General features: G+C 39.0%; 53 protein-coding genes (2 of these 53 running past the window's edge). 26 read left to right on the top strand and 27 right to left on the bottom strand.

The window, feature by feature from the left end; genetic code table 11:
- From GVT53_RS05945 to GVT53_RS05895, 11 genes are all read right to left on the bottom strand, one after another.
- Positions 1-182: the 5' end (the start) of an AlbA family DNA-binding domain-containing protein gene (locus GVT53_RS05945; protein ID WP_067035972.1), read on the bottom strand. The gene continues 589 nt to the left of window position 1, outside the view; only the first 182 of its 771 coding nucleotides appear in the window; its start codon is at positions 180-182; the stop codon falls past the left edge of the window.
- A 42-nt stretch (positions 183-224) separates the two neighbouring features.
- Positions 225-443, bottom strand: coding sequence for an SHOCT domain-containing protein (locus tag GVT53_RS05940; RefSeq protein WP_067035975.1), 219 nt, complete (start codon positions 441-443; stop codon positions 225-227).
- A 27-nt stretch (positions 444-470) separates the two neighbouring features.
- Positions 471-842, bottom strand: coding sequence for a SpoIIAA family protein (locus GVT53_RS05935; RefSeq protein WP_067035978.1), 372 nt, complete (start codon positions 840-842; stop codon positions 471-473).
- A 34-nt stretch (positions 843-876) separates the two neighbouring features.
- Complete coding sequence (locus tag GVT53_RS05930) at positions 877-1,299, bottom strand: Fur family transcriptional regulator (protein WP_067035981.1); 423 nt, start codon at positions 1,297-1,299, stop codon at positions 877-879.
- 11 nt (positions 1,300-1,310) lie between these two features.
- Positions 1,311-1,649: a P-II family nitrogen regulator gene (locus GVT53_RS05925; RefSeq protein ID WP_067036000.1), complete on the bottom strand. Its 339-nt coding sequence runs from the start codon at positions 1,647-1,649 to the stop codon at positions 1,311-1,313.
- A gap of 115 nt (positions 1,650-1,764) precedes the next feature.
- Entirely contained in the window at positions 1,765-3,024 is a 1,260-nt protein-coding gene (locus GVT53_RS05920; RefSeq protein WP_067036003.1) for an efflux RND transporter periplasmic adaptor subunit, read from the bottom strand.
- 16 nt (positions 3,025-3,040) lie between these two features.
- The gene (locus tag GVT53_RS05915) at positions 3,041-7,450 is read right to left on the bottom strand and encodes a CusA/CzcA family heavy metal efflux RND transporter (protein WP_067035983.1); all 4,410 of its coding nucleotides are present in this window, start codon (positions 7,448-7,450) and stop codon (positions 3,041-3,043) included.
- A gap of 117 nt (positions 7,451-7,567) precedes the next feature.
- Positions 7,568-7,876, bottom strand: a complete 309-nt coding sequence (locus tag GVT53_RS05910) for a DUF6660 family protein (protein ID WP_067035985.1) — start codon at positions 7,874-7,876, stop codon at positions 7,568-7,570.
- Positions 7,877-8,052: 176 nt separating this feature from the next.
- Positions 8,053-8,346 carry a hypothetical protein gene (locus tag GVT53_RS05905; RefSeq protein WP_067035988.1) on the bottom strand — a complete coding sequence of 98 codons (294 nt, stop codon included), beginning with the start codon at positions 8,344-8,346 and terminating at the stop codon, positions 8,053-8,055.
- A 2-nt stretch (positions 8,347-8,348) separates the two neighbouring features.
- Positions 8,349-8,618 (bottom strand): helix-turn-helix domain-containing protein, encoded by a 270-nt coding sequence (locus GVT53_RS05900; RefSeq protein WP_067035991.1) that lies wholly within the window; start codon positions 8,616-8,618, stop codon positions 8,349-8,351.
- A gap of 88 nt (positions 8,619-8,706) precedes the next feature.
- A complete protein-coding gene (locus GVT53_RS05895) occupies positions 8,707-9,918 on the bottom strand; it encodes a site-specific integrase (protein WP_067035995.1) in 1,212 nt (403 codons plus the stop codon).
- A gap of 725 nt (positions 9,919-10,643) precedes the next feature.
- Between GVT53_RS05895 and GVT53_RS05890 the strand changes: the two genes are divergently transcribed.
- The 4 genes from GVT53_RS05890 to GVT53_RS05875 all read left to right on the top strand — a co-directional run bounded on the left by GVT53_RS05890 (position 10,644) and on the right by GVT53_RS05875 (position 14,138).
- Complete coding sequence (locus tag GVT53_RS05890; protein ID WP_166247884.1) at positions 10,644-11,876, top strand: hypothetical protein; 1,233 nt, start codon at positions 10,644-10,646, stop codon at positions 11,874-11,876.
- A gap of 6 nt (positions 11,877-11,882) precedes the next feature.
- Positions 11,883-12,659, top strand: a complete 777-nt coding sequence (locus GVT53_RS05885; protein WP_166247883.1) for a hypothetical protein — start codon at positions 11,883-11,885, stop codon at positions 12,657-12,659.
- A 134-nt stretch (positions 12,660-12,793) separates the two neighbouring features.
- Positions 12,794-13,690, top strand: a complete 897-nt coding sequence (locus tag GVT53_RS05880) for a nucleotidyltransferase domain-containing protein (RefSeq protein WP_166247882.1) — start codon at positions 12,794-12,796, stop codon at positions 13,688-13,690.
- Positions 13,691-13,781: 91 nt separating this feature from the next.
- Positions 13,782-14,138, top strand: a complete 357-nt coding sequence (locus GVT53_RS05875) for a hypothetical protein (protein WP_240905165.1) — start codon at positions 13,782-13,784, stop codon at positions 14,136-14,138.
- Positions 14,139-14,140: 2 nt separating this feature from the next.
- Here GVT53_RS05875 and istB read toward each other — a convergent pair whose 3' ends face one another.
- The 12 genes from istB to GVT53_RS05825 all read right to left on the bottom strand — a co-directional run bounded on the left by istB (position 14,141) and on the right by GVT53_RS05825 (position 25,469).
- Positions 14,141-14,878 carry an IS21-like element helper ATPase IstB gene (gene istB, locus GVT53_RS05870; RefSeq protein WP_166247880.1) on the bottom strand — a complete coding sequence of 246 codons (738 nt, stop codon included), beginning with the start codon at positions 14,876-14,878 and terminating at the stop codon, positions 14,141-14,143.
- 20 nt (positions 14,879-14,898) lie between these two features.
- The gene (locus GVT53_RS21020) at positions 14,899-15,417 is read right to left on the bottom strand and encodes a Mu transposase domain-containing protein (protein WP_417941823.1); all 519 of its coding nucleotides are present in this window, start codon (positions 15,415-15,417) and stop codon (positions 14,899-14,901) included.
- Positions 15,418-15,460: 43 nt separating this feature from the next.
- Positions 15,461-15,940, bottom strand: coding sequence for an IS21 family transposase (gene istA / locus GVT53_RS21015; RefSeq protein WP_240905161.1), 480 nt, complete (start codon positions 15,938-15,940; stop codon positions 15,461-15,463).
- 11 nt (positions 15,941-15,951) lie between these two features.
- Positions 15,952-16,440, bottom strand: a complete 489-nt coding sequence (locus tag GVT53_RS21010) for a hypothetical protein (protein WP_240905159.1) — start codon at positions 16,438-16,440, stop codon at positions 15,952-15,954.
- Positions 16,441-16,576: 136 nt separating this feature from the next.
- A complete protein-coding gene (locus GVT53_RS05860; protein ID WP_166247879.1) occupies positions 16,577-17,464 on the bottom strand; it encodes a tyrosine-type recombinase/integrase in 888 nt (295 codons plus the stop codon).
- A gap of 407 nt (positions 17,465-17,871) precedes the next feature.
- On the bottom strand, positions 17,872-18,555 hold the full coding sequence (locus tag GVT53_RS05855) for a HupE/UreJ family protein (RefSeq protein WP_166247878.1): 684 nt from the start codon (positions 18,553-18,555) through the stop codon (positions 17,872-17,874).
- Entirely contained in the window at positions 18,555-19,562 is a 1,008-nt protein-coding gene (locus GVT53_RS05850) for a DUF4198 domain-containing protein (protein ID WP_166247877.1), read from the bottom strand. Before GVT53_RS05850 ends, GVT53_RS05855 begins: the two co-directional genes overlap by 1 nt.
- Before the next feature lie 140 nt (positions 19,563-19,702).
- Entirely contained in the window at positions 19,703-22,255 is a 2,553-nt protein-coding gene (locus tag GVT53_RS05845) for a M1 family metallopeptidase (protein ID WP_166247876.1), read from the bottom strand.
- A gap of 95 nt (positions 22,256-22,350) precedes the next feature.
- Positions 22,351-23,115, bottom strand: coding sequence for a hypothetical protein (locus GVT53_RS05840; protein WP_166247875.1), 765 nt, complete (start codon positions 23,113-23,115; stop codon positions 22,351-22,353).
- A gap of 72 nt (positions 23,116-23,187) precedes the next feature.
- On the bottom strand, positions 23,188-23,439 hold the full coding sequence (locus GVT53_RS05835) for a hypothetical protein (RefSeq protein ID WP_166247874.1): 252 nt from the start codon (positions 23,437-23,439) through the stop codon (positions 23,188-23,190).
- A gap of 61 nt (positions 23,440-23,500) precedes the next feature.
- A complete protein-coding gene (locus GVT53_RS05830; RefSeq protein ID WP_166247873.1) occupies positions 23,501-24,202 on the bottom strand; it encodes a response regulator transcription factor in 702 nt (233 codons plus the stop codon).
- Positions 24,195-25,469, bottom strand: a complete 1,275-nt coding sequence (locus GVT53_RS05825; RefSeq protein ID WP_166247872.1) for a sensor histidine kinase — start codon at positions 25,467-25,469, stop codon at positions 24,195-24,197. Before GVT53_RS05825 ends, GVT53_RS05830 begins: the two co-directional genes overlap by 8 nt.
- Positions 25,470-25,742: 273 nt before the next feature.
- Here GVT53_RS05825 and GVT53_RS05820 point away from each other — a divergent pair, with 273 nt between their 5' ends.
- Positions 25,743-26,486, top strand: coding sequence for a tyrosine-protein phosphatase (locus tag GVT53_RS05820; protein WP_166247871.1), 744 nt, complete (start codon positions 25,743-25,745; stop codon positions 26,484-26,486).
- 6 nt (positions 26,487-26,492) lie between these two features.
- On the opposite strand, the gene GVT53_RS05815 is transcribed toward GVT53_RS05820, so the two are convergent.
- The 4 genes from GVT53_RS05815 to GVT53_RS05800 are packed head-to-tail and all read right to left on the bottom strand — an operon-like array spanning position 26,493 to position 32,752.
- Positions 26,493-28,856: a GumC family protein gene (locus GVT53_RS05815; RefSeq protein ID WP_166247870.1), complete on the bottom strand. Its 2,364-nt coding sequence runs from the start codon at positions 28,854-28,856 to the stop codon at positions 26,493-26,495.
- Between the two features lie 30 nt (positions 28,857-28,886).
- Complete coding sequence (locus tag GVT53_RS05810) at positions 28,887-29,660, bottom strand: polysaccharide biosynthesis/export family protein (RefSeq protein WP_240905157.1); 774 nt, start codon at positions 29,658-29,660, stop codon at positions 28,887-28,889.
- Between the two features lie 15 nt (positions 29,661-29,675).
- Entirely contained in the window at positions 29,676-31,622 is a 1,947-nt protein-coding gene (locus GVT53_RS05805; RefSeq protein ID WP_166247868.1) for a polysaccharide biosynthesis protein, read from the bottom strand.
- Positions 31,619-32,752 carry a DegT/DnrJ/EryC1/StrS family aminotransferase gene (locus tag GVT53_RS05800; RefSeq protein WP_166247867.1) on the bottom strand — a complete coding sequence of 378 codons (1,134 nt, stop codon included), beginning with the start codon at positions 32,750-32,752 and terminating at the stop codon, positions 31,619-31,621. The genes GVT53_RS05805 and GVT53_RS05800 overlap by 4 nt, the downstream gene beginning before the upstream one ends.
- A gap of 429 nt (positions 32,753-33,181) precedes the next feature.
- Between GVT53_RS05800 and GVT53_RS05795 the strand changes: the two genes are divergently transcribed.
- The 21 genes from GVT53_RS05795 to GVT53_RS05695 form a co-directional block, all read left to right on the top strand.
- On the top strand, positions 33,182-34,216 hold the full coding sequence (locus GVT53_RS05795) for an NAD-dependent epimerase (RefSeq protein WP_166247866.1): 1,035 nt from the start codon (positions 33,182-33,184) through the stop codon (positions 34,214-34,216).
- Between the two features lie 76 nt (positions 34,217-34,292).
- Positions 34,293-35,624: a UDP-glucose dehydrogenase family protein gene (locus GVT53_RS05790; protein WP_166247865.1), complete on the top strand. Its 1,332-nt coding sequence runs from the start codon at positions 34,293-34,295 to the stop codon at positions 35,622-35,624.
- Between the two features lie 120 nt (positions 35,625-35,744).
- A complete protein-coding gene (murJ, locus tag GVT53_RS05785) occupies positions 35,745-37,079 on the top strand; it encodes a murein biosynthesis integral membrane protein MurJ (protein ID WP_166247864.1) in 1,335 nt (444 codons plus the stop codon).
- A 14-nt stretch (positions 37,080-37,093) separates the two neighbouring features.
- Complete coding sequence (locus tag GVT53_RS05780) at positions 37,094-38,173, top strand: glycosyltransferase family 4 protein (protein ID WP_166247863.1); 1,080 nt, start codon at positions 37,094-37,096, stop codon at positions 38,171-38,173.
- A gap of 365 nt (positions 38,174-38,538) precedes the next feature.
- A complete protein-coding gene (locus GVT53_RS05775) occupies positions 38,539-39,390 on the top strand; it encodes an O-antigen ligase family protein (RefSeq protein WP_166247862.1) in 852 nt (283 codons plus the stop codon).
- A 327-nt stretch (positions 39,391-39,717) separates the two neighbouring features.
- Positions 39,718-41,598 carry an Ig-like domain-containing protein gene (locus tag GVT53_RS05770; RefSeq protein WP_166247861.1) on the top strand — a complete coding sequence of 627 codons (1,881 nt, stop codon included), beginning with the start codon at positions 39,718-39,720 and terminating at the stop codon, positions 41,596-41,598.
- Between the two features lie 195 nt (positions 41,599-41,793).
- Positions 41,794-42,339 carry an acyltransferase gene (locus GVT53_RS05765; protein WP_240905155.1) on the top strand — a complete coding sequence of 182 codons (546 nt, stop codon included), beginning with the start codon at positions 41,794-41,796 and terminating at the stop codon, positions 42,337-42,339.
- A 67-nt stretch (positions 42,340-42,406) separates the two neighbouring features.
- Positions 42,407-43,003, top strand: a complete 597-nt coding sequence (locus GVT53_RS05760) for a serine O-acetyltransferase (RefSeq protein ID WP_166247860.1) — start codon at positions 42,407-42,409, stop codon at positions 43,001-43,003.
- A 109-nt stretch (positions 43,004-43,112) separates the two neighbouring features.
- On the top strand, positions 43,113-44,189 hold the full coding sequence (locus GVT53_RS05755; protein ID WP_166247859.1) for a glycosyltransferase: 1,077 nt from the start codon (positions 43,113-43,115) through the stop codon (positions 44,187-44,189).
- A gap of 3 nt (positions 44,190-44,192) precedes the next feature.
- The gene (locus tag GVT53_RS05750) at positions 44,193-45,272 is read left to right on the top strand and encodes a glycosyltransferase (protein WP_166247858.1); all 1,080 of its coding nucleotides are present in this window, start codon (positions 44,193-44,195) and stop codon (positions 45,270-45,272) included.
- A gap of 71 nt (positions 45,273-45,343) precedes the next feature.
- On the top strand, positions 45,344-46,480 hold the full coding sequence (locus GVT53_RS05745) for a glycosyltransferase family 4 protein (RefSeq protein WP_166247857.1): 1,137 nt from the start codon (positions 45,344-45,346) through the stop codon (positions 46,478-46,480).
- A gap of 37 nt (positions 46,481-46,517) precedes the next feature.
- Positions 46,518-47,129 (top strand): sugar transferase, encoded by a 612-nt coding sequence (locus GVT53_RS05740; RefSeq protein ID WP_166247856.1) that lies wholly within the window; start codon positions 46,518-46,520, stop codon positions 47,127-47,129.
- Positions 47,130-47,231: 102 nt separating this feature from the next.
- Positions 47,232-47,978, top strand: coding sequence for an SDR family NAD(P)-dependent oxidoreductase (locus tag GVT53_RS05735; protein ID WP_166247855.1), 747 nt, complete (start codon positions 47,232-47,234; stop codon positions 47,976-47,978).
- A gap of 206 nt (positions 47,979-48,184) precedes the next feature.
- On the top strand, positions 48,185-49,447 hold the full coding sequence (locus GVT53_RS05730; RefSeq protein WP_166247854.1) for a glycosyltransferase family 2 protein: 1,263 nt from the start codon (positions 48,185-48,187) through the stop codon (positions 49,445-49,447).
- A gap of 14 nt (positions 49,448-49,461) precedes the next feature.
- Complete coding sequence (locus GVT53_RS05725; RefSeq protein WP_166247853.1) at positions 49,462-50,751, top strand: ATP-grasp domain-containing protein; 1,290 nt, start codon at positions 49,462-49,464, stop codon at positions 50,749-50,751.
- A gap of 21 nt (positions 50,752-50,772) precedes the next feature.
- A complete protein-coding gene (locus tag GVT53_RS05720) occupies positions 50,773-51,549 on the top strand; it encodes an SDR family oxidoreductase (RefSeq protein ID WP_166247852.1) in 777 nt (258 codons plus the stop codon).
- A 364-nt stretch (positions 51,550-51,913) separates the two neighbouring features.
- On the top strand, positions 51,914-52,948 hold the full coding sequence (locus tag GVT53_RS05715; RefSeq protein WP_166247851.1) for a glycosyltransferase: 1,035 nt from the start codon (positions 51,914-51,916) through the stop codon (positions 52,946-52,948).
- A 112-nt stretch (positions 52,949-53,060) separates the two neighbouring features.
- A complete protein-coding gene (locus GVT53_RS05710) occupies positions 53,061-54,098 on the top strand; it encodes a peptidoglycan bridge formation glycyltransferase FemA/FemB family protein (RefSeq protein ID WP_166247850.1) in 1,038 nt (345 codons plus the stop codon).
- The gene (locus GVT53_RS05705) at positions 54,095-55,333 is read left to right on the top strand and encodes a GNAT family N-acetyltransferase (protein WP_166247849.1); all 1,239 of its coding nucleotides are present in this window, start codon (positions 54,095-54,097) and stop codon (positions 55,331-55,333) included. Before GVT53_RS05710 ends, GVT53_RS05705 begins: the two co-directional genes overlap by 4 nt.
- A gap of 63 nt (positions 55,334-55,396) precedes the next feature.
- Positions 55,397-56,587, top strand: a complete 1,191-nt coding sequence (locus GVT53_RS05700; protein WP_166247848.1) for a GNAT family N-acetyltransferase — start codon at positions 55,397-55,399, stop codon at positions 56,585-56,587.
- 3 nt (positions 56,588-56,590) lie between these two features.
- Positions 56,591-57,671 carry the 5' portion of an MBOAT family O-acyltransferase gene (locus GVT53_RS05695; protein WP_166247847.1) on the top strand. Its footprint extends 374 nt past the window's final position, so 1,081 of the gene's 1,455 nt are visible here — the first part of the coding sequence; the start codon lies at positions 56,591-56,593; its stop codon lies off the right edge, out of view.

The raw sequence follows: 57,671 nt of genomic DNA, 5'->3' as shown, positions 1-57,671 counted from the left end.
AGAATTTGGTCAACATCGACAACGTTCCATACGGTTTTGAAGGCTTCAAGAAAAAAGCTTGACCAGTGACCGGAATCGCCCGACCGGTCAAAGAGAAAAAGGGATAGGCCCAAGGGTTGCAGTATAAATACCCCAAAGGCAAAGCCTGCCAAAAGCCATATCCCTATTTTTCTTCTTTGCATAGATAACGGTGTTATGGTCGTTCGGTCAAAAGCAAAACACTGTTATTTTTTGTTCTTTAACAGGAACGTCTTTCGTTTTTCAAATTCCTCTTCGTCGATTTCGCCCCGGGCGTACCGCTCTCTCAGGGCTTCCATTGCGGTGTCCCTTTTTCTTTTCTGTCCCGGTGTGGGGTAGGGAATTAAAAATATCCAGAAGATGAGGATTATCCATAACCCCCACCATATCCAGTGCATTCCCCCAAAATACCAATCGTCCATCATAATTTTCTAGATTTAAAGATTCATGTTTCAGTTACTATTGAAATTGCTTGTTTGTTCGAGCCAGTTGTTGGCCATGTTTCCATCTTCAGGTCCGAAATATTTTATGTGGGCTTCGCTAAACGGCAATAGCGATTCGGTAAACCGTTCTTGCCAAGTTTTTTCGCCCACCAAGGCTATTTTCTTAAGCCGTGTTTCTTCGGGAAAGGAAAAATCCAACCTCTCACCGCTGCTTTTCTTCACTCCTTTTTTGCGAGGCTCCATTTCCATATACCAAGCGGCTTGTTCATTGCTTTTCAAATGTTCATTCAGGGCCTTGACCAAGGTCGCCCCATCATCGGCATCCATTTCTTGATCTGCGATGGTATATATGATTTGGTCTTTTTTATAGATTGCTATCATCGTCGTATTCTTTTGATGTTATTGGCCTTTAAGGCTACTCCAAATTGCCACTGCATTTATTGCATACTCCCGTTACGACCAGATTGATATCGTCTGCCATATATCCTTGAGGCAGGTTTACCTGTGGGATTTTACGATCGGTCAAACAAACGGTCTCGTTACACTGGGTGCAGTGAAAATGTAGGTGCAGGTCGCTGCCCACCTCACATCCACAGTTTTCCTCACAGAGTGCATATTTCATAATCCCTGTACCGTCCGCTATCTGATGTACAATATTTTTTTCCTCAAATGTTTTCATCGTCCGGAAAAGGGTGCTCCTTTCCGATTTCTCGAAAAAATTCTCTAGCTCTCCCAAACTGATGGCTACCTCGCTTTGCAGTAACTTTTTATAGGTCAACAGTCGCATCGGTGTGGGCCGTATTCCCTTGCTTTCCAGTTTTTTGACAATTCTTTCCATTTTAAAAGGGGTTAAAGATCGTAGCGTTTAAGGGATTTTCCTGTTTTGATCTGAAAGGCATCCTCAATATAGGATAGATAAATGATTCCATCCCCAGGTTCGGGCGTTTTACCATTTTCTAATATGATATCTATGGCTGATTGCGCCTCCTCATTTTGACATACCAACTCCACTTTTACCACCGGGCTATCGGTTATATTAAAATCAAGGGAGGGTCTTGCTCCTTTTGCTTTGAACGCCCCGGTACCCTCCGCCTGTGAAAGCGTCATACTTTTAAAACCGTTATCGCTAAGGGCTTCGATGACCCTTTGTATCCTGTTCGGTTTAACAAATGCTTTTATTTCTTTCATTTTTAAAATGTTTAAATTTTTAATCGATTTTGAACCGGGCATGTTTTCTAATTTTTAACTAACTAATTAAGATGATAAACAAACCCGGAATCAAAATCCTTGATTTTTTAGAGAATTAATGTCCGTGCTCCAATTCGCCTTTCACCATTTCTGAAGAAAGGGTATAGGCCCCATTGATAACCACTTTTGAACCATATTGAAGGGGTTCCATGGGATTTATGGAAACAAAGCCCAAATCGATAACCCCTACCGATACCTGCACCATTTTAAATTTGAGCTTGCCTTCTTCCTGGGCATCGCCATCGTCAAGTACAAAAATGAACGACTTTTCACCCTCTTTGATGACCGCTTCCTCGGGTACTGCCAGAGTGTTTTTTTCATCCTGTACAATCCTGCCCTCTACATACATACCAGGCAATAAATCCCTTTCGGGATTTTCTATATGGGCGTGGATATGCACGGCCTTGGGATCTTCCTCGAAGGTCTTGCCTATGGAATGTACCTCAGCGGTAAGCAGCTCGTCTGGTCTCGAGGCAACACTGAAAAAAATCTTTTGCCCTTCTTTGACCCTCGGGATGTCCTTTTCATATACCTTTAGATCCACGTGTATCTTAGAATTGTCGCTTACGGCAAACATCTTGGATTGTGGTGCCACATAATCGCCAAGGCTTATCAACACCTCATCGACAAAACCGCTAATGGGACTTATAACGGGTACACCCTGATATATTTTACCATTGGCGATTTCGTCAACATTAAAGCCCAATAGCCGTAGTTTTGCCCGCATTGCATTGACCGAAGAGGTCGTGGAACGATATTTGGATTGTGCCATCTGAAATTCCTTGCCGGATGAGACCCCTTTGTCATAGAGGGTTTTTTTTCGTTCGTAGTCCTGATCCAAAAAGACCAGTTCGTCATTTTTCTCCTGAAATTCCTGTTGCATCGTTATGATATCGGGGTGTTCCAAATAGGCGAGAACCTGTCCCTTGCGCACCTTATCACCCTCTATAACAAGTACCGAGCTTATATTGCCGCCCACAAAGGGGCTTATATTGGCCCTGTCCTGTGGGAAAAGTTCGAGTCTGCCCGTTACCTTGATGTTGTTGCCCAGGCTACGTTCTTCCAAAGGTTTCATTTCGAGGCCGATGGTTTCCGCCTGCTGTTGGGTAATTTCAACGGAACCTTCTTCTTCCTCATGGCCGCCCTCTTCTGCATGGGCCTCATTACCATGCCCTTCTTCCCCTTCCTGTAACGTCTCTTTAGTGGTCGCTTTGCCCTCATCATGGCCTAATTCTCCCTTTTGCCTACCGTTGCAGGAAACAAGGAACGCTGTCAAGGCCAGGATTGATGTCAATGTAATTGCTATATTTTTCATTTCTTTTTCTTTTAAATTATAGGTTGCCCAGTTGATATTGAATTTCAATGGCCTGCTGGTTATACTGATTTATAAATTGTAAGTGGTTCTGTTTTATGCGTATGGCACTATTAAGGATAGTGATATAGTTTACATAGTCTATCTCGCCTTCCCGGGATGCCAGTTCTGCCGTGGCAATTTGTTCATCGGCCAACCGCAGTGCCCCTTTTTCGTAATACTCAAGACTTTTTTGGGTTTTTTCCAGAGCCTTAACCAATTGGGCCAACGTGCTTTCGGTCATCGCCTTCTGTTCAAGGTATTGGCTCTCGGCCAAAATCGCATCGGCCTTTGCCGCTTTCACCCTGTTCTTTTGCGGTAAGAACCACAGGGGAATACTTATTCCCACTTGATAGGTGTTAAAGCCTGAAACGTCGTCAACTGTTTGCCTTCCATAGGTTAGGTTGAACTTGGGCAGGAACTGTGATCTCTCTACCTCTACATTGGCTTCGCTTACGGCCACATTCTGTTCGGCAAACTGTAACAAAGGGTTCTTATTTATATTCTCCGAGGGTGAATCCAGAAACCTTTCCGCCCAAGCGGTAAAAGGTTCGTCAGCTATGTCGATGGGGTCATTAATGCCCAGATATTGCTTCAGCTGCCTTTTGGCAATCTCGATATCATCGTAGGCCTGTTGCCTGAGTACCTGTATCTGCTGGTATTCCGAAGAGGCCGCAATGTATTCCAATTTTCCCGTCTCACCGGTATCGTACCGCAGCTTTGCGGCCGATTCAAAGTCTGTATAGACGCTGTCAAGGCGCTCGGCAAAGCGCAGCTGGGCGGTATTGTACTGTATCTGGTTGTAGGCCAGCATCACATTGCGTACCAATTGCTGTTCGCTGAGCTCATACAGTTTTTCTCCCAAGGCTACCCTTTCCTTGAAAAACTTGGATTTGGAAAAGCCCGACAGTAGATCGATATTTCCCTGTTGAACACCAATCACGGTCTGAACGCCGGGCACACCGCTGCCCGTTTCTTCCTTACCGGTAAATACTTGGGTGTTCCCCAAATCGAAGCTTGTGCCCCTTAAGGCCTTCTCCCGTGCAATGAAGGCCTCGCCCTGTTTTAAGGTTGGGTAATACTCCCTGGCTTTGTCAACGGCCTGTTGCAGGGTAAGGGTCTGGACAGGATCAGGTTCTTGGGCAACCACCGTACCCGATGACAAAAAACCACTTACGGCAAGTAGAATCCCGAGCATAGGCAGACTGTTCTTTACATATCCGGTATCTCCGTTGTCGGATTGTTTGCGCTGCTTTCTGCTCTCGAGCCAGTTGTAGAGGACGGGCACCACCACAAGTGTCAACAAGGTGGCCGTAATCAAACCGCCAATTACCACAGTGGCCAACGGTCTTTGTACTTCAGCACCCCCCGACGTGGAGACCGCCATTGGCACAAAACCCATAATGGCTGCCGTAGCCGTAAGCAATATTGGCCTCAATCTCTCGTGGGTGGCCTCTTCGATGCGTTTTTTGATATTTGTCATTCCTTCTTCTTTTAAATCGTTGAATTTGTTGATGAGCACTAGTCCATTGAGGACGGCCACGCCAAAGAGTACGATGAATCCCACTCCGGCCGAGATACTGAAGGGCATACCACGTAACCAAAGGGCAAAGACCCCACCAATAGCTGCCAACGGTACTGCCATATATATCATCACCGATTGTGAAAATGATTTCAAGGCAAAGTACAGTAGGATAAAAATCAATACCAGGGCAATGGGTACCACCACCATAAGACGGTCTGTTGCACGCTGTAAATTCTCAAATGAACCACCATAGGTAATATAGTACCCAGGAGGCAGTTCCAGTTGTTCATCAAGTTTTGCCTGTATTTCCTCGACCATTGACTTAACGTCCCTGCCCCTAACGTTTACACCAACATAAATCCTTCTATAGGTATTATCACGCGATATCTGCATCGGCCCCGGTTTATAACTAATATCCGCAACCTCTTTTAATGGAACTTGGTTGCCATTGGGTAAATCGATGTACAGGTTTTTAAGATTGTCAATGTTCTTACGATAGGCTTCCGCCAATCGTATTACCACTTCAAACCGTTTTTCCCCTTCAAAGATGACACTGGCCGCTTCACCGGCAAAGGCCGCGCTCACGTAATCATTGAGCTTTTCAATTGTAACTCCGTACTGTGCCATTTTCGCACGATTATAGACAACGGTCATTTGAGGCAAACCGCTAGTGGCCTCTGCCCTTACATCACCGGCACCCGGCACGGTCTGAATTATGGATGCCATTTCGTTGGCTTTTTCAGCCAGAATGTCCAAATCTTCTCCATAGAGTTTTATGGCTACATCTTCCCTTACTCCGGTTAGCAACTCGTTGAACCGCAGCTCGACCGGTTGGGTGAACACGAAGTTCACCCCCGGGATGACCGATATTTTCTCCTTTATCTTTTCTATCAATTCTTCTTTACTATCGGCACTCGTCCATTTACTTTTATCCTTTTCTAGGATAACATAGCTATCGGCGATATCCATTGGCATCGGATCCGTAGGGATTTCGGCAACTCCAATCCTTGAAATCATTGTCTTGACCTCTGGAAATTCATTTACCAGGTTTTGTAGTTTTTTGGAAGCTTCAATGGATTCCGTTAGGCTGCTTCCAGGTTTTATAAGGGCCTGCATCGCTATATCGCCCTCATCGAGTTTAGGAATAAACTCACCCCCCATACCACTGAATATAAATACCGCAATGGCAAATAGGGCGACGGCGCCCAACACTACACCAGCCTTGAACCGTAGAGCAAAATTCAACAGCGGTTGATACCCCTTGTGCAAGGTTGCCATAATTTTATCGCTGAAACCTTCAATCTTATGTTCAAACTTGGCGAACCAGTGGTCTGGGTTTTTGGCGGGACGTAGGAACAGGGCGGAAATCATCGGCACGTAGGTGAGGCACAATATAATTGCCCCCAAAACGGCAAAACCGAAGGTGAAGGCCATTGGACGGAACATTTTGCCTTCTATTCCAGTAAGGAAGAGGATAGGGGTAAAAACAATCAGGATAATCAATTGACCGAAAAAGGCCGAGTTCATCATTGTACTGCCCGATTCATAGGCCAGTTCGTCCATCTCTACTTGCGTAAATACGGCCTTGGATTTTTTCAGCCGCATCTGTATATGGTGCACCATACCTTCCACAATGATGACGGCCCCGTCTACAATGATACCGAAGTCGATGGCACCAAGGCTCATCAGATTTGCCCAAACGCCGAACTGCCTCATCAATATGAATGCAAACAACAATGAAAGCGGGATGACCGATGCCGTAATAAGGCCCCCACGAAAACTACCCAATAGCAGGACAAGTACAAAAATCACGATCAACGCGCCTTCCACGAGGTTCTTCTTTACGGTACTGGTAGTTCGCGCTATAAGTTCACTTCGTGAAAGAAAAGGTTCTATAGTAACGCCTTCGGGAAGTGATTTTTGTATTTCAGCGATTCGCCCTTCCACATTTTCGATGACATTGCTCGGGCTCTCGCCCTTGAGCATCAAAATCTGCCCGCCCACGCTTTCGTGCCCGTCCTGTGTAAAGGCGCCATAGCGCACCTGGTTGCCATAGCCTACTTTTTCTGCAACATCGCTTACCAGTATGGGGGTCCCGTTTTGAGTCGTGACCACGGTATTTTTTAGGTCTTCAAGACTTCTTGCGAGTCCTTCGCCCCGAATAAAATTGGCTTGATGATTTTTTTCAATATAGGCACCTCCGGTATTTGCATTATTTTTTTGAAGTGCCTCGAATACCTGGCCCATCGTGATGCCAAAGCTCTTTAGCTTATCGGGATTTAGGGCAACTTCATACTGTTTGACATACCCACCAAACGCGTTTACTTCCACTACGCCGGGCACTAGGGCCATTTGCCTTTTTACCAGCCAGTCCTGAATGGTACGAAGCTCCATAGCATCGTATTTGTCTTCGTAGCCCTCCTCGACTTTTAAGGTATATTGAAAGATTTCTCCCAAACCTGTAGTTATGGGTGCCATAAATGGTGTACCAAAACCTTCGGGAATTTCTTCAGCAACTTCAGCTAATTTCTCCTGCACCAATTGCCGGGGCAGATAGGTACCTGCTTCATCCTTAAAGACAATGGTAACAACTGACAATCCAAAACGGGATACCGAACGCAGCTCGATAACGTCAGGAAGGTTTGCCATTGCCAATTCTACGGGATAGGTCACGAATTGCTCAATATCTTCAGTACCTAAATTTGGGGCAACGGTAATAACCTGTACTTGGTTGTTGGTAATATCAGGTACAGAACCCAGATTTATAGTGGCCATAGACCATATTCCGGTGCCTATTAGGGCAACCATAAACAAACCGATTATAAATTTGTTGTTTATGGAAAATGAAATGATTTTGTTAATCATAGAAAAAGTATTAATTCAGTTTAAACATCGCAATGCAATGAGATGCAATGCATTTAGAATGTGATGCTTACGTTGAAAGCATCACGATAGGATAGAGCTATCCTTAAAAAAACTGAATTATACTTGAGGGGGTTGGTAAAGGGAAAGGGCAAAATCTTTGCCAAGGCTATCAAAATGGGCAAAGTTTTCTTGAGAAATCACGGATTGAAGCGGTTGAAATTCGGCTATATCAAAATCAATTGTATGCACGTGGCAACAATGGCACTGGCAGAATGGTGAACACAGCTCACAATCTTGGTCGTGATTGCCATCATAGTCCATTACCGAAACGACCTGGGCGTCATCTTTAGCTTTGCCCGAATCGCCACAGGGCACTACATTGAGCGCCAAAAAGTAAAAGGACAATATGATTGTTAAAAATTTCACGGTACAAAAATATAAAAAAATCGATGCAACGCCTATGCAAAAACTGGAAAGACTGAAGAATTGGTAGTCTACGCTTTTGCGTCAAAACTTAAGAAATAACCTTTTTACCAATTCCAACTACCATACGGATTCATCATTTTTCAATTCAGGATAAAGGGTATTGAGCAATGGTCTTCTCAATTGGAAAAGTCCAATCCTTTTCCCATATCCTTATTATTCTTGTTTGATTGAACACTGGCAATATTTTGTGGTTTTACATTTGATTCCTGATGTTGGACATTTCCTTTATGTAGATTTTTATTTAGTTCGTTACTGTATTGCATCATTCCTGCTTGCACAGCATTCATGTGATCGTCGGTCGGCACGACACTTTTGAACATCGGAGTTTTTAGATTCAACTCTTTCGCCAATTCATATCCAAGATTGAATGCCTTTTTATACTCCTCATCAATTTTTATATTTTCTTCCATGGCTAAAAAGTTTCACGAACGTGTGCCTCGATATATTCATTAATAGAATCCCGATCGTACAGAATTACTTTCTTTTGAGGTTGGGAAAACCTGATTTTACCCTCGTCCCGCAGTTTTTGCAAAGTGGTGGTGGATTTTATTTTGAGATGAAACATTGCTTCCTCGCCGTCAATCCATTTTTCTGGCTTATCAGCTCTTTTTTGCTCTAAATATTCCACTACCTTGTCAAACAAGGCATAGAAAGCTTCTTCTTGTAGGCAAACTACTTGCATCGAATACAATTATAGAAAAGTACAAGGTACCCTAATAATCCAATTGTATTCAAATCTTTCGACAAAATACCCGAACTACTGGATGTTCTTAAAAGTTTACTACCTTTTCTAAGGCATCATCGGTTTCTTTGTGCATGAAATTCGATTGATAGTTAACCGTTGTTGTAATCGAAGAATGACGATACAGTTTTTGAAGCATTTGAATAGGTATTTTATCGCCAGAAATGTTTCCAAAGCTATGACGGGCTATATGCATAGATAGTTTTTTCTCAATACCCAGTTTTTCTCCAACGATTTGCAATCGCCGGTTTAAATTTCGGGTTACGGTTTTAACCCTAGTTGCTACTCTTTTGTCATCTTTCAAATTGGTGCCTTTTAAAAAAGGAAAAACCAAATCATCCTTCCCCCTCTTTTGAGCCTCAAAATACTTAAGAATTTCTTTGGTCTTATCGGGAACGACCAATGAGACAAGTTTCCTGTTCTTCCCCATACGATAATATAAGCGATTATCTTTAAAGTCGGACCATTTTAGTTTTATGACATCAGCAACCCGAACACCCGCAAAGTAAAAGCTCGTTAGCCATACGTACACCGCATGAAGCTGTGCTTTTGTCAAATTGTCTGCGGTTTCAAGTAATTGAACCTCTTCCTTGTTCAATCCGATTTTTTCGCTTTCAGGAAACTTAATCTGTATTTTACCTTTTCCAAATGGGTAGTTCCTATCATCAACATGATATTCCTTTCGGGCAAAATTATAAATGGTGCGGATAAGCATTAAATAGTTTATCGCCGTTCTTGGAGCGACTTTTCGTTCATAAAGAAGATATGCCTCGAACCTTTTCAATAAGGTGACGTCCAAATCGGTAAAGGAAAGCTCTTTTCGCCCTAAATAAGTTTTAAAAATCTCCAACCTCTTTTCTTGATTGTATTGTTGATTGAACTTTTTTCTTTTTAGGAGATTCGCCAAAAAAACCTCACTTACTTTGAAAAAATCATATTTATCCTCTCCCACAATCTTTTTAGTGATTGTAGCTACAGATTGCTTTTTTTCGCTTGATTCAATTTCCAAAGCCATGTCATGCGCTTCAGTAATCTTTTTCAAAAGCATGTTATTAAGGCGTGAAGAATTAGGATGACTTTTTTTAGCCAACCCCTTTGTTTGGTCCCAATCCTTTTCAAGAATGTACTCACCTGTAAAAAGGAACTTGGACTTTCTATCTTTTGTTATTCGTAGGGCAATTGGGAAAGTCCCGTCCTTCTTCTGATAATTCTTGCGTAATACTATCTTTACAGTCGCCATAGTGTTATTTTTTGCCTTATAAAGATACGAAATCTATGTACAACATATGTACAACAAATCATGTTTTAATATGAATTTTTATGGCTTTGAATAAAAATTGAACATCCTTAAATATCTTATAAACAATTGATTATCAAATCAAATAAGCCCAAATGGATTCAAAAGACTCAGGATTCATAACCCGGAGGCCGGGGGTTCAAGTCCCCCTCTCGCTACTAAATTAGAAGCCATTCAATTGAATATCAGTCGAATGGCTTTTTTTATGCCCGATATTTTCCCGACAAATCTAACGACCCTATAATCTTTATCATTTATAATAAGGTTTTCGTTTGCCCTATATGAGAATCAAAAGCTGTGAGAAAGACGGGGGGTACACCAAAAATCAGTCTTTTGATGGGGTTTTTTAACATGGGTACCTTTAATACTTTTGAAAGACATAAAATATCTTAAAAAAACAATAGATAATTCATACCTAAGAAAAAACGTATGAAACTTCAGTCATATCATACTTTTTCTTTAATAAGAGGTATCTCACATTTAATTTAGAAATCCTTTTCTTCTTTACAAGAATTGTTATTTTTAGGCTCCCCCCAAAAATATATCAAATCTACAACCATATAAATTAACACATCAAACTTGCGTTTAGAACGTCCAACTACGGTTAAATGCATTCAAATTTTGGGTTGAAATTAAGTTGTGAGTCAGTTTAAATAACCTGTATTAAAATGAATTATAAAATTTTTTCAGAACCATTTAGAAATTTAATTACCGCACAAGTAAGAAAAATAATTGCCGAAATTGATTCACAACCAGATGAATATTTTGACAGTGTTCCAATAGAAGAATTTTCAAAATATCTTAAATCCAAATATACCCTTGACGAATTTCCGACTTTAATATGGGAAGAGATTGAAATGAAAATTGGAGAAACAGAAATTTATGGCAGAGATTTCCCATCGACATTTGATGTATCTAATCCGAGCGAAAAATTCAAAAGAAAACTTGTTGTATATCATATTCCTATCTATGGGAATGTAGGACTTTTGAGGTTTTCTCCAACCAATGGATATTCAACCAGTGGAATTTATGGAAAACTAGCAATAAGAAATGATACGCTAGATGTTAGCTTTATTGATATCTATAACCAACCCGAAAAAGTTGATTCGGATTTTGATAGGACAAAAAATGCAATTGCAGGAAAACTAAATGTTGTCAGAGGTGAATATGAATATTACCATAAAGAATTACCCAAATTCATTGATGGTGAAATCAAGAAAAGAATTCAAAAGATTAACCACACAAATGATTATAAGTCTAAATTCAAATATCCAATAAGGAAAAAAGAAGTTCCTACCGCATTCGAATCGCCCAGAATAGTAAAAAAAAAGAAAATTTCACCAAAACCAGTTGGTGCTTCCAATACTGTAACGAACCAAAGATTTATTACAGATGAAGATTATATGCATATTCTAGGGTTATTACAGGACTGCGGGAATAACTGGGAACATCATCCCGAATTATACAAAGGGAAGGGTGAAGAAACATTAAGAGACCAACTGATTTTCGTTTTAGCACCAAATATAGAAGGTGTTGTTGCTGGTGAAGCATACAACAAAAAAGGGAAAACAGACATTTCTATAAAACACGAAAGCACTAATCTTTTTATTGGCGAATGTAAAATTTGGAAAGGGCCAAAAGGATTTCTAGAAACAATTGACCAAATATTAGGTTATCTTACTTGGAGAGACTCTAAAGCGGCGATAATGATGTTTGTTCCTAACCAGATAATTTCTGGAGTTAGAAAAGCAACGGAAGAAAGCGCCAAAGGTCATCCTAATTTTGTTAGAGTATTAGATGTGATAAATGAAGGTTGGACAAATTATAGATTTCATATAGAAAGTGACCCTAGAACATATGTAACATTAGCAGTACAATTATATCATTTACCTGAACTTTAAAACCAAATGTCCGATAAATTTTACATAAACAAATTTGGAGTTAAAATCTTAAAAGAAGGCACCAAAGCTTTCCGAATATTCTCAATTGAAACTATCAATTTAGAGTTTCTATTAATTTATATTCTATTCTCAGAATCAAGCAAAGAGGATTTAAATGACAAAAAAGGATTCTTAAAAGTTCTTTATGAGAATAACGGAGATGATACTCTTATTGAATTTCTTGAATCCGAAAAAAGTGATATGATATTTTCAGCAAAATCATATGAAAAATATTTTGGACAAATGGCCTATACCAGAATTACAGACAACGTCTTAAGCTATTTTAAAGATATTCTTGTAGAAGTAATACAAGCCAAACCTCAGATACTTAAATCAAAAGAAAAAGTAGCATTGGATTATATTTTTTCTTTTAACAATATGGAGGATTTAATTGATGATATTACAGAAAAGAATATAGAAAAACTCTTTTATGGAAGTATAAATGACATAAAAAAATTCTTTTCGGACAGACTGGGAATCCAACTGTTTGAAAATGAAATTGCGGAAAAAAATTTTGAACAGTTTATCAAACAAAGAAACCTGATTGTCCACAATCGAGGAATAATATCAAAAGAATTTGCAAAGGATTTTTCTAATGAATACGTGACTTATAACCCTGGAAATATACTTGTTTTTAGTTATGAGAATTTATCAGATATTAACGGAGCTATGACCAATCTGATTGTAGATTTAGATTTGAAAATAAGTGAAAAATTTAAATTAGAAACCATAAAACTAGATTAGGCATAACAAGTTAGCCACACGTAATTCGAGTTAAAGTGCTAATTTAAAATGCGTACACCAAAAAAATGGGCAGTTAAGCGGCTTGGAAATACACATCTCCGTGACCTTTATTTAGCATTTGAAAGAAATATTAAATGGCAAAATACAATGAACAAACTTTAACAAATTGGACTAAACCACCAAGTGATACTGAACAAAGTAAACTTGAGCGGTCTGAAAGAATGGTTAGAGAAGCAATAAGTTCGGATGAAACCCTTAAATCCAAATTTACAGAAACTTTTGGTCAAGGTTCTTATGCAAATAACACAAATGTTAGACTAAATAGCGACATTGACATAAATGTTAGATATACAGGTGGATTTTATTTCAATTTGCCAGCGGAAACTGAAGAAAAAGATGTTGGAATTGATTCTTTACCACCTACTGGGTATACTTACTCTGAGTTTAAAAATGATGTGGAAAATGCACTTGTAGCAAAATTTGGACGAAGCGATGTAATTCGAAAAGATAAGTGCATAACTATAATTGGTAATACGAGTAGAATCGAGACGGATGTTGTTCCTACTTGGAATTACCGCAGATATTCTAAAGATGGAAGTTATGTGCTTGGTGCTAAGTTTTGGTCAGACTCTTCAAAAGCCGTTATTAACTACCCAAAGCAACATATTGAAAACGGAATCGTCAAAAACAGTAACACTTATCGAAGATTCAAAAGGTTAACACGTTTGCATAGAAAACTTCGATATAATATGCTCGAAGATGGAGAAAAGGTAAGTGACAATATCACCTCATTTTTATTAGAATGTTTAGTTTGGAATGTACCAAATAGAATAATGAATAATTATGATACTTGGACTGAAAGATTAAAGCAATCAATTATCTATCTATACGAGAACACAAAAGAAGATGATAGTTGTAATGAATGGGGAGAAGTTTCGGAATTGCTTTATCTGATTCGACCAAGTAGAAAATGGTCAAGAAAGGATATTAATGAATATATGGTTCAACTTTGGAATTATTTAGAGTTTTAATATGGTAAAACACAACATAAGAATATATGCATTTGCGATAATTGGATTAGCTTTCTTCGTTTACGCCATAATTTTTCTTATCACCCAAAACTTGGATAGTATTGATTTTCAAAAAGCACTGACACATATTTCCACTACAATATCTATAAATATAATTCTTTGGATGATATTTATTTTTTGGGCTTGGAAATGGAAAGTATTTTATCCTTGGTTAGTGCAAACACCAGATTTGTCAGGAAAATGGAAAGGAAAAATTATATCAAATTTTGACAAAGATAACTCTAAACCAATCTCAACTGAAATTGATATTAAACAAGACTTTTTCAACATCATCTTGAAAATCAAAACTGATGAAAGTTTGGATAAGCCGGGTAAACTGACCCACCTTCGCCGGATGAAACTGACCAGGGTAAACGAACTGCCTAGATTTGATCTATCCTTGGGTTAAACTTAGTTTTTATTTTTCAATTTTCTTCTCATTGATTCTCCTTTTATGTCGATTCTGTGTGCCGTGTGCACCAAACGGTCGAGGATGGCATCGGCCAGTGTTTTTTCACCTATGATGTCATGCCATACTTCGACTGGTAGTTGTGATGCTATAATAGTGGACCTTTTGCCGTGACGGTCCTCGATGATCTCCATAAGCGCATGCCTGTTGATGTTGTCCAATGGTTTAAGGCCGAAGTCGTCCAAGATGAGCAAGTCCTGTTTTTCAAGTTTGTTTATCTGTTTTGGATAGGAACCGTCGGCCTTTGATGTCTTGAGCAGGGTAAAGAGCTTGGCGGTGTTGAAGTACATGACCTTTCGCCCCAAGGAGCAGGCCTGGTGGCCAATGGCCGAGGCCAGATAACTTTTTCCCACACCGGTACTACCTGTAATAAGTATGTTCTCCCTTTTTGGGATGAAGTCGCAAGAGCCTAGTCGCCGGACCAGGTTCTTGTCCAGTTGGCGTGACGGTCGGTAGTCGATAGCTTCCATGACGGCCATATACCTGAACCTTGCGGACTTGGTCAATCGCTCTATCCTACGGTTGTGGCGGTCGTCCCATTCGCTCTGGATGAGATAGGCAATGAGTTCGTCATTGGTATAGTCGGTATCGGCACCTCCGGTTTCCATTGTTGTTGCAAAGGCCCTGTGCATTCCAAAGAACCTCATTTCTTTCATCAATTGCATTGTTTTTTTGTTCATATGTCCAGTTTTAAGTGTTTTTATTCATAGTATTTTCCGCCCCTTATGTTCTTGTGTTCGGGCATTTTCGTTCCTTCATCATTATGGTCATCGATCTGGTCCCATCCCTTTTTGAGGATGCGCTCTACCATATTGTAATTGTACGCCCCATATTCCGAGGCACGCCTACAGGCACCGTCAAGACGTTCCCTTCCGTACTTTTTGGCAAGGTGGAGCACGCCGAGGCAGGATTTGTAGGATTGCTCGGGGTGCTGCTTTTTTTCCAGGATGGCAATGATGTACCCTTTACAGTATTCGCCGATATTGCCCGCCCAATCGATGAACCTTTCGCTGCTCCACTCGCTTACGAAACGATGGTGCGATGGCATATGGTCGGCCAAGGTGGTATATCCGTATTTTTTCCTGTTCCTTGTATGTACGGCGAACCTTTCGTGCTTATGGTAGATCTCGACGATACTGTCGGTATAGACCAGCTTGACCTGTTTGCCTATATGTCTGTAGGACACGCTGTAATAATGCTTGTCCTTCCCGAAATAGATATGGCTGTTCTTGTGTACGGTGGCCTGGGCATAGCGTTTTACCTCATAGCGTTTCTGGCAGGGGCATCAGTTCTCCCTTCTCGATTTCCATGAAAAGCGAACGCCTGGAATATTCCCTTCCCCTGAACGACATTGCATTGTGTTTTTCCAACAGTTCCCTTATCGCCATGTTGAGATCCGTTATGCTGTGGAATACCTGGTTGCGTAAAGGGGCGAACACCCTGGTGTAGATTATCTTCACGGCGTTCTCCACTATGGCCTTGTCCCTTGGCCTATAGGTACGTGTGGGCAGTACCGCCGTTTCGTAGTGTTCGGCAAAGTCGGCGAACACCTCGTTGACCTTGGGCTCGTAACGGCTGCTCTTGGTAACCGCCGACTTCAGGTTGTCGGGCACCAGGGCCTTTGGTACGCCGCCGTAGAACCATAGGGAGTTCTCGGTGCAGCGGATGAAGTCCTCCAGTTTTTGGCTTGCACAGGCCTCTACATAAGTGTATTGGCTGCTACCCAGTATGCAAACGAACACCTCCAGTTCCCTCAGTTCACCGGTCTCCTGTCGACGATATGGAGTTTCTTTCCCGTGAAATCGATGAACAGCTTGTCACCGGCCTTGTGCTCCATGTGCATTACCGGAGAGGTCTCCTTGCGCCATTCGGCGTACCAGTACTTGAACTGTGAGAGTTTGAAGCCATCGGGGTGCTTGGCATGATATTCCTCCCAGAGCAACTGTCGGGTAACCCCGGTCTTTCTTATTTCCTTGTCAAAATAGGGAAAGTACTGCCTTAAGGTCAGCAAACGTTGGCTCTTGCGCTTTTGCCCGTCCTTAAAAAGGCCGTGGAGTTCCTCCAGGGTCATCTTCTCCACTTCGTAGGCCGTAAAACGGTACCGCCTGAAGAATTCGATGTACTTCCTGACCGTGACACGGGATATGCCCAATTGTTGGCTTATCCCACGCTTGCTCGTACCGGAGGTGTACAGTTTGTATATCAGTTTTGTTTTTCGCATGTCTATCTGCTTGTTCGCCATGGTGCTTTTTAACAAAAAAAGCACTTAGACTTTTTACAGATAGATCTAATCTAAAGGTGGTCCACTTTGGCCCGGCGGGGGTGGGTCACTTTCGTCCGGCCAGCTATGGTCACTTTAACCCGGCGAGGGTGGTATACTATGTCCGGCGTTTCCAGCATACCTCCTTCATGTACAAGTTGAACTTGACATCGGAAATCACCCTGGGAAGCTCTCCATTATTTTCAGATAAAACAGCCTTGATTTGACTATGAATTGGAATATGGATATAACCACCCGTTTTAACCGAGTCTAATATCTCAATCTTGTCCTCTGTAAAGTTGAACTCATGTATTTTTTTCAGGTCCGAAATCCTCAATCCTGTCCAAAGACCTATGATCATCAATTGACGGACATTGTTCAATCTATCATTACCCTTGAAATCAGCATTGAAAATGGATTCTATTTCCCTTTCATTCAAATAAACATCAATTGGTTTCTCCCTACGGACAGTGAAGTCCCTGTGTTCTACTTCAGGACTAACTTTGAGGCCCATTGACTTAGCCTCTCGGCAAAAGCCCTTGACCTGGCTTATATACTTATTGCATGTAGTATTACTATAGTTACCATCAATCCGTAAGAACTTCAAAAAAGCTGTGTGAAATTCCAAATCAATATCCCATAGCTTCAATATAACACCCTCCTTGTTCTGGAACTCCTCCAGCCGTTTCAATGTGGTCTGGTACTTCTGTATGGTCTTATGATCAATCAATCTCCCTGTATTTGGATTTAGTCTGTTCTTTGACTCCTCAATGTAGTTGCTGACAAATGGCACAAAATAAATTTCCTTGTTTTCACTTTCATCGAATGGCCTATTGTTGAATTTGGCCACTATCCTATCCAACCAGTCCTTATTGAACACCCCTCCATTGGCAAAGTGTTCGTTATAGGAGACGAGTAAAAAATCCTTCAGCTCCTGAAGCTTTGGATTGATTGAGGCCACTTCTACCTGATTTGCAGCCCCTGTAGTAATTCTTTGTTGCTTCATTGACCAGTACTTTGGGTTTACCAGATAACCAGTACTGCTAGTGATATCCACTAACCTTCCATTATAGAATCTAACATAAAGTGCCGAGGGATTCTTTTTTGATTTAATCAGAAACTTGATGTTTGCCATGTCCGCTACTTTCCTTAAAGATAGTGAATTTCTTCCCGATATTTTCCCGACATCGACGAAATGAACATATATTCGATCAATTCCAAAAAAATCAAAAAACCTGAATTAGTTAATTTAACTGGGGTTCCGAGACATTGCTATTTTATGAAATTCAGTTGGGTTCGAAAAATATAGTCCCCCTCTCGCTACTAAAAAGACCACTTTAAAGTGGTCTTTTTTTGTTTTAATAGTTATTTTTTCTACTACTATTTGTGCCATTATGGCAATAAGTCCTTGACTCAATGCCCATTAAAATAGCCATATAACTGGTAGGCAAACAAACCTATTCCGGCAATCACCAAGTAAACGTTGGATGCCTTGTAAAATGCTTCATAGCTGGATTTACCCTTCCATGCGTTTATAAGAAGGACAATCGGAATCAATGCCGCTATTTGCCCCAACTCTACCCCGACATTAAAACTAATGATCTTCAATAAAAATTGATCTTGGCCCATATCAAAGGTTTGCAAACGAGTAGATAGTCCCAATCCATGGATAAGTCCGAACAAAAAGACCATCAGCAATAGATTGGGCGCTTTGGTTCCGAGTTTTTTAAAGCCGTCCAAGTTTTCAAAACCTTTATAAAGCACACTCAATGCAATAATTGCATCAATCAGGTATTCATTGACCTGAACTCCTAAATAAGTGCCACCCAAAAGCGTAATACTGTGCCCTATGGTAAAAACAGTGATAAACTTTAAAATATCCTTAAATCCTTTCAGAAAAAAAATGACCCCGACCAAAAACAGCAAATGGTCATACCCGGTAAGCATGTGCTTGGCACCTACCCAAATGTAGGACAGCAGTCCGCCGTTATCCAATATCTGTTGGTCGCCGGAACTAACATCATGGGCCAACATAACCGTTGGAAAGAATATTGTTGCAAAAAAGCATACTCTGGCCCCTATTGATCTTACAGGCATTATTTTTTCTTTTTAAAGTAAAGGAAAAGACCCGCAACGATAATCAAACTAACGATCAGAAAAATATATGAGGAAAAGCCTTTTTTCTCGTGTGCATGATGGTCGTCTTCGTGATCATTGTCGTGTGCAGCACTGTGGCCCGACCCTACTGCAAAGGTAAGTGTGGCCCAATTGGACTCGTGAGTGAGGCCTTCTTCCGTAGATTGCACCATGTAAATGGTCCTCATGTGCCATACCCCTTCATTGGTAATCTGGAACTCCAAAATACCCGCTTCGTCGGTGCGGAGCTGCAATCCTGAATTATGATCATGGTCGGCCGTTCCATCACTAGCATGGGTGTGGGGCTCACCACCATCATGGCTGTGTTCGATTGTGTTGTCTTCTCCAGATGTTTCTGAACCGATAATAACCAATTGGTTCGCCAAGGGCTCGCCTTTATAGAGCAATTGCACCTTTATCGAATGTCCAGGGTGAATATCATAGGGGTTTTCCTGTGGAATAAATTCAATGGGGTACCCAAGTGCGGTTCCCCAGTCATCGGACAGCTTCTCCCCTACTTGAAAAATAGTCTTTACGTGTTTGGAGTACTTTTCAACGGCATCTTGATCGAGGGCATTGTTCGCTTTCCTCCATTCCAGCATGTCCACAACTCCATCGTGTTCCAAATAATCGTTGAACGATTTCGCATCAAGTGCAATGTTCCTGGCCGCTGTTGATACGCCAGCAACCCAAGTGCCGGGCTCACCGGTTTTAAAGTTCAAAAAGGTAATACTGTCCTTTTCGGTCCATTGGGTCGAGTCCACTTGTATTCGCTTACCGTTGCCTACCATACTTACATCGAGCATGCGGTTTCTGTCTATCACATTTTCACTTTTCTCAAAAGTGCCGTTAAACAATTGGATTACGGCCTGTGTATTGGGCTCAAGGAAATAATTGTCCATTTTTAAGAACATATCGTGACTACATAATAGCACGATGGCCAAAAGGCCAAAAAAAACTTTCTTCATTATGATTTTGTTTATTAAAGATTAGGTAGTGAAATCAATTCTCGACCTTGTGGTACAAATATCCATAAATCAACTGTTTTGTCCATGCCCAAAATTTCAAAAAGATAAAATATGGTCGGTTTTAAGGTCTGGAGAATAGGCTACATATTTACAAATCGATAGAGATCATCGGTAGCTTGCAAGAGTTTTCCCTTTAATGAAGGTTCAAGGTCCGGATGATGTTTCAAATATTCCTCTACCATCTCCTGGGCCTCTTTGGACTGATATTGGCCAACCGTGGAGGACAACCATCTTTTGGGAAAGAAAATATCTCCTGTCCTTTGTATTTCTTCCAATAGTTCCAAAGCCAACGGTAAATGCTTGATTGCTGTTTTCTGCCTTAATGGATGGTGGATATACCCATTAGCGGTACCTACCCAAGATTCTTTCTCCCTGTTTTTGGGATTCTTGAAAGATATAAAGAAACTATCCCTCACAGCAACATCCGAAGATAGTGCCGGCAACAAAAATTCAAAGCGCTTTACCTTGTCCGGGTTGTCCAATTGCTTTTTTGCCGTTTCCAAAATTTTGGGCGACTGTTTGTGATCGTACAGGGCTAGCGACATGGCCATATCCGTATAATCGTCCTGATTAAGCTTTAAATCAGGTATTTTAACGTTCTTGCCCCAAATGGCATAAAGTCTCTCCTTTCCTTGTTCGGAATAGGCCAAACCTTTCCAAAGGTCAAAAATATTCTTCTTGATGTTTGCCCCATAATTGTCCGATAGCAGTTCTTTCCAAAGCAGACTTTCTACCGAGGGTTGCATCTCGGCTCTTTGTTGTTCGGTGAAGAAATTCCAAAACAATTGGCTCGCCTCTGCACTTACCATTCCGTGTACAAATTCGTTTTCCTCTTTTAGGATCGCATCAATATATAGATCAAAAACTTTACGTGGTGCAATCTTTCCTGTCAAAACGTTCTCGTAGGCATTCAAATAGGCATAACCACGGGCCACTTCATCCCCAAGCTTCGGTATTATCTTTAAATTATCGGTATCCAAAGGAAAAACACCGTACCCAAAAGCGTTGGAATTGTAAATAATGGTTTCCGGTTCGGGCAACCCGATCGCAAGCGCAACATCCACGGTTTTATCCGAGATGTTCACAGGAATTATTCTAATACTATCGTGATATACCAAGGCCAGTTCAAAAGATTGCGGCCATAATTTGTCGCTTCCGTCCTCGGCCCGTTGCGAAATTGTGAACTTTGTTATTTTTCCGTCTGCATAATCAATTTGTTCCGATAAAACCGGTCTACCCGACTGGTTTACCCAAACCTCGCTCCAGCTTTTTAGGTCTTTGTCGGTGGTCTTATCCAAAATGCCCACGAGATCGTTCCATGTGGCATTTTCATAGGCATAGGTTTTTATATATTGCCGTATTCCTTCTCGGAAGGCCTTTTCCCCAATTGTAGCTTCGAGCTGCCGCATCATGATCGGCGCTTTGTTGTATATGATGCTCCCGTAGAGGCTGCCTGCATTTTTTAGATTGTCCAATTTCTGTCGGATGGGATTGGTTCCCCTCGTCCTATCCTCACCGTAGGCTCCACGGTAATGGGAAATCATAAATTGCAATTTATGGTTGATTTCCGGAAAGGTCGGGTTGATGATCTTATCGGCCATAAAATTGGCAAACACCTCCTTCATCCATACATCGTTGAACCAATCCATGGTCACCATATCCCCGAACCACATATGGGAGATCTCATGGGCAATAAGTTTGGCACTGCCCATAAGGCGGCGTTCCGTGGCACTCTCATCCAAAAAAATGGATGATTGGCGGTATTGAATGGCGCCAACATGTTCCATGCCCCCATATTGAAATCCTGGAATGGCCGCATAGTCCAATTTTTTGAATGGGAATTCGTAAAGGGTGTAGTTCTTCAAAAAATCGATGGACCGTTGGTGCAATTCAAATATTTTGGGAATACTGAACCCTATTTTTGCCGAATCGGTCTCACGGTAGAGCAAGGTCATATCAAACAATCCGGGGTTTTCTGTGACCGATTCAAATTTACCGGCCACCATGGAAAACAAGTAAGTGCTCATGGGGTCGCTCTCCTCGAACAAGTGTTGCGTTTTGCCCTCTTTTTGCATCTGTTTCTTCAAGGGTGCTCCGCACACCACTTTCCAATCTTTAGGAGCGGTTACCTCCAAAGCATACCGGGCCTTGATGTTAGGTTGATCAAAACAGGGGAACATGGTGCTGGCACGATCGGGCACCAAAAGGGTGTACAGGTAGTCCTCGTTCCGGTTAAGGGACAGCTCTCCCGCATTGAAAGTTATTTCTATGGTATTGGATCCCTCCTGAAGGTTTGCGGAAACAACAATATGTTCTTTTTGATGTACAATTTCTTGCTTTTGCCCATTTACATGTATGGTTTTTAAAAGTGAGGCATCAGCATTGAAATCAAGATACAACGGTCTCGAAAGATCGTGGATATTTACATCCAATTTTAATGTGGAAGAAATTGGGCGCTCCTTTTCAGCAGGAATGTCGAAGGACAGCCCATATACTACATCGGACACTTGGCCTACTCTGTACTCCGCCATCTTAAGTGGTATCCCCGCCTCCAATACATCTGATTTCTTTGGTGGCTCACAGGCAGCTACAATCATCAATAGGCTCATGTAGGGCAGTATATTCCTTTTCATAAAAACGTGCTTGGCATTAAAAGTTCAAAAGGTACCCATTTTAACCTATCGATACAATAAAAATCGACACGAGAACACATTTAAAGCATTAACAATTAGTCCCTTACCACGTAGTTGACCATATCCACACCCGTGTTTCCCGTTTGGGCGCCGTAGGCATATACGGTAATCTGATAATATCCCGTTGTTGTTATTCCCAAAATTCCTTGAAACGTATTTTGAGCCGGATTATCCAATTGTACCTCTGCATACGGTTCCCCGTCTTTTTTTACAATCGCCCTAACTTCCATAAGACCCGAGTCCCAGACGCCTTCTTTTTCAATGGGGCAACCGCACATCATCACTATGTTGGCCTCTATGGGCAAACCTGACTTGGGTATGGACTCCAAAGCAATATATTGATGAGTGTTGGGTTTTAAAATTTCTACCACATAACCTGGTATTTCCAACACAACTCCATCGCCTAAAATATCCTTTCCGGGAATCAGCCAGAGTTGTGTACTTGCTTGTACGCGTGCATTTTTCTTGTTGATGGGCGACAGTACCTCTACGCTCACAAAGGTGGGCTCATCTATATCCACCACCGCCAAAAATCCCGCTGTGCTATTATCACTGAGCTGCGTATATCGTTCGTGGGCACTTTTCATAATAAGGTCGGTGTTCCCTGTTGAACCTGTGGTATTTCCCTCTGCCATAATCTGGCCGTTTAAAGTATTACGGACAATGACGTGTGCCCCTCCAATGGAACTGCCCACAAATTTGGCGTCCTTGGCCTTGGCACGAACCATAAGTTTGGTTTCTGTGGCAAAGACGTTCATACAGATTAGAAGCAAGCTCAAGGATAGGATGTGTTTTCTCATTTTGGATGATTTTAAATCCTAAAATTAAGGCTTTTTGAAGGGTTTCGTGAGCGGAAATTGGTTTTATCCCGATCAAGATCTTTGTGAGCTGACCTGTGAGTGCAATCGCTTGAGCTCTGTGCCTGCCGCTTTGATGAGTTGTTTTAAACGAGTGGAGTCCTTTTTCGGACAAGATTGCCCAAGGTGATATTCCGAACTCTCTATGAGCCGTTGGCAGTAGGAAATCTGCTCTTGCAAAGGACATTTGCAAATGGCCTGACCATACAAACGGTCCAATTGATGCAATGAGGGTGTCGGGGAACTGTTTTTAAAAATCTTCAGCATAAATCAAACACATAATCTAATTCACCGATAAACGCAACAACAATCGAGCCAGAAAATATTGTTACTCCCCCTCTACCCGTAACATAAATCCGCGACGGCTCACATTTACGATGCTCAGTTTGGGGTCCTGTGATAAATGTTTGCGCAAGTGGGAGATAAAAACATTGAGGCTTTTCTTATTGAAGTAATCGTTTTTGTCCCAAACCGTGGTCAAAATTTCTTTATGTGTGCACAATTGATTTTTGTTCTTTGCCAAAAGAGCCAAAAGGTCAAACTCCTTTCCTGTCAATTTGATCGGTTTTCCCTTATAGTTGAGTTCAAAATTATCCATATTGAGCAAGTAATCGCCTATTTCATACTGTGATGCTTGCTCCTCTTGCGGGTCATCGTTCACCAATCTCGCCAATAATGCATAGATACGGACTACGAGCTCTTCCTCATCAATAGGTTTTTTAAGATAGTCCACGGCTCCAAGGGAGAATCCTTTTAGCACATCTATTTTCAGCGACCGTGCGGTCAAAAATATAAATGGGAGTTCCGGGTTGATCGATTTTATTTTTTGGGACAGTTCAAATCCGTCCATGTCCGGGAGCATTACATCCAAAATGGCCAGGTCAAAAACATTGGTCTTTGTTTTTAAAATAGCTTGGGCCGCATCTTTGGCCCAAGTGACCGTAAAGCCTTTCATTCCCAAATATTCGGAGAGCAAATACCCAAGGGCATTGTCGTCCTCAACCAATATCAATTTGTGTTTTTTATCCATTTTTGGTCAATTTAAATGACAAGGTGAATGTAGTTCCCTGTCCCAGTTCGCTCTGCACCTGAATTTTGCCCCGGTGCAGCTTAATTATTTTTTGCACGTAATACAGTCCTAAGCCGTATCCCTTCACTTTATGGACATCCCCATTTTTTACCCTGTAATATTTTCTGAAGATTTTGCCGATGTCCTCTTTGGCTATTCCTTGGCCATTGTCCGATATCTCGATAAACAATCGTCCTTTTTGTTTGTATGCCTTTAATCTAACTTTGGGATTGTCCGAATATTTTTTTGCGTTTTCCAACAGATTGCCCACCACATTTTCCAAATGGAATTTTTCGGCCTTGATAAAATATGGGCCATTTTCCAGTTGTGGTTCAAAATGGATTCCTTCATGTTCGGCCAATAGTTGGAAGCTTTCGCAAATGCGCTCCAATTCCGGTTTAAAATCCATCTCTTGAAACTGCAACATGTTTTTCCCCGATTCCATACTTGCCAGTTCCAGCACTTTATCAATATGCTTTTTGAGCCTGTTCGATTCGGTACGTATCAATTCCACTACGGCCTTTTTGTTGTCGGGAACATCTTCTTCCAATATTTTGCTCGCCAATCCAATTGAAAACACAGGGGTTTTGAGCTCATGGGTCAGGTTATTGATAAAATCATTGGTGGTGGTGTTGATGCTGCGCTGTAAATAAAATGACCGGAGCACCCAGATTACAACTACGATTATCATCAACAGAAATAAAAGTCCCGGTAGGATAAGTCCGCGCAATTGTCCCAAAAAATACTTGTTCAGGTCCTCAAAACCGATTTCCAAAACAATTTCCTTTTGCAGCAATTCCGGCAGGTACCCCTTGACCTTTATGGGGTATGTAAGGTGCTCTTGGGCTTTAAGGTGCGGGCGTACAGAACTCAAATATGTAATGGAATCCCTGGAATAGAGCGTGTAGGAAAAAGGCGCGTCTATCCCCGAAACATTTAACTGGTAAGAGATATAATCGTTAAGGTAGTACTGGGATGCTTTTTGGAGACTGTCGAGTCCGATCTTGACTTCGGAGGTGTCCTTTCGGATTGCATTCCCCAAGGTATAGGTCAAAGAGTTTACCTCGGACAACTCACTGTTGATATTGTCTCGTGCCCTGTCCATCTTCTCCGAAAACTGGGCTTTTGCCAAACCCAACCCCACCCGTAGATACTGGTATTGCACCACCAACAGACCTACTACGGCGATGATAAAAACAATAACATAGAGGTTTCTCTTGGTCAGCATACCGCTAAATAAACAAAAATATATCAGCTAATTACCCAATGGTTAACCCTATTAGTCTTTCATTAGTCTTTTTGATCTTTTATTAGTCTCCGTGCATGCGGCCAAGTCTTATCTTAGCCATGAGTTTAGTTAAAACATATTAAAGTAGCGAATCTTCAAACCGACCTTTTTCAGGTCGGTTTTTTGCTTTGGGGCTACTTCCATCTTTAATTTCATTTACCAACTATTGATTAAGCTTTTATATACTTTATCTTTGGAGTCCAAATTTTATGCATGATAAGTATATTCCATAAGAAAATTTTCTTGGTCGATTATTTGAACGGCCTTGTGGACATTCATAATCATATTTTACCTGGTATCGACGATGGTGCAAAGACCGATGAGGATTCTTTAAACTTGATCAAAGGATTTTCCGAGTTTGGGGTAACCAATTTTATCTGTACTCCGCACATCATGCACAATTATTACGACAACACCCCTATTACAATTAAGAAAGCGTACGACCGGCTTTCCATGGATTTACGGAAACATGACGAAATAGCTGTAAATCTGGACTACGCGGCCGAGCATATGATCGATGATAATTTCGAAAATATCTTGGAAGATAATCAAGCAATGCCTTTGGGAAAAGATTATTTGCTAATTGAGATGTCGTACTTACAACCCTCCTTTAATTTTGATACAGCGGTTGATAAAATTGCCAAGCATGCATACTTCCCCATATTGGCCCATCCGGAGAGGTATGTGTACTTTCATAACAAGTTCGGGAAGTATGCGTCCATGAAATCAAAAGGCATACTGTTTCAGCTCAATCTTCTATCCCTCACCTCCAAATCCTATGGTGGGGAAGTTCAAAAAGTTGCCGAAAAAATGCTGCATGAGGGTCTTATTGATTTTGTTGGTTCTGATGTTCACAACATTAGACAGCTCTCATTGTTAAAAGAAATCAAGGTTACTAAGAAACTTTTGGACAGACTTTACTCTGTAATAGAACGAACCATTCAATCTTTTTACTAGATTATTCTAGGCAAACTTCCACCATTGTTTAACGGTTTTCCCGTAGCCGTAACCGTATTTGCCCCCGTAGCCAAGTTCGGATTCCTTTACCCCGTTTACAATAAACGACATATTTTTGATTTTTTCTTCTTCAACCAATTTTACAGGATACTCCAAAACTTTCCTTTCAGTAAATCCAGCTTTGGTAACGTATAGGATTTGATCAGCATAATCACTTATCAACAATGTATCCGTAACTGCAATCATTGGAGCGGAATCCACTATAATGTAGTCATAATTTTTTCTGGCATATTCAAAAAAGTCTTGAAGACGATCGCTCATTAATAGCTCAGCAGGGTTGGGTGGTATTTTACCTGAAAAAACAATATCAATCTTGTTTTCCGCTAAAATTGTTGGGGTTACAATATTTTCTACCTTTACCTCATCGTTATATAGATACTCTGTAAGCCCTGTATAGTCACGACTCTTCATTTGCTTCCCCCCTTTATCCAAATTTTTATAGAAATCATGAAGCTTAGGATTTCTTATATCTGCACCCACCAGCAATACTTTTTTCTTAGTGCTTGCCAATACAGTGGATAAATTGGAAGACACGAAGGTCTTACCTTCACCTGAAACACTTGAAGTTATCAATACTACGCTACCTGAAGAGGTAGGCTTTCGTTTTAACAAGTAATCCAAATTTGTTCTTAGAATCCGTAACGATTCCCCTAGAACAGACCTATCGTCTCCGGATATAAGTTTACTGTCTTTTTTACCAATGGCGGGTAATTCTGCTAAAACACTCGTAGAAGAGGAACTTGAAATAAGCTTTTCCAGCCCTACTTTGTTTTGGATTTTATTATTTAAAGAATCTTTGACGTAAATTATAGAAAAAGGAACCAACAAACCTATGATTATTGCCGACAAAAAGACAATTTTTCGATTAGGTGAAATTGGTAGGCCCGAACCATAGGCCGCATCGACAATTTTAGATTTAGGCGCGGCGGACGCAAATGTAATTTGGGATTCTTCCCTTTTTTGTAATAAATAGAGATATAATGATTCAGTGGTTTGCTGCTTTCTTGATATATCCCTCAGAGCTCGTTCGTTACTGGGTGCTGCATATATTCTAGAGTTGATTTGAGACAGTTGCTTGCTCAAACTATTTACCTGAAGATCAAGGTTGTTCGTAACATTATTCAAGCTTGATTGCATTCCTCTCCTTAAGGATTCCAATTGTTGATCTAGCTTAACAATCACTGGGTTCTTTTCATTTGAGCTTTCCAAAAGACGGTTTCGTTGAGCAACCAGTTCATTGTACCTTTGAGCAGCGTTGGAAATACCTGCATCATTTAATCCTACGTTGGTGGGGATTATATCGTAACCATTCTGGTCATTGATCAAATCCTGCATGGAATTTGCAATATTCAATTGTATACTAGCTTCCTGTAATTGTTGCTCGCTAGCTGCACTCTGATTAAAATTCACATTTGACTGCGAACCTAAATCTGCTATTCCCCTACTCTCTTTGAAAGATTCAGCGCTTTCGTCGACCGTGGATAAATTACTATAAATTTCGGTAATCCTATCGTTAATAAATTTGGTTGTTCTATCCGCAATTGCCTTTTTATCGGCCACTGCATTCTCATTGTTGGTTAAAATAAGTTCATTGATAACATCAATGGCCCTTTTCTGGTTAGGGTCAGTTAAAGAAAGGCTTATAATGTTTGACTTTTCTGCGGACGCCATCACTATTTTATCGCGAAAAGAACCTACGACTTCCGGAATAGGATTAATAACTACCTTTAACCTCTTCCCCTTATATTGGTTCAAAGAATTGGCATTGGGCAAAAGGATGATATTTCCAATCTTAGTTTGGATTTTGGTTCCAAAGTCATATTGTTTAAAGGGTTCATCTTCTTCTTCCCCATATTGAAACGAAGTATCCGAATCCAAATCAACATAAAAGGAATGCTTTGATTTGTTGACCACGGAATCCGGGGAAATGAAGTTAATATTAAAAGGAAACTCCTTTCCATATATTTCTGAATCCCTAATATTTCCAAGTACAAAATACTGAACATTCAATTTCAACTTTTTCACAACTTGGATAAAGTTCTGTCTAGCTTTCAGCAATTCAATTTCATCCTCCATTTTGGTATTTCCGCCCTTGGAAAAAACATCTAAATCTTGCAGCATGCTTAATTCAGACGTTGCATTTTTATCCTCTAAAATCTGAATTTTCGCAGAAGCACTATATTGGGGGATTGTATACCTTAAATAGGTATAAGCCAAAAGTCCAAAAATTATAACACTTAAAACAAACCACTTCCAATGTTTCAAATAGGAATTGATCAGTTCTTTTAAATCCAATTCAGAATTGTTCATGATATCTTGAAAAATAGTATAATGTTAAGTCTAGTTTCTAGTGAGCAATACGACTGATGAGGTAATTAGAACTGACAATATCGACACTGCTATTGATGCCCTCTGATCCAAACTTGATTGAGTTTTACCGGATTTATTGGGCTCCACGTACACTACATCATTCTGTGTTAGATAATAGACCGGTGATTTAAGAGCTTCTTTTTTATTGAGGTTGATTCGATTGTATACCTTTGTCCCATCAAAATCCCTGATTACCATCACATTATCCCTTCTACCTTTAATGTTGATATCCCCTGCATACCCCAAAGCTTCCATAATGGTGATTTGCTCACCATTTATCGGATAAGTGCCTGGTCTGTTTACAGAACCTAAAACTGTGACCGTAAAGTTCCTGATTCTAATATTTATAATGGGATCTTTTAAATAATCCTTCAAACGTTCTCTTAACAGTTCTCTAGTTTCAGCCGGTGACAAGCCCTCTATTTTTACCTTACCAATAACAGGAAAATCAATTTCTCCATCTTCATCTACCAGATAGTTGACCTGTTCGGGTCGCATGGAGCCGCCAACACCCTCTTCCGCACCTCTAAATAGATTAAAGGGAGCGCTGGCCTCGGGGTCTAAGGTAGAAACATGGATACTTACCAAATCGTCCACTTTAAATTTAGAGGTGAATGTATTTTCATCGACCAATGTTTCGAATTGGCTCGCATCTTGAAAATAAACAACGTCTTTTGAAGAAGTACAGGAGAAAACCAGGCATGCCATAACAATGTAACATACCAACTTAATTTTTTGGTGCATAAGAATGTTCATTTATTAATTGTTGAGTTGAGGATATTGAACTTTTGTAGACTCCTTGCCATTCAAGGTTGATGTATTTTCGTCCAATTTACAAAAATCCGAGTTGTTCGAAATATATTCCGGAACAATACTTTTCATTAACTGTACCACATTATCCTTAAAGAATAAATTCGATATGCACAGCTCATCTATCATTGTTCTAATTTTAGGGTAGTTGATTTCCCTTACTTTACTGATCATGATCTTATCATGGTAGGTTGGAAGGGTATTTTCCCCATTGGCCAAAAGTTCTTCATATAATTTTTCTCCAGGCCTCAGTCCGGTAATCTGTATGTCAATATCATCTGGATAATGAAGACCGGAAAGGCGTATCATATTCTTGGCAAGATCCATAATCTTTACGGATTCGCCCATATCGAATATGAAAATCTCACCTCCCTTGCCCATGGCCCCGGCTTCCAAAACCAATTGGGACGCTTCGGGTATGGTCATAAAATACCTGGTAATATCTTTGTGGGTAACCGTTAGTGGTCCCCCCTTTTCAATTTGCTTTCTGAACAATGGGATTACGGAACCGTTAGATCCAAGAACATTACCGAACCTAGTGGTTATGAACTTTGTTTTCCCCTCTTGTTGCCTACAACTTATATACATTTCGGCAATACGCTTGGTGGCGCCCATTATATTGGTCGGGTTAACCGCCTTGTCCGTGGAAACAAAGACAAATTTTTCCACTTCATATTCAAAAGCAAGATCTACAATGGTCTTGGTTCCCGCCACATTGATCTTTACTGCTTCGTAAGGGTTCTGTTCCATTAGTGGAACATGTTTATACGCAGCTGCATGGAATATTCTGTCGGGCCGGTACTGATCAAAAAGAACCCGCATCTTATTCTTGTCCCTAATATCCCCAACAATCGGAACAAAATTAAAGAATCCGGCTTGTTTCAATTCTTGCTGCAGATCGTACAGTGCAGATTCGGCTTGGTCCACCACTATCAAAGAACGATAATTGTATTTGCAAATTTGCCTTACCAGCTCACTACCAATGGAGCCCGCACCACCAGTAACCATTATGACCTTGTCATCAAAATCCTTTACAACTTTACTGTTCTTTATCTCAATTGGCGGGCGGTCCAACAAGTCCTCTATCTGTACCCTCTTTATCTGTGATACTTTCAGCTCACCGTTGATCCAATCTTCTACTGGAGGTACGATCTTTACTTTTACGGGAAGGTCAACAATCTCATTCACCAAAACCCTCAATTGTTTTGGACTAATGCTCTGTATGGAAAAAATGACCTCGGATATATTATTGAACTTTACAAAATCTTCGGTAAGAATGGACTTATCATAGACTTTTACTCCATTTATCTGCTTGCCGACCTTCTGTAGATTATTATCAACAAAACCAACGACCTTTACACCCATTTTTGAATGGTTGGTCAATGTATTATAGGTAATGATCCCTGATTCCCCCGCTCCATATATCATTAAATTTTTGGATGGGGCCTGACCTCTTTTCATCAAACTCTCGTAAGATATTTTAAATACATATCTTGAGGCTGCCAACGCTACAAAGGTCAACAAGCTATTGATAATGATAATGGACAATGGTATTGTAAATCCTTCAACAAAATCCAGATATCTGTTGAGCATAACCACGGCTATGGCACCAATACTTGCCAAGCAAACTGCATTGAAGATTGCATAAACATCCTTGATTCCCGTATGCCTTACGACCCCTTTGTAGCTCCCTACAATCAAAAAAGAGAGCAGGAACAAGACCATTATAATGGGCAGCTGTATGGATAACCTTTGTACATCAAAATTAAAGCTAAGGTTAAACCTTATGATGTATGCCAAAATAAACGAAAATGAAACAATAGATATATCTATTAAAAGTACCGTCCATTTTGAGGCATAACGCTTTCCCTTACCATTTAAGAAGTCCTTGATCATTTGAGCAATTTTTTTATGATTCCACAAATTCTTTCCAAGTCATTGTGCTCCAAACTGGAACCACTTGGCAAACAAAGTCCTCTTTCGAACAAATCTTCACTTGTTCCGTTCACATAGGATAAGCTGTCTTCGAATATGGGTTGTAGGTGCATGGGTTTCCACAAAGGCCTGGATTCGATGTTTTCGTTCTCGAGAGCAAGCCTTATACGTTCTCTAAACTCGTATGATGGTGTTAAAATACATGTAAGCCATCTATTGGAACTGCTCCATTCTGGCTCCTTTACAAACGATATCCCGGAAATATCCGATAAATGTTCCCTGTAAAACTCAAAATTTCTTCTTCTGGACTCCACCCTTTCTGGGAGCACTTCCATTTGACCGCGACCAATGCCCGCCAAAACATTGCTCATCCTATAATTGTAACCAATCTCGGAATGCTGATAATGAGGTGCATTATCCCTAGCCTGAGTGGCCAAAAATACCGCTTTCTCTTTGGTCTTCACATCCTTACAAAGCAGAGCGCCACCCCCAGAGGTGGTTATGATCTTATTGCCGTTAAAAGATAGTATTCCTATATCTCCGAAGCTTCCACAATTGAATCCCCTGTAAGTGCTTCCCAATGCCTCGGCGCTATCTTCAATAATTGGTATGTTAAATTTGTTTGCTATTGCATGAATCTCATCCACCTTATAGGGCACTCCATATAAATGCACCGCTACTATTGCCTTTGGTTTTCTTCCCTTGGCGATCCTGTCCGATATTGCTTCCCTTAAAAGATTTGGGGATATGTTCCAAGTATCGGATTCGCTATCCACAAAAACCGGGGAAGCGCCTAAATAAGTAATGGGATTTGCCGATGCGGCGAAAGTGAAGCTTTGGCAAATAACCTCATCCCCTCGTCCTACACCCAAAATTTCAAGTGCAAGATGTATAGCAGCGGTACCCGAGCTCAAACAAGCCGAGCGAACACCGTTACCAACAAACTGCTCTATTGCCAGTTCAAAATTTTGAACGTTTGGTCCTAGTGGTGCGATCCAATTAGAATCAAAGGCCTCCTGTACATAAGTTTGTTCGTTTCCTCCCATGTGGGGCGGCGACAACCAAATTTTCTTTAATACTGTGGTTTCCATATTGGTTTTGGGTTGATATAAGTAGGTGAGAAATTGTTTTCTCGATAGTAAAAGTAATGGTATTATTGAGCGTTTCTAACAATTGCACCCACTATTCGCCGAAGGAAAAAAATAATCGATTAAGTGCCTGGAATTAGACAAAAGCACCGAATTAGAACTCCGATACAACAAATTACCTCATCTCTTGATGCTTTACCCAGAGCACTATATCTTGCACGGCCCGTTTCAAACCAGCTTCATCATCTTGTAATATGAAGGTCAATAAAATCCATTTTTGAACTTAATCGAGTTTTTCGGTAGATAATCTCCTTTACCCACTACAGCAGTTTATTTTTTATTCATCTTTGCAATAAATACTTTTATAACAAACACCTAACACGCTTCCCCAAGACTGAATTACAACAAACCCTTAACACACTAAAGCTGAACATGAAAATTCTGGTCACCGGCGCCGCTGGTTTTATTGGCTTCTACGTATCCGACAGATTAACAGATTTAGGCCATGATGTGGTTGGCCTCGATAATATCAACAACTATTACGATACCAATCTTAAGTTCGCCCGATTGAAGGAACTTGGTATTGAAAAGAGTGAAGCCTCCAAAGAAGGCTTGATTACCAGAAGCCACACCAAACCTTCATTTCGCTTTGTAAAAATGGATTTGTCAGATCGTGAAAGTATTGCAAACCTATTCAAGGAGGAGAACTTTGATGTTGTATGCAATTTGGCGGCCCAGGCAGGTGTAAGATATAGTCTAGAAAATCCTGGGGCCTATGTAGAAAGTAACATTGTTGGCTTCTTGAACATTCTGGAGGGATGTCGTCACCATAAAGTAAAACACCTGGTGTATGCCAGCAGTTCCAGTGTATATGGTCTCAACAAAAAAATACCTTTTGAAACCAGCGATCCGGTGGACCAACCGGTAAGCCTGTACGCAGCTTCCAAAAAGAGCAACGAACTTATGGCGCACACGTATAGCCATCTGTACAACTTCAACACTACCGGACTTAGATTTTTTACTGTTTATGGACCATGGGGCAGACCTGACATGGCCTTGTTTTTATTTACAAAGGCAATTTTGAACGGAGAACCAATAAAAGTATTCAATCACGGTAACCTAGAAAGGGATTTTACCTATATAGATGATATTACAGAGGGTATTGTACGAATCATTGAAAAAGATACAACAGAACGCTCAAAGAAGAATGACCTGTATAGACTTTACAATATTGGGAACAACAAATCGGTCAAACTTTTAGACTTTATTGAAGCTATAGAGAACAGCCTTGATTTAAAGGCAATCCGAGAAAACTTGCCCATGCAACCTGGAGATGTAGAAAAAACTTGGGCAAATGTAGATGAATTGATCATGGACTACGGCTACAAACCCAATACCCCTATTAATCAGGGAATCCATAAGTTTGTCGATTGGTACAAAGAATTTTACAATGTAAACAGGGGATAATCATAAAAACAACTTTACAACGTTTCAATAATTGTCCTTACAAAACTTAAAAATACTTTTAAACTAAACTTTAATCATGAATTTAACAGTAATCGGAACCGGATATGTTGGCTTGGTAAGTGGAACCTGTTTTGCCGAAATGGGAAACACGGTCACCTGCATAGATGTAGATGAAAATAAGATAAAAGGGCTTAAAAAAGGAATTATTCCCATCTATGAGCCTGGTTTGGAGCCCATGGTAAAAAGAAACATTGAAAACAATACCCTTCTTTTCAGCACGAGCCTTAAAGACAATTTAAATCAATGTGATGTTGCTTTCATAGCCGTTGGTACACCAATGGGCGAAGACGGTTCGGCAGACCTTAAATATGTACTGCAGGTTGCCAAAGAAATTGGTGAACACATGTCCACTCCCCTTATCGTCGTGGATAAATCCACCGTGCCCGTGGGAACGGCGGACAAAGTTCGGGAGACCATTGCAAAAGAGCTAAAGAAAAGAAATGCCGATATTGAATTCCATGTAGTCTCCAATCCCGAATTTTTAAAGGAAGGTGATGCTATAAATGATTTTCTGAAACCGGACAGAGTTGTTGTTGGTTCGGATGATGATAGTGCCACTAAGATAATGCGCAACCTCTATTCCCCATTTTTTAGGAGCAGTATGGATCGTTTGATCACTATGGATGTAAGGTCTGCGGAGATGACCAAGTATGTGGCAAATGCCATGTTGGCCACCAAGATCTCATTCATGAACGAGGTTGCCAATATATGTGAACTGGTAGATGCGGATGTGAATAAGGTCAGAATAGGGATTGGCTCCGATAGCCGTATCGGATACAGCTTTATATACCCAGGAAGCGGATACGGAGGCTCATGCTTCCCAAAAGATGTGAAAGCACTCAAAAGAACAGCGGAAGAGCACGGTTATACCCCAGAACTCATCAAAGCTGTGGAAGATGTCAACGACCGTCAAAAATTTGTCATCGCAAAAAAGGTAACGGAAAAATATGGTGAAGACTTAAGCGGATTGACTTTTGCCGTTTGGGGGCTTTCCTTCAAACCGGGAACCGACGATATGCGTGAAGCTCCTGCAATATATATTATAAAGGAGTTGACCAAAAGAGGGGCCAAAATCAATGCATATGACCCAAAAGCAATGGACGAAGCACAACATTTTTATCTTAAGGACGTGCCGAACATCACTTATTTTACGGCAAAATATGCAGCCTTGGAAAATGCAGATGCTATGATTTTACTTACTGAATGGAAAGAGTTTAGGGCACCGGACTTTGGTGAACTAAAGAAATTGCTGAAATCAGCAGTCATTTTTGATGGTAGAAACCAGTACGATCATGACAAGTTAAAATCTATGGAGTTCGAATACTATCAAATAGGCAAGAAATCCTGATTAATACCAAACTCATTTTGTAGCTGAACACCAAAGGGTTACCTGTTTCACCTCTAGTTTAAATCAATTAATTCAAATGATCCTATTTGCTGTTGATTCTATGATTGTCATAAATAATCCATGAGGAGCATTATCCAAAAAGTAAACGGCGGATTAAAAAACAAACTGATCAAAAATATTATTTTGGTCGGAGGTATCACCTTTGGTGTAAAAGTATTATCCTTTTTTAAGGAAACAGAAGTAGCGGCTTCTTTTGGACTTTCAATTTTTCTCGACACCTTTTTGATTGCCATTTTAATCCCAAACTTTATCCAACAGGTATTTATTGGGTCATTAAATAGTCTTTTTATACCTAATTATATAATTGAGGAGAAGAGCTCAAAACAATTAGGTTCGTTTCAAAGCGTATCCCTCATTTCCATACTGGGTATAGTAACTATCCTCTGTGTAGTGACTTTGGTTTTTTCCCAGTTTTTTTTGGAGAGCGTTTTTCCGGATCATACCATGGAATACTACCAATTGGTCAGAAATCAAATATATATTGTATTGCCCTGTATTTTTTTCTGGGGCTTTGCAAGTTTTGGAAACGCACTCCTGGAGATTGAAGGACACTTTTTCTTGTCCAAAATAACATTGGCGTATCCCCCGTTGGTAACACTTTTATCCTTGTTCTACTTTAGGGATTTTTTTGGTGATTATGTTTTGGCCTATTCCATGTTGATAGGCAGTGTACTTAGCTTTTCGCATTTGATTTTTTTTGTATGGCGCAAAAAACTAATTACAATTTCAAAAATTGAAATTAATCAGAACATTCGTGAGATGATGAGGCAGTATCCCCCAAAGGTAACATCGGGACTGTTAACAGGGATAAATCCTTTTGTTGACCAATTCTTTGCCGCTCAACTTGCCATAGGTTCTATCGCAGCGATCAATTACGGTATTAAAATTCCTTCTTTTATCATAAGCATAGTAATGGTTGCATTGAGCAATGTCCTTTTGCCACATTTTTCAAGAGCCATCGCCACTAATTTGGAAAAAGCGTTTAAACAGTTAAAAAAGCTTTGGGGGGTTACATTTCTGGGGGCATTGGTAATTTGTGCACTACTAATATTTTTTAGCAGCGACATTATAGCATTGTTTTTTGAGCGCAAAGAATTTACCAGCGAAGACACCGTGATTGTTTCCAAAATTCAAATAATATTTTTGCTCCATGTACCGTTTTACCTTTGTACGTTGATCACTGTTAGATTTCTTACGGCTTTGAACAAAAACAAGTTCATGGCTTGGTTATCCTTTTTTAACCTAATATTGAATCTTGTCCTAAATTTTATCTTTATAAAGTATTTCGAAGTATATGGTTTGGTCTTGAGCACCACCATTGTTTACATTATAGCGAGCTTTTTCTATGTAGGTTATGCAATACGATTGAGCAAAAAAGAAGTTGGCAACTCTTAAAACATTAATTTATTATGCCCAGGAAATATAGGATTGATTTTGTTTGCCACGCCATTTCCGGCGGAGGTGCCGAGAGAGTTTTGGTGCTCCTAGCTGAGAAATTTGGGGAAAACCACGACGTTAGAATCATCACATTCAACGAAAGTAGCTCCTATGACCTACCTTCAAATATCGAGCACATTAAACTTTATGGTGGATGGATACCGAACCATACTGTTAGAAGGTTTTTCAATTTACTCTCTTTTTACCGAAAAAAAGCCAATCGCCCAGACATAACAATAGGATTTATTACAAGAATAAACCTGGTCTCAATACTTGTTTCTAAAGTTTACAAGATTAAAGCTATTGGTTGTGAGCACAACAATCACCTGAGCGACAAAACCAAGTTATCCCGTTTCACAAGAAACAACGTTTATAAGTTTGCCGATTTAATAACTATTTTAACAAAGTTTGATGCACCTTTTTTTAAAGATAAAGGAGCAAAGGTTGAAGTGGTATACAATCCTGCAACATTTAGTGCGATTTCGGAACCAAGAAAAGCGCGAAAAAAAAATATTCTGGTTGCTGGCAGCCTAAACAAAATTTATCAAAAAGGATGGGACAACTTAGTACCCATTGTTGGCCCCTTATTACAAAAGCACCAGGATTGGAAGTTATTGATTGCCGGTGAAGGAGAAAAAGGAGAAAGCCTACTAAAAAATCAAATGGAAGAGCTTCGGATAAACCCAGCGTCAATTGAGTTCTTGGGGTTTACAAATAAAATTGGGGAAATTATGCGGGATAGTGAGATTTTTTTAATGGTCTCTAGGTACGAAGGACTTCCTATGGTACTAATAGAGGCAATGTCGCAAGGTATGGCCTGCATCTCTTACAACTGCTTGACCGGCCCGTCTGAAATAATCACCGACAATAAGAACGGTATATTGATAGAGAATCAAAATAGCTCCATCATGAGAGAGGGTTTGGACAACTTAATGGCTGATCAGGAAAAAAGAATAATGTTAGGACAAAGTGCTCCTGTCAGTATCGAAAAGTTCAATATGTCATCTATTCATAAAAAATGGGAGGAAATTCTTGAAGAAATACTATGTTGATACTATTAAGGTCATCCACAATAAAACACCTATGCATTTTAATCCCCTTTGTTTATTATGCGCTTAACTTAGTATTTTTCTTTTCGTTCTATTTATCCGAAAATATTAGTAGAATAATTGCCTACGGAATGCTCGGCCTTGGGGTCGGGGCGTTTATTCTTATGTTGCTTACGGAAAAACGTGAAAAAAAGCCATCAATGATCAAGTTATGGCGCGTTTTTTTTGTAGCCTATTTTGCAATTGGATTTTTGGCAAATACCCTACATGATTATTATTCGCCTCCTTTTTTAAAAACCTTGATTCCCTTCTTCTTTTTCTTGGCCTTTACAGAATATCTTTATGATCAAAAGAGAACAAAATTGTTCTTGAACACAGCTCTTATTACCTTCATGCTTGCCAATATTGTGCTCATTTTCTTCCATAAGATAAACTATTCGGTAGACCAATTTGGTATATATGAATATGATCTTAGCAGAGCAGGAGGCGTTCACGGAGATGCGAACAATGCAGCTCTAATGTGCCTAATAACCTATGTTTTGATTAGAAATTATTGGAAAGCTAAGAATAGTTTTCAAAAAACAATCAGGCTTTTATCATATGGCATCACTTTTTACGCTTTCTTTTTAGCATTTTCTAAAACGGGAATGGTAATTTTAATATTGATTCTTGTAATACAACAACTAAAAGAATTCAATCTTAAAAGATTCTTTATTCTTTTTTTCATTTTGCCACTGATTCTGGTTTTGGGAATCCAATATGGATTAAATTCCAACGTTTTAAATGACTCTCAAAAGGATAGATTGGAAAATGTGATAAATATTTTAACCCTTAATGTTGACAAAGTAGATAGTTCTAGCCGAGACGAGTTGCTATTAAATATGCTCAACTATGTTTTTGAAAACCCGATTTTGGGCAATGGTATTTACTTTGCCAATGAAATAAGGGGGCACAACACATATTTTGGTGTTTGGGCAGACTCTGGAATTTTTGTTTTTTTAATTTTTCTTGCCATCCCAATCACCTATGTACGCAAAGCAATGGGGATTGATGCTGGAAAAAGGGTTTTCGCATTGAGTCTTATAGCTGTACTTTTCATTTATATGATGACTCTTCAAACCGTAATCAATCAACCATATCTTATGGGGATTTTCGTTTTCCTTTGTTATTTGGTCTCTACCAAACAAGCATCACAAATGAAAAAGCGGATTGATTTTTAAATTTCCGACAATTCAATATATAATATTTCTTTCTACTTTGAAATGGTTAAAAAAATTGCTCATAATTCAAGCCAAAATATGGACTATAAGGAAATATCTTAGTTTGGTATGAAAACTTTATATAGTAATAAAAACTAAGTTCACTTATCACATATCACCAAAATTTTAATTCAATCCGTTCAAAAAAGTGTATTTCATCGAAAAAAAGTAAGTTTTCACCGAAATATTGGATGGGGGTATTATTTTAGCGTCCCGAATCTTAATCGTTCCTATAACCCCTTGACCTCTTGTTGAATGGCACCCCAAAAATCCATTACTCAAAAGTGTATGCTTTTATTTTTCCTATTCTTATCCCTAGCTTGCAGCAAGGATAATGATTTATTTACGGAAGTTATTGAAGAGGACATCAATAATTCCGAAAAAGATAAAGATGGTGAAATTGGTGAAGGCAGTGCAATTTTCCAACTAGCCAATGATGAATATACAATCAACGCTGTCAATTCCGTACACCTTTTTAATGTACTTCATAATGATACTATTCCCGAAAACACACAAGTATCAATTATAAAGACCTCTGTTGCACAAGAGGGCGATTTAAGCATAAATGAAGAAAACCTTTTGGCATATACCCCAACTATATATAGCGATAAAGGTAGCGGAGATGTAGTTACCGACGAATTTTCATATACAGTTTCCATAACTTTTGACGGCAAAACACAAGAAAAAGAGGCTTTTGTCACCGTAAAAACCCAATACGTTAACGACCCCGGAAAGGAAATGGGGACATTGAAAGCTTTTCCATCTGCTTATGGGCCAGGTTCTATGGCAACAGGAGGTAGAGGTAAAGTTTTGGCAATTGTGAACACACTTGATCCTTACGCCCCCCTATCCTATCACTCCAATGGTTCAGGAGGAAATGACGAGTACTATACCGGAGGTTTGTTTTCTGCATTGCAAGAAGAAAAAATAGGTTATATTGTTTTTGATGTATCGGGTGACATCCGTATGGGAAAAGGCAAGGGGTGGTACGACGGCTTTAGTGGAGTAAACAATAAAACTGTTTTTGGCCAATCGGCTCCAGAAGGTGGCATCACTTTAACAGAGAGAAGCGTTAGGTTTGATGGTAGTGATGGAGATAATAAAAACCTGATTTTTAGATACCTGAGAAGCCGACCTATTTATGATAGAAATGGGGTTGCAACGACCGAAGATGATGCTTTTACGTGGGGACTATTGTTTTATGGAGGAGAGGATATTATTGTTGATCATTGCTCCCTATCCTTTGCCCAAGATAAAGCAATTGGGGCATATATAGACCAATCCCATGCTTCAAAAGGCACCGGCTTAAGAAATTTGACCTTTCAACACAACTTTATCCAAGATTCCAACACTGGTGGATATGTGGAAATCAATCCAAACAGGGATGGAGATCCAGAAGAATTGGTAGATGCCATAAGCTGGCACAACAATATATTCTCAGGTGTAAATAGGACACCTAATTTAGCCTTTAGTGGAAGAGCAGAAAAAATCAATAACGTTATTCATAATACTCCTTCGAAGAATACTTCCGTCTATCATTCCCTTAGATTAAATTCTGAAGGAAATTACTACCAAAGACAGAGCACCACGCCAGACAAGGTTAGAATAGATGTTAATGATAGAACATCCGGGAATCCTTCTATTTATGCAAGTTCCAATGTTTTTGATGGTAAGGTCGGTCAAATTTCAATAACACTTTTGGGCAATCTTATAGAAGATAATTCTAAAATGTGGTCAACTTTGGATGCTAATATATTGGCTCCATCTTCATACTTTACAAAGAATAAGCACAACCATGGTTTTCCAAATCCTGTTCCAGTAGTATCGGCCAAAGAGGCCTTTGAAATATTGGCCAAAAAAGGTGATGTCGGTGCTTATAAATATATAGACAATAACGGATACGTTAAGACGTACCGAGATTCTTTTGATTCCGACCAATTATCCATAGTAACAAACAATTTAGACTATCAACCAAAGAACATTTCTAATTGGGTCCTACCCAACATTCCACATAAAACGCGGCCAGACTTTTATGATACCGATAAAGATGGTATGGCCGACGCTTGGGAGATTAGAACATTTGGTAATCTACAACAAAGTTATAGAGGTGACTATGACGGTGATGGCTATACAAACATAGAAGAATTTATGGCCCAAGTAGATTTTTAATTAACTGGTCCAATTTCTTCTTTTTATTGCCCAGATTCTTAATCTGTTTACACAAACTTAATTTTCCATTTTAAGGTTTTTTACAACAAAATCGGACTTTTCCTCGTTGTACAATTAATTGTTGGCGAAATTTATAATTTAAGTTTCACCTTTGCACTTATTTACTGCACAGTTAAATAGAATTATATTTTTAAAATGGTCTTAAAGAAAATAACCTCAATAATTAAAAACTACTACTATCGGCTAACCATGTCCGGGGTCGATTATGCCAGATATCTTGGAGTCGAAGTTGGTGAGAATTGTCGTATTTTGACTTCCAACTTTGGTTCAGAACCATGGCTGATAAAAATTGGAAACAAAGTTACCGTAACATCCGGAGTTAGAATTATTACGCATGATGGTGCCACTTGGCTGATGGAAGATGAGAAAGGAAGAAGGGAATATTTTGCAAGGGTTGTAATCGGGAACAACGTATTTTTAGGTTTAAACTCAATTATTATGCCCGGAGTCAAAATTGAGAGCAACTCAATAATTGCAGCCGGTAGCGTTGTAACGAAATCCGTACCATCAGGTTATATAGTCGGGGGAAATCCTGCCAAAATCATTGGTAAAACGGAGGATTATAGGAACAAAGTGCTAAAAGAGTATATTTCCAAATCAGAAATGGATCATAAAAAATCGTTTAAAGATCGTATATTGGAGGTGGTATCAGAAGATTTTAAACCTTTTTTGAACGCTTAAGAAATTTCCGATATTTCCACATATTTGAATTTATTCTTTATTAACACTAACCCAACCTCCCTTCACTGTGATCGATTCAAAAATTAAATACAAGGAATACCTCAAAGCCGACAAGGCTGCACTTAGTATCCACGGATCAGGGGTATCGCTATATATAAGAGAATTAGTAGCTCCCAATTACATCTGGAAGTTTCAAAAAAGATTGCGAAAACTCGAATATTATAAAAACTGTAAAAAAGGTTTTATCAACAAGGCCTATTATTTTTGGTTAAAATCCAGACATCGAAAGCTTGCTCTTAAGCTTTCTTTTAGCATTCCTGAAAACGTTTTTGGACCAGGGCTCTCCATTGCCCATTATGGGACTATCGTTGTTAATTCCAAGGCAAGGATTGGCAAAAACTGTAGAATTCATGTTTGCGTGAACATCGGTGCATCTGGAGGGATACCGAAAGCACCAATATTGGGGGATAATGTCTATATTGGACCAGGGGCCAAAATTTTTGGAGATATTACATTGGGAAGCAATATTGCCATAGCGGCAAATTCCACTGTGAACAAATCTATTTTAGAGGACAACATTTTAATTGCAGGGTCACCAGCAAAAAAAATCAAAGAAATTGATGTCAGTAATATCATACCAAATTTAAAAAACAAGTCTTTTTAGGTTTTAAACGCTCAATTGTACCTCTTTAAACTACCATTTCTCAATACTACAACTAAAATTAAATCGCTTAACAGCCGGACTTATAGAACGGCTTGATGAATTCCAAAATATGAAAAAAAAATACAAAGTCTTTTTTGTTATTCCTTCATTGAGAGCCGGTGGTGCTGAGCGCGTAATGTCCTTTGTGGCTCAAAATTTGAACCAAACTTTGTTCGAAACCACATTGGTAGTTATCGGAAGTAAAAAAGATTACTCTTACAAAATAGAAAACACGCACGTACTATTTTTAGAAAAAAGCAGGGTATTATATTCATTCTTTCCCATATTCTCATTACTGCAGAAACAAAAACCTGACATTGTAATCAGTGCAATAGGACACGTTAACGCAATTATGGCATTTGAATCTGTTTTTTTCAGAAAAACGGTTTTCATAGGAAGAGAGGTCAATGTAATTAGTGTACTTACCCAGATACAGCCTTCAAAAAGTTGGTATTCATTGTTCGATTTTACCAAATACTCATACAAACTACTGGATATTATACTATGCCAATCCAAAGACATGGCCAGAGATATGAAGGAAAACTTTGATGTTCCCAACAAAAAAATTAGAATCATCAACAATCCTGTATCAAGCTCCTTCACCCCAAAATCACAAAATCCAAACAACATCGTTCCTAAATTTATAACTGTGGGGAGTTTGGTTGATAGGAAAGGACACAAGAGGATTCTAAGTGCACTTGCACAATACAAAGGGAAATTTGAATATACGCTTTTGGGCGACGGAGAGAAGGCTGATGAAATCTTAAATTTCGCCAAAGAAATTGGATTGGAGAAAAACCTAATCCATATTCCGTTCTCCAAAAATGTCTCCAAATATTTGAAATCATCAAACGTTTATTTGCAAGGCTCTTATGTTGAAGGTTTTCCTAATGCCTTACTCGAAAGCTGCGCAACAGGAACCCCTGCCATAGTGTACAGAGCATTGGGGGGAATTGATGAAATAATTGAAAATGGGGTCAACGGATATATTGTTGAAAATGAAACTGAATTTGTGGAAAAATTGAATTTACTGTTGGAACAAAAGCTAGCCCCGGAAACTGTAAGCAGCTCCGTTACCCATAAATTTAACGCCCCAAAAATTTTGAAAGAATACGAAAATCTTTTTTTGGAAGTTTTGCAAAGATAAATCATGAAAGTATTACAACTAATCAATTCGCTAGGAGCCGGCGGAGCTGAAAAACTACTTGTGGATGCTGCTATTACCCACTCCAATATGGGTGTGCATGTTGACATCCTTCTTTTAAGAAATGTAGACTCACCTTTTGTCTCCAAATTAAAGAACCATCCCAATATCAACGTTTTTTGGTTGAGTGATACCGGTAGTGTATACAACCCGCTACACATTTTAAAATTGAACAAATATTTCAAAAAGTATGATATTGTTCATGTTCATTTGTTTCCGTGTTTGTATTGGGCCGGTATAGCTTCCTTATTTGGCAAAAATTACAAACTGGTATACACAGAACACAATACTACTAATAGAAGAAGAGAATCAAAGGTGTTCAAAATATTGGACAAGGTAATTTACAAGAGGTTCGATGAGATAGTTACCATATCCGATTCAGTCGATAAAAACCTTAAAGAGCACTTGGGAAAGAGTTTTAAGAATCTCACCAAAATATATAACGGTATAGACCTTAAAGAGATCAATATGGCCCAACCATATCCAAAAAAAGAACTAGGACTTACGGATTCCGCTATTTCCATAATACAGGTATCCAGTTTCACTGCACAAAAAAATCAAAATTTTCTGATCAAATCATTAAAAAGGCTACCGGAAAACTATTTTTTATTGCTTGTAGGAGATGGGGTTTTACGTAAACAGTCCGAAGAGCTAGCCCAAAAAATCGGTGTGCAGGAAAGAGTTCATTTTATGGGCGTTCGAAAAGATGTTCCAAGATTGTTGAAAACAGCAGACCTTGTAATCTTGTCATCCCACTTTGAAGGACTTTCACTTTCAAGCGTAGAAGGATTGGCATCGGGCAAACCTTTTTTGGCATCCGATGTACCTGGTCTTACCGAGGTTGTAGAAGGGGCAGGACTTTTATTTGAAGATGATAACATGGATAGTCTTGTAGGACATATCCAAAAATTAATGGACGATAAAATATTTCAAGAAAATGTGGCCTTAAAATCTCAAGAGCGGGCAAAAAAATATGATATAATTACCATGTGTAGACAATATCAGACATTATATCAAAAAGAATAAAAGGTTCTGATCCAAAATACCAACCTTTACAAAATTCTAATACATACCATAATTAAAAAATATTCTGGTAAATGAAAAAAAATGTGTTGATCATTGCCTCATTGGCAAATTCACTGCCCCATTTTAGGGGCGACTTTATTTCGGAACTAGTAAGGCAAGGTTATACAGTTTATGCTGCTGCACCTGATATTTCAGAAAAAGTTTCAAAACATTTGTCGGAACTTGGGGCTACTTATATCCCTTTTGATCTGGACAGAACAGGCCTAAATCCTATGAAGGATTTCAAATCTATACTCCAGATTAAAAATCTTATTAAAGATAATAATATTGATCTGGTTTTTCCCTACACAATCAAACCTGTAGTTTATGGCTCCATTGCAGCCAGTATGACCAACACCCCAACCATATCTTTGATCACAGGATTAGGTTTCACGTTTAGCGGAGCTTCTAGAAAGGCAAAGTTCCTTCAAAAAATCAGTAAAGCTCTGTACAGATATTCTTTAAGGAAAAACAAGCTCGTTATTTTTCAGAACAAAGATGATCGACAATTGTTCTTGGATAACAAGATTATTTCTAAAAATCAAAAAACCGACATAGTAAACGGATCCGGAGTAAATCTTGAACGCTACCCCCATCGTACATTAAAGGCTAAAGACCAAAAAGTAAAATTTGTTATAGTCGCAAGATTAATCAAAGAAAAAGGCATTCAATTGTTCATGGATACAGCCAGTCAACTAAAGGCAAATTATCCTTTATCAGAATTTCACATTATAGGCGGTATGGCCGATTCGCCTTCTGGAATCAAAATGGAGTCGTTAAACCACTTGCACGATTCAGGAACCATTATTTTCCATGGCCTCAAGGATAACGTGCCCGAATTTTTAAAAGATATGCATGTGTTTGTTCTACCAACCTTTTATAGAGAAGGGGTACCAAGGTCCATATTGGAGGCATTGTCCATAGGCATGCCTGTTATTACAACAGATACACCAGGTTGTAGGGAAACAATAGCTGAAGGGAAAAATGGCTTTTTGATTCCCCCTAACAATCTTGATGCCTTAGTGGATGCGTGCCGATATTTTCTAGATAACCCGAATACCATTGAACCAATGGGAAAAGAAAGTAGAAAATTGGCCGAGAAAAAATTTGATGTGAACATCATTAATAGTTTTTTAGTTGATAATATTAATTCAGTCCTAACAAAGTAGTAGAAGCCTTCCCTCCCATTCCAAAACCTCAATCAATATGTACGAGAAAGTAATTAAAAGATTTGCAGATTTTTTTGTTTCACTGTTTGCTATCATTCTTCTGTCACCAATATTGCTGATCCTGATTGTTCTACTTGCCATAGCAAATAATGGCAAGCCATTTTTCTTTCAAAAACGACCTGGGAAAAACGAACGGATTTTTACCATAATCAAATTCAAGACAATGAATGACAAGAAGGATAAGGATGGGAACCTACTGCCAGATATGCAGCGTATTACCAAGGTAGGCAGCTTTGTACGAGGTGCATCATTGGACGAATTGCTTCAACTGATCAACGTGGTAAAAGGAGACATGTCCATAGTAGGGCCTAGGCCTCTTTTGGTAGCCTACCTTCCCTTATACAACAAGGAACAGGCAAAACGGCATGATGTAAAACCAGGAATAACCGGTTGGGCTCAAGTCAATGGTCGAAATGCCATAAGCTGGGAAGAGAAATTTGTATTGGATGTTTGGTACGTGAACCATATAAGTTTTTACACAGACCTTAAAATTCTTATAAAAACGGTTCAAAAGGTATTTAAAAGAGAGGGTGTATCTGCCAGTGAGAGCGATACAATGGAAAGATTCATGGGAACCCCAAAAGTTTAAGTTACAATTCAAAGAGTGTTTAAGTAACTTCATAGAATAAAATCATTCCAATAACAATAATTGACTAGTTTTGGATGTCAACAATTTGATGCAACCTCAACTATGAAAACAGTGATGATTTTGGGTGGAACCAAAGGAGTGGGCAAAGAAATTCTACATTCCTGCTTGGAAAAAGAATACAATGTATCTTTTTGCGGACGAAACTTGGAGATGGGGAAAAAAATAATCCAATCCACAAAATCTGAAAATAAAGCTTACTTCCATAAACTGGACTTGAACAATATTGTAGAAATAGAAAATTTTTACAAGCAAACAATTAAAAAGTTCGGCCGAATAGATGCTTTGGTCATTTATGCGGGAATAACTCCTGTATCTTCCTTATTGGACACAGATGAGAAAACATACGACGAGGTTTTTAATGTCAACCTAAAAGCTCCTTTTTTTTTGGTCAGACATGTTCTAAAGTCAATGGTTGAAAAGCTTTCTGGGTCTATAATATTTTTTGGTTCTGCACATATGGATTATGGGGAAATCGATAGGGCGCCATATGCTCTTACCAAAAGTACTTTGTACACACTTTCTACCCATATAGCCCGTCATTATGCAAAATACAGAGTCAGGTCCAATTATGTAGTGATGGGATGGACCAACACTGAAGGGGAACTTGAACTAAGGGCAAAAGAAGGAATAACCGAGGAAAGCCTAAAAGAAAAAGCTTCCGGAATTATACCCATGGGCAGAATGTTGAGCCCATTTGACCCGATACCTGCGGTAATGCATTTAATTTCCGACGAATCCTCTATGACTACCGGCTCATTGATCAGAGTAACGGGTGGAGAATATATTTAACGACTTTATGGCATCAAATTTTCTTATCATCCCAAAATCAGAACTTATAAAAGGTTTTATATCAAATAAAAAAATCCGAAAGATGTATTCAGTTATATTTTAGTTAGACAAGTTATTGATTGAGTGCTGTACCGATAAATATAATAAAAACAATGTCAAAATATGAATAGTAATGCGAACGGGACAAATCAAATAAAAGTTAACCTATGAATACTGTTAAAATCAGCGTCATTGTTCCTATCTATAAGATAGAGGCTTACTTGCCCAAATGCATTGACAGTCTTTTAAATCAGTCTTTCCCCCACTTTGAACTAATATTGGTCAATGATGGCAGTCCTGATCTTTGCCCTAAAATTTGTGATGATTATGCAAAAATTGATTCAAGGATCAAAGTGGTCCACAAAGAGAACGGTGGGTTGTTAAGCGCTAGAAAAGAAGGCCTTAAAAATTCTTCGGGAAAATATATTTCCTACGTTGATGGAGATGATTGGGTCGACAATTACTATTTGGATGTTCTTTACAAACTTGCAGAAGCCAACGATTCCGATTTGGTGGTTACTGGCCACTTTAGGGAATTTGACGGGAAAATAGAAACCATAAAACCTAAACTGACGGGCATTTTTGAACAAGGTGAGATTCGGGATTCGATACTTCCCAAAGCTATTTATAATGGCAGGTTTTGTGAGCATGAAATTTCTACATATGTATGGAACAAACTTTTTAAAAGAGAATTATTGGAGGAAATCCTATATGACGTTCCCAACGAAATTATTATGGGAGAGGATGCGGCAATTACTTATGCATATTTGTCCGTATCCAAAAAGCTAACCATTAGCGGCATCCCCCTTTACTACTATAGACAACGACACGATTCCATCGTAAAATCCATAGAGAATCCGGAAATGGAGTATTATCGGCTTGGTTTGCTTATGAGCTTTTTAAAGGAAAAGCTCAGCGGTGTTCTTAGTCCTGAAAACTTGTCTACTCAACTTAAGTTTTACCTTTATTCTCAAATCCTTGTAAGATCTGGTGGCTTAATTTATAGTCAATCCGGAAAAATTCTGTTCAACCCTTTTTTAAATGTGAACCAAAATTCCAAGGTCGTGGTATATAGCTCTGGTTCGTTTGGGCAACATATTCTTTCTACCAATACAAAAACAGGTTACTTTAAAATTATTAAATGGATAGATGTCGATTATCATCATTTAAATGTTGGTGGAAATGTCGTTAAACCTCTTAGTTCTATAAATAACGAAGAGTTTGACTTTTTAATAATTGCGACCATAGACCCATCCATACATGATTCTATTAAAATGGAGCTGGGGCTCATGGGAATTACCGAGGATAAATTTGTTGAAATCAATACAAATGAAGGACAAATTGGAAATTTACTGACGCAACTGGGGTTCAACCATGACTTTATATATACTCATTGGACCAAAACTGAATCCGATTTAAAATTTACATAAACCGAATTAAACTCATGACAAAAAAACTTATCATATTGGGAGGAAATCCTGAAACAGGGGTCCTGGTCGATATTGCCGAATCAATGGGGATATATACTATTGTGATCGACCCCAACCCTGAGGCTCCTGCCAAAAAAAATGCTTCGGAAACCTACGATATCGATGGTTTCGATATAGACGGCATCGTTGCTGTAGCAAAAGAACGTGAAGTAGATGGAGTACTGGTGGGTGTCGCCGACATTCTTGTAAAACCATATAGAGAGATTTGTGAAAGACTTAATTTTCATTGCTATGCCAATGAAAAAACAATAGAAGCATTTTGTAGCAAGGATGGCTACAAAAAATATTGTGCCGAATATGGGGTGCAAGATATTCCCGGTATTTACTTGACGAGCGATCATGACATAAAAAAACCGGAAAATATTGATTTTCCGTTAATGGTGAAACCTGTAGACAGTGGCGGAGGAGTCGGTATGAAAATATGTAGGGACGAAGAAGACTATATTGCTACTGTAAAAAATGTCCTCAAGTTTTCAAAAAAGGGAGTGGTACTGGTCGAAAAATACATGGACTCGCATTGTGATGATATGGCCGTTTATTACACCTTTAAAGATGGTGTACCCTACCTTTCTGCTACTTATGACAGATATCTTACCAGAATGCAAGGGGACTCCAGTCCTATTGCAATAGGTACCGTTTACCCTTCAAAGTATAGCGACATATTTGTGAAAGAAGTTCATCCAAAACTGTCCGCTATGTTCAAGGGATTGGATATTGAAACAGGGGTGCTTAATATTCAGTTTTTTGTGGAAAACAATGTTTTTTATAGCTATGATCCAGGGTTCAGGCTACAAGGGGAAGCCCCACATATTCACCTTCAACATATTAATGGGTTCGACCACAGAAAAATGCTCATTAACTATGCCCTCACCGGTGTGTTTGGGGATGATGATTTCTCCGACAAGAACGATTATATGATGAATGGCAAAGCTGCTTGTTCTGTATGGGTATTATTAAAATCCGGTAAAATTGAATCTATTGAAGGTTTCGAAAAAGTAAAGTCACATAAGAACGTAAACTTTATTGTTGAGAGATTCCAAGAAGGTGAGAGCATAAAAGAAGAATGGTTAGGAACCGAAAGACAGGTACTTTACAGAATATATACATCTGGAGATTCGATCTTTGAGATAAATAAAACTATCGAGGATATAAAAAATGTATTAAAAGTAACCGACCCAGAAGGTAACGATATGGTCATTGAATGGTTAAAGCCATGGAATACCCAAGATTATATTTTTAATTAAAAATTATCGCAATAATAAAGAATGGGACAAAACATATTAGAAAAATTCAGTCTAAAAGATAAGACAGCCATTGTAGTTGGAGGAGCAGGAGATCTAGGAAAAGCAATGGTAGAAGCATTATTGGAAGCAGGTGCCAAAACAGTGGTGATAGATTTTGACGACCGTATTTTTAAAATCTGTGAAGATTTTAAAAATACGGGATTGGTCCATGTAACCCCTATCAAGGCCGACGTAAGCAAAGTATCGGAAATCAAAGAATCGTACGATGCCGCTCTGGAAGCTTTAGGAGGCAAATTGGATATATTGATCAACTCGGCCGGTATCCAACGTAGGTATTCCAGTGAAACATTCCCAGATGAGGAATGGAGCAAGGTAATAGCAATAAACTTAGACGCTACTTTTTATTACTGTAAGCACGCTGGTAACACAATGCTCAAAAATGGTGGCGGAAAGATTATAAACATCGCATCGCTTATGAGCTTTTTGGGGGGCATAACCATTCCCGCATATGCTGCTTCTAAAGGTGGGGTTGGTCAATTGACCAAAGCTTTGTCCAACGACTGGGCAGCCAAGGGAATCTGTGTGAATGCCATTGCCCCTGGTTATATGGACACACAATTGAACACCGCACTTATTAATGACAAAAAGCGGACAGAAGAAGTTTTCCTACGTGTACCTATGAAAAGATGGGGAACCGGGGAAGACTTGAAAGGCCTGACCATTTTTTTAGCCTCTGCAGCCAGTGATTATGTTACAGGATGCGTGATCCCTGTTGATGGTGGTTATCTTGCCAGGTAACCCAAATAAAGCTTGAGTTTTAAAAATAAGTAAATCTGATACCCCGTTTTTTCGGGGTATTTTCTTTTTTTGAAAAATCTTGAAATCTAATTTATAATCACTATGGGATAAAGTTGGACTTCAAGGAAATTTCATAAAAAATATTGGTCACAAAGGCTCTTACAGAAGCATTTTATCTATTAAAATTGTTACAAGACCGTTTTATTTGTCAAATCTATTCTGTGTGATAATTTTACTGCTATAATCTTTAAGAAAGATGGATTGTTTCTAAAATACCAACCTTAAATCAAAACCCTTGAAAGCAAAAAATATATTTTCTTCTTTTTGTCCATCCAAAACAACCCCAAACAATTAATTCATCATAATGAGGTTAAGCATAGTTATTCCATTGTACAACAAGGAAAAATTTATTGATCGCTGTTTAAATAGTCTCCTTGATCAGAACCTTCCACCAGAGGAGTATGAAATCATAATAGTTGATGATGGTTCTACAGACTCAAGCTATGCAATTGCATGCACTTATGCAGAAAAATATTCGAACGTGGTGGCGCACCGCCAAAAAAATGGTGGTGCCGGAGCTGCACGCAACACAGGGTTTGAAATGTCAAAAGGCGCCTATGTTTACTTCCTGGATGCAGATGATTACATTGCCAAGGACACCCTGAAACCTATTGCTGAAATCAGTGAACAAAACAGCCTTGATATTCTTGGTTTTAACACGAAACATGTAAATAACACCGAATTCTTACCCAATTCTACCACCGAAAATCCAGAAAACTTAACTGTTGTCATTTTGGATGGCATAACGTTCATTGCAGAAAGAAACTTCAGGAATGAGGCATGGTGGTATATCATAAACAGGGAATTCCTGATAGAGACAGGTATCAAATTTACCGAAGGTAGATTTATCCAAGACTCCATTTTTACGGCAACACTATTATTAAGACCCAAGAGAATATCCAAAATAAACTTTGATGTCCACCGATTTGTTAAAGTTGAAAATTCTGCGACAACCAATAAAAAACAGGCACATATTGTTAAGTTTATTGATGATTTGGTTTATGCCATTGGACGGTTTGATGTTTTAATCAAAAGCCTGGACCGTTCGGACAAAAACTATCAAAAAGTTGTGAAGATTTATAAAAGTAAACAGCAATCATTTGTGTTTACCATTTTTTTGAAAGCATTCAGATGTCCTGCAATTCGTTTTAAAGACTTAAATAAAATATTGATTAAATTAAAGGAATTGGAGGTATATCCAATAAATCGAAAAATTGGAGGTATTGGAGGTCCAAAAACTCGAACGTTGTACAACTTTACCTTTATACCCGTATTCAACAATAAAGTTTTGCTATACCTAGGCCTTAAATTAAATAGATTAAAGGCATCTGTACTTTAAAAAAACCAACACTTAAACACTTGTTTATTTAATTAATAAAGTATTTGTTGATGATGGATATTCAAAAAAACAGATACTCTAAAGAAAAACAATATAAATACTCCTCTCTTAAATGATACAGGTTATTGAAGAAAAGAAACCTTGGGACGAGTTTATCTCAAGTTTTGAAGATGCAGACCTATACCACACTTTCGATTACCATATGATTGCGAAAGACGGAGGAAAACCTGTATTGTTAAAATATACTTTAGGAGATATTAACATTGGCCTGCCTCTTTTAATTAGGGACATTCCAAATACAGCCTTTAAAGATGCAACATCGGTTTACGGCTATGCCGGACCTGTATATAAAAATGTAACAAAAAACTTCGATAGCATTCATTTTAACAATGAATTGATGGAGTATTTTCAATCCAACAATATTGTTTCCGTCTTTTCTAGACTTAACCCTTTTTTACCTTTGCAACATAAGGTTTTGGAAAACATCGGACTAATAGATAAAAAAGGCCCAATTGTTATTATTGACCTTGCTAAAGACATAGAACTCCAACGTCAAGAATTTAGTAAAAGATTAAAAGGTCAATTGAACAAAGCTCGGCGCTGTAGCCATATTATAAAGGTAAAAAGTGATGAAGAGCTCCATAAGTTCATCAATATTTATCATGAAAACATGGACAGGGTCAATGCCCGATCCATGTACTATTTTAAAAATGAATATTTTAAAGACATAGCTAAAAGCAACAGCTTCAAAACAGAAACACTTTTAGCCGTCCATAATGAAACTGGTGATGTAATGGGGGCCAGTATGTTCTTTTACAGAGACTCCATTGTACATTACCACCTATCGGGCACAAAAACCGAGTACCTGCCACTAATGCCAACAAAGCTTTTAATAGATGAAATGAGGTTAAAAGCCTCAGAATTAGGTTTAGCTTATTTTAATTTAGGTGGCGGTCTTTCTGGTGCGGATGATTCTTTACTACAATTCAAATCATCCTTTTCAAAAAAAATGGAAGATTTTTATGTTTGGAAATTAATTGTTGATAAAAATATCTACAATAAAATAACCAAAGAATGTTCTGCTACGGGCAACTCCGATTTTTTTCCACTTTACAGATGCAGTAATCAATTAGTGCTCAGTACAAAATGATTAAAACAAACCCGTTTACCTCAACTACATTCTGTTCCATTTGGTCCAAACATTTTTTAGACGATAGGGAACCCCGCTCCTTCAACTTTATAAAAAATATATCATTCTACCAATCCAAGATTCCGGGACTTTACATCAATAGCGGAAGAAACTTGACCAAAGGACTCAATTTGGAATTGGGCGAGTCATCCACCGAACTGGAAAAGGGGAAAACATTTCTCATCTACGATGTGATAGATTTCGAGAGCAACAATCAAGCTGTTGAAAAGACAGACATGGGGCATTATGCCATTCGCCAATATCCCGGGTACTTAATAGATTTAAGCTCCTTCAAATCGTTGGATGATTATCTATCCAAAACTTTTAAAAAAAGTAGCAGGTACAAACTGCGCAAATACAAAAAGAGATTGGAAGAGAGTTTTAATATATCCTTTAAAGCGTATTGCGGGGATATGTCCCAAAATGAATACGATTCCATTTTCTCCAGCTTTAGAAATCTTTTGGAAAAACGTTTTGCCGAAAAACAGATCAGCAACAACAATTTGGATAAAGAAGAGTGGGATTTTTACAAGGATGTGGCCCATCCCATGATCTTGGAAAAAAAAGCGGTACTCTTTGTGATGTACAACAACGATGAGCCCATAAGCGTAACGCTGGGGTATCTTTCCAAAAGCCGGATATTTGATGCCATTACAGTATTCGATATAGACTTTACCAAGTTCCACCTGGGCAGTATCAAAATTATGTACTTGATCGACTGGTGCGTTAAAAATGGTTGGCATACACTTGATTTTTCAAAAGGTCATTTTGATTATAAAACACGTTGGGCCAACAAGCAATTTGATTTTTATTACCACATCTGGTTCGATAAAAAATCGCTAAAAGCAAGGGCTATTTCTTATTCGTTAAAGCTCTTTTTTACCTTAAAACAGGTTTTGAGGGAAAGAAAGGTTAATGATATTTTGCATAGGTTCACTTACAGGCTCAAAAACAAAGAAGAGCAAAAAGCACAATATGCTTTTGAGGAAAACGGTCCTGATTGTACAAAAGTTCCTTTGGAAGAACTAAACCTCAAGTCCAATGAAAATGAATTGTTCAAAAGGGTTTGTTACGACTTTTTGTACTTGTTCCCCGAAAATGAATCCAATATCAAAATATTTAGATTGGCGAACCACGAATCCCTTTATTTAATAAAGGGCAAAGAGAAAGAAAGTTTTGTCCGGCTTATCCAATAATGGGATTTTTTAGTGGCTTGGTTTTAAATGAACGCTCGTCGGATAAACTCAAATTAGGAAGGTATGATCTATTATAAGAATATAAAAGGAGCTTTTCTCTTGGATGTTTATAAAAGTCAAGGCTTACCTTCTATACTATGCTCCAATGTTTCTTATAAAATAGGACGGCATAAAGGAATATTTCCTATTGAAGAACAGTCCTCTTCTGTCAATCACAAAAGAAACATATTCTCTTTGAGCTATATTCCCGAATATGTGACAACCGAACTGGATGAAAAGAAAAGGTTTAAGTCCAATACCTTTAAATCTGTAAAGGGTTACTCTGTTTGGTTGGGCGAATATGGTAGCTTCAAAGACTTTCTTGCGAGTATGCAAGCAAAGCGCAGGCAGGCACTCTCAAGGTCGCTTAGGCGTTTGGATTCTTGTTTTGACGTAAATTACCATATGTTCCATGGCAATATATCCGAGGACAGTTACAACTATCTAATGGATTCCTTAAAGAAAATGATTGCCAAACGGTTTGAGCAACGCCCCGAAAATAGTGAGACCCTTGTGTTGTGGGACAAGATTTACAGCACGTCATTCAGGTTGATCAACGAAAGTAAAGCATCACTGTATGTTGCATACAATGAGGAAAAGCCAATATTCATCTCATTGAATTACCATTTCGATAAAATTCTTTTCGGCTATGTTTCATCTTACGATATAGATTATGGCAAATTTAGTTTGGGACAAATTTGTATTTATAAGCATATAGAATGGTGCCTGTCCAATGGTTACATTTTGTTCGAACTGGGCTGGGGAGATTTGGAATATAAAAAGTGGTGGAGCAACAATACCTATAACTTTAAAAGTCAGATTGTATTTCCAAAGAATTCGCCCTTGGCCTACGCAATGGCACATTACTATGGTTACAAAACTGAATTGATCGCCTTTCTAATATCCAAAAAGGTAAATATCCACCTCCGGAAATTAAAAAGCTTGCTCCGTAAAAACGGAACTGCTTCCGAACAAAATGGTCCGTCCCCTTATTACAAACTCGATGATATTGAGCCAAAACATATTGAAATTGAAAAAAGTACACCTATACCGCTTGAAAGCAGTAATATTCCGAAATCCATTGTTTATGAATTTCTTTTCCTGAGCCAAACCAAAATATCTAATATTACCATTTGCCCCCTTGCTGATGGAAAAAATTATATCATTTCAGGAAATAAAATGAGCAAGAAAATAGTTTACTCTAAAAATAATTGATCAATGCTGTTCAATTCCATTGAATTTCTCATATTCCTTCCCTTAGTTTTTTTGAGTTATTGGTTTCTTTTTAAGAACAACACCAAGGTTCAAAACGTATTCATAATTTTTGCCAGCTACCTGTTTTACGGTTGGTGGGACTGGCGTTTTTTGATCCTGATTTTCCTAAGTACACTGCTGGATTTTTATGTTGGCCAAAAAATATATGAAAACCTTGATGACAAGAAAAAAGCGAAATACTGGTTATGGGTAAGCATGGCCTTCAACATTGGGATGCTAGGCTTTTTTAAATACAGCAATTTCTTTGTTGATTCCTTTGTGGAGATGTTTCAAGCCTTCGGGTACGATTTTAAAAGTACATGGACTTTAAAGATTATTTTACCGGTGGGTATATCTTTTTACACCTTCCAGACCATGTCCTATTCTTTTGACATCTATTATAAAAAACTAAAGCCCACTACCGACTTTGTTGCCTTTACGGCATTCGTGTCATTTTTTCCACAACTGGTCGCAGGTCCCATTGAAAGAGCCTCCAACCTATTGTCTCAAATTACCAACAAACGTACCTTTAGCTATGCACAGGCATCCGAAGGCTTAAAACTGATTTTATGGGGCTTTTTTAAAAAACTGGTCATTGCCGATGCTTTGGCCCCTATTGTGGACGATATATTTGCCAACTATCACTCCTACCCCGCTTCTACCCTAATACTTGGGGTCTGTCTTTTCAGTTTTCAGGTTTATGGCGATTTTAGCGGTTACTCCGATATTGCAATAGGCACGGCCAAGCTCTTTGGCGTAGAGCTGATGTCCAATTTTAAGTTCCCCAATTTTTCCAGGAACGTGGCAGAATATTGGCAACGGTGGCATATATCCTTATCAACATGGTTCAGGCACTACCTGTACATTCCCATGGGTGGTTCCAGGGTAAGCCAACTCAAGGCGGTCAGGAACATCGCAGTTATATTTTTGGTCAGTGGATTTTGGCACGGGGCCAACTGGACATTTATCTTTTGGGGAGGTTTGCATGCTATTTTCTATATTCCCGTATATCTTATGGGCCGGAACCGCATGTATGCCGATAATG

Source organism: Flagellimonas oceani (assembly GCF_011068285.1).
GTDB lineage: Bacteria > Bacteroidota > Bacteroidia > Flavobacteriales > Flavobacteriaceae > Flagellimonas > Flagellimonas oceani.
The sequence above is the reverse complement of the archived record's forward strand: the minus strand, read 5'-3'. Positions and strand labels throughout refer to the sequence as shown.

What these genes read in the sequence shown, in the direction of transcription:
- GVT53_RS05940 (WP_067035975.1), bottom strand. Translation starts at nt 443, where the DNA reads ATGATGGACGATTGGTATTTTGGGGGAATGCACTGGATATGGTGGGGG.
- GVT53_RS05935 (WP_067035978.1), bottom strand. Translation starts at nt 842, where the DNA reads ATGATAGCAATCTATAAAAAAGACCAAATCATATATACCATCGCAGAT.
- GVT53_RS05930 (WP_067035981.1), bottom strand. Translation starts at nt 1,299, where the DNA reads ATGGAAAGAATTGTCAAAAAACTGGAAAGCAAGGGAATACGGCCCACA.
- GVT53_RS05925 (WP_067036000.1), bottom strand. Translation starts at nt 1,649, where the DNA reads ATGAAAGAAATAAAAGCATTTGTTAAACCGAACAGGATACAAAGGGTC.
- GVT53_RS05920 (WP_067036003.1), bottom strand. Translation starts at nt 3,024, where the DNA reads ATGAAAAATATAGCAATTACATTGACATCAATCCTGGCCTTGACAGCG.
- GVT53_RS05915 (WP_067035983.1), bottom strand. Translation starts at nt 7,450, where the DNA reads ATGATTAACAAAATCATTTCATTTTCCATAAACAACAAATTTATAATC.
- GVT53_RS05905 (WP_067035988.1), bottom strand. Translation starts at nt 8,346, where the DNA reads ATGGAAGAAAATATAAAAATTGATGAGGAGTATAAAAAGGCATTCAAT.
- GVT53_RS05900 (WP_067035991.1), bottom strand. Translation starts at nt 8,618, where the DNA reads ATGCAAGTAGTTTGCCTACAAGAAGAAGCTTTCTATGCCTTGTTTGAC.
- GVT53_RS05895 (WP_067035995.1), bottom strand. Translation starts at nt 9,918, where the DNA reads ATGGCGACTGTAAAGATAGTATTACGCAAGAATTATCAGAAGAAGGAC.
- GVT53_RS05890 (WP_166247884.1), top strand. Translation starts at nt 10,644, where the DNA reads ATGAATTATAAAATTTTTTCAGAACCATTTAGAAATTTAATTACCGCA.
- GVT53_RS05885 (WP_166247883.1), top strand. Translation starts at nt 11,883, where the DNA reads ATGTCCGATAAATTTTACATAAACAAATTTGGAGTTAAAATCTTAAAA.
- GVT53_RS05880 (WP_166247882.1), top strand. Translation starts at nt 12,794, where the DNA reads ATGGCAAAATACAATGAACAAACTTTAACAAATTGGACTAAACCACCA.
- istB (WP_166247880.1), bottom strand. Translation starts at nt 14,878, where the DNA reads ATGAACAAAAAAACAATGCAATTGATGAAAGAAATGAGGTTCTTTGGA.
- GVT53_RS21010 (WP_240905159.1), bottom strand. Translation starts at nt 16,440, where the DNA reads ATGGCGAACAAGCAGATAGACATGCGAAAAACAAAACTGATATACAAA.
- GVT53_RS05860 (WP_166247879.1), bottom strand. Translation starts at nt 17,464, where the DNA reads ATGAAGCAACAAAGAATTACTACAGGGGCTGCAAATCAGGTAGAAGTG.
- GVT53_RS05855 (WP_166247878.1), bottom strand. Translation starts at nt 18,555, where the DNA reads ATGCCTGTAAGATCAATAGGGGCCAGAGTATGCTTTTTTGCAACAATA.
- GVT53_RS05850 (WP_166247877.1), bottom strand. Translation starts at nt 19,562, where the DNA reads ATGAAGAAAGTTTTTTTTGGCCTTTTGGCCATCGTGCTATTATGTAGT.
- GVT53_RS05845 (WP_166247876.1), bottom strand. Translation starts at nt 22,255, where the DNA reads ATGAAAAGGAATATACTGCCCTACATGAGCCTATTGATGATTGTAGCT.
- GVT53_RS05840 (WP_166247875.1), bottom strand. Translation starts at nt 23,115, where the DNA reads ATGAGAAAACACATCCTATCCTTGAGCTTGCTTCTAATCTGTATGAAC.
- GVT53_RS05835 (WP_166247874.1), bottom strand. Translation starts at nt 23,439, where the DNA reads ATGCTGAAGATTTTTAAAAACAGTTCCCCGACACCCTCATTGCATCAA.
- GVT53_RS05830 (WP_166247873.1), bottom strand. Translation starts at nt 24,202, where the DNA reads ATGGATAAAAAACACAAATTGATATTGGTTGAGGACGACAATGCCCTT.
- GVT53_RS05825 (WP_166247872.1), bottom strand. Translation starts at nt 25,469, where the DNA reads ATGCTGACCAAGAGAAACCTCTATGTTATTGTTTTTATCATCGCCGTA.
- GVT53_RS05820 (WP_166247871.1), top strand. Translation starts at nt 25,743, where the DNA reads ATGATAAGTATATTCCATAAGAAAATTTTCTTGGTCGATTATTTGAAC.
- GVT53_RS05815 (WP_166247870.1), bottom strand. Translation starts at nt 28,856, where the DNA reads ATGAACAATTCTGAATTGGATTTAAAAGAACTGATCAATTCCTATTTG.
- GVT53_RS05810 (WP_240905157.1), bottom strand. Translation starts at nt 29,660, where the DNA reads ATGCACCAAAAAATTAAGTTGGTATGTTACATTGTTATGGCATGCCTG.
- GVT53_RS05805 (WP_166247868.1), bottom strand. Translation starts at nt 31,622, where the DNA reads ATGATCAAGGACTTCTTAAATGGTAAGGGAAAGCGTTATGCCTCAAAA.
- GVT53_RS05800 (WP_166247867.1), bottom strand. Translation starts at nt 32,752, where the DNA reads ATGGAAACCACAGTATTAAAGAAAATTTGGTTGTCGCCGCCCCACATG.
- GVT53_RS05795 (WP_166247866.1), top strand. Translation starts at nt 33,182, where the DNA reads ATGAAAATTCTGGTCACCGGCGCCGCTGGTTTTATTGGCTTCTACGTA.
- GVT53_RS05790 (WP_166247865.1), top strand. Translation starts at nt 34,293, where the DNA reads ATGAATTTAACAGTAATCGGAACCGGATATGTTGGCTTGGTAAGTGGA.
- murJ (WP_166247864.1), top strand. Translation starts at nt 35,745, where the DNA reads ATGAGGAGCATTATCCAAAAAGTAAACGGCGGATTAAAAAACAAACTG.
- GVT53_RS05780 (WP_166247863.1), top strand. Translation starts at nt 37,094, where the DNA reads ATGCCCAGGAAATATAGGATTGATTTTGTTTGCCACGCCATTTCCGGC.
- GVT53_RS05770 (WP_166247861.1), top strand. Translation starts at nt 39,718, where the DNA reads ATGCTTTTATTTTTCCTATTCTTATCCCTAGCTTGCAGCAAGGATAAT.
- GVT53_RS05765 (WP_240905155.1), top strand. Translation starts at nt 41,794, where the DNA reads ATGGTCTTAAAGAAAATAACCTCAATAATTAAAAACTACTACTATCGG.
- GVT53_RS05755 (WP_166247859.1), top strand. Translation starts at nt 43,113, where the DNA reads ATGAAAAAAAAATACAAAGTCTTTTTTGTTATTCCTTCATTGAGAGCC.
- GVT53_RS05750 (WP_166247858.1), top strand. Translation starts at nt 44,193, where the DNA reads ATGAAAGTATTACAACTAATCAATTCGCTAGGAGCCGGCGGAGCTGAA.
- GVT53_RS05745 (WP_166247857.1), top strand. Translation starts at nt 45,344, where the DNA reads ATGAAAAAAAATGTGTTGATCATTGCCTCATTGGCAAATTCACTGCCC.
- GVT53_RS05740 (WP_166247856.1), top strand. Translation starts at nt 46,518, where the DNA reads ATGTACGAGAAAGTAATTAAAAGATTTGCAGATTTTTTTGTTTCACTG.
- GVT53_RS05735 (WP_166247855.1), top strand. Translation starts at nt 47,232, where the DNA reads ATGAAAACAGTGATGATTTTGGGTGGAACCAAAGGAGTGGGCAAAGAA.
- GVT53_RS05730 (WP_166247854.1), top strand. Translation starts at nt 48,185, where the DNA reads ATGAATACTGTTAAAATCAGCGTCATTGTTCCTATCTATAAGATAGAG.
- GVT53_RS05725 (WP_166247853.1), top strand. Translation starts at nt 49,462, where the DNA reads ATGACAAAAAAACTTATCATATTGGGAGGAAATCCTGAAACAGGGGTC.
- GVT53_RS05720 (WP_166247852.1), top strand. Translation starts at nt 50,773, where the DNA reads ATGGGACAAAACATATTAGAAAAATTCAGTCTAAAAGATAAGACAGCC.
- GVT53_RS05715 (WP_166247851.1), top strand. Translation starts at nt 51,914, where the DNA reads ATGAGGTTAAGCATAGTTATTCCATTGTACAACAAGGAAAAATTTATT.
- GVT53_RS05710 (WP_166247850.1), top strand. Translation starts at nt 53,061, where the DNA reads ATGATACAGGTTATTGAAGAAAAGAAACCTTGGGACGAGTTTATCTCA.
- GVT53_RS05705 (WP_166247849.1), top strand. Translation starts at nt 54,095, where the DNA reads ATGATTAAAACAAACCCGTTTACCTCAACTACATTCTGTTCCATTTGG.
- GVT53_RS05700 (WP_166247848.1), top strand. Translation starts at nt 55,397, where the DNA reads ATGATCTATTATAAGAATATAAAAGGAGCTTTTCTCTTGGATGTTTAT.